General features: G+C 30.0%; 57 protein-coding genes. 35 read left to right on the plus strand and 22 right to left on the minus strand.

Going from position 1 to position 47,929, the window contains the following annotated elements; genetic code table 11:
* Positions 1-505: 505 nt before the first annotated feature.
* Positions 506-1,867: a signal recognition particle protein gene (ffh, locus tag G0Q09_RS08775; RefSeq protein ID WP_219034600.1), complete on the minus strand. Its 1,362-nt coding sequence runs from the start codon at positions 1,865-1,867 to the stop codon at positions 506-508.
* A 116-nt stretch (positions 1,868-1,983) separates the two neighbouring features.
* Between ffh and G0Q09_RS08780 the strand changes: the two genes are divergently transcribed.
* Positions 1,984-2,346: a hypothetical protein gene (locus tag G0Q09_RS08780; protein WP_219034601.1), complete on the plus strand. Its 363-nt coding sequence runs from the start codon at positions 1,984-1,986 to the stop codon at positions 2,344-2,346.
* Between the two features lie 57 nt (positions 2,347-2,403).
* Here G0Q09_RS08780 and hemB read toward each other — a convergent pair whose 3' ends face one another.
* Positions 2,404-3,399 carry a porphobilinogen synthase gene (hemB, locus tag G0Q09_RS08785; protein ID WP_038334133.1) on the minus strand — a complete coding sequence of 332 codons (996 nt, stop codon included), beginning with the start codon at positions 3,397-3,399 and terminating at the stop codon, positions 2,404-2,406.
* 196 nt (positions 3,400-3,595) lie between these two features.
* On the opposite strand from hemB, the gene G0Q09_RS08790 reads away from it, so the two are divergent.
* Together G0Q09_RS08790 and trmD are read left to right on the plus strand one after the other, a co-directional pair.
* Positions 3,596-4,054, plus strand: coding sequence for a hypothetical protein (locus tag G0Q09_RS08790; RefSeq protein ID WP_219034602.1), 459 nt, complete (start codon positions 3,596-3,598; stop codon positions 4,052-4,054).
* 43 nt (positions 4,055-4,097) lie between these two features.
* On the plus strand, positions 4,098-4,784 hold the full coding sequence (trmD, locus tag G0Q09_RS08795; protein ID WP_125349373.1) for a tRNA (guanosine(37)-N1)-methyltransferase TrmD: 687 nt from the start codon (positions 4,098-4,100) through the stop codon (positions 4,782-4,784).
* Positions 4,785-4,826: 42 nt separating this feature from the next.
* Here the strand turns inward: trmD and G0Q09_RS08800 are convergent, their stop codons facing one another.
* The 3 genes from G0Q09_RS08800 to G0Q09_RS08810 form a co-directional block, all read right to left on the minus strand.
* Positions 4,827-5,612, minus strand: a complete 786-nt coding sequence (locus G0Q09_RS08800; protein WP_038335810.1) for an alpha/beta fold hydrolase — start codon at positions 5,610-5,612, stop codon at positions 4,827-4,829.
* 75 nt (positions 5,613-5,687) lie between these two features.
* Entirely contained in the window at positions 5,688-6,389 is a 702-nt protein-coding gene (gene def / locus G0Q09_RS08805) for a peptide deformylase (RefSeq protein WP_219034603.1), read from the minus strand.
* The gene (locus G0Q09_RS08810) at positions 6,386-6,799 is read right to left on the minus strand and encodes a DoxX family protein (protein WP_180904370.1); all 414 of its coding nucleotides are present in this window, start codon (positions 6,797-6,799) and stop codon (positions 6,386-6,388) included. Before G0Q09_RS08810 ends, def begins: the two co-directional genes overlap by 4 nt.
* Before the next feature lie 124 nt (positions 6,800-6,923).
* Between G0Q09_RS08810 and G0Q09_RS08815 the strand changes: the two genes are divergently transcribed.
* The gene (locus tag G0Q09_RS08815) at positions 6,924-7,739 is read left to right on the plus strand and encodes a hypothetical protein (RefSeq protein WP_219034604.1); all 816 of its coding nucleotides are present in this window, start codon (positions 6,924-6,926) and stop codon (positions 7,737-7,739) included.
* A gap of 95 nt (positions 7,740-7,834) precedes the next feature.
* Entirely contained in the window at positions 7,835-8,263 is a 429-nt protein-coding gene (locus G0Q09_RS08820; protein WP_219034605.1) for a hypothetical protein, read from the plus strand.
* Positions 8,264-8,553: 290 nt separating this feature from the next.
* Here G0Q09_RS08820 and G0Q09_RS08825 read toward each other — a convergent pair whose 3' ends face one another.
* Positions 8,554-9,654, minus strand: coding sequence for a putative type IX sorting system protein PorV2 (locus tag G0Q09_RS08825; protein ID WP_257468143.1), 1,101 nt, complete (start codon positions 9,652-9,654; stop codon positions 8,554-8,556).
* A gap of 105 nt (positions 9,655-9,759) precedes the next feature.
* Between G0Q09_RS08825 and G0Q09_RS08830 the strand changes: the two genes are divergently transcribed.
* The 4 genes from G0Q09_RS08830 to G0Q09_RS08845 all read left to right on the plus strand — a co-directional run bounded on the left by G0Q09_RS08830 (position 9,760) and on the right by G0Q09_RS08845 (position 13,730).
* A complete protein-coding gene (locus G0Q09_RS08830) occupies positions 9,760-10,500 on the plus strand; it encodes a CDP-alcohol phosphatidyltransferase family protein (protein WP_257468144.1) in 741 nt (246 codons plus the stop codon).
* Positions 10,497-11,255, plus strand: a complete 759-nt coding sequence (locus G0Q09_RS08835; protein WP_038334216.1) for a 3'-5' exonuclease — start codon at positions 10,497-10,499, stop codon at positions 11,253-11,255. Before G0Q09_RS08830 ends, G0Q09_RS08835 begins: the two co-directional genes overlap by 4 nt.
* Before the next feature lie 3 nt (positions 11,256-11,258).
* Entirely contained in the window at positions 11,259-11,867 is a 609-nt protein-coding gene (locus G0Q09_RS08840; protein ID WP_219034607.1) for a fumarylacetoacetate hydrolase family protein, read from the plus strand.
* 93 nt (positions 11,868-11,960) lie between these two features.
* Positions 11,961-13,730 carry a MutS-related protein gene (locus G0Q09_RS08845; protein WP_219034608.1) on the plus strand — a complete coding sequence of 590 codons (1,770 nt, stop codon included), beginning with the start codon at positions 11,961-11,963 and terminating at the stop codon, positions 13,728-13,730.
* Positions 13,731-13,732: 2 nt separating this feature from the next.
* Here G0Q09_RS08845 and G0Q09_RS08850 read toward each other — a convergent pair whose 3' ends face one another.
* On the minus strand, positions 13,733-14,398 hold the full coding sequence (locus G0Q09_RS08850; RefSeq protein ID WP_219034609.1) for an HAD family hydrolase: 666 nt from the start codon (positions 14,396-14,398) through the stop codon (positions 13,733-13,735).
* Positions 14,399-14,603: 205 nt separating this feature from the next.
* Here G0Q09_RS08850 and G0Q09_RS14985 point away from each other — a divergent pair, with 205 nt between their 5' ends.
* The 9 genes from G0Q09_RS14985 (at position 14,604) to recN (ending at position 21,783) form a co-directional block, all read left to right on the plus strand.
* Positions 14,604-14,774, plus strand: coding sequence for a hypothetical protein (locus G0Q09_RS14985; RefSeq protein WP_257468145.1), 171 nt, complete (start codon positions 14,604-14,606; stop codon positions 14,772-14,774).
* Positions 14,774-15,070, plus strand: a complete 297-nt coding sequence (locus tag G0Q09_RS14990; RefSeq protein WP_257468147.1) for a hypothetical protein — start codon at positions 14,774-14,776, stop codon at positions 15,068-15,070. The genes G0Q09_RS14985 and G0Q09_RS14990 overlap by 1 nt, the downstream gene beginning before the upstream one ends.
* 226 nt (positions 15,071-15,296) lie before the next feature.
* The gene (gene dapA / locus G0Q09_RS08860; protein WP_219034610.1) at positions 15,297-16,175 is read left to right on the plus strand and encodes a 4-hydroxy-tetrahydrodipicolinate synthase; all 879 of its coding nucleotides are present in this window, start codon (positions 15,297-15,299) and stop codon (positions 16,173-16,175) included.
* A 12-nt stretch (positions 16,176-16,187) separates the two neighbouring features.
* Positions 16,188-16,694: a ferritin gene (locus G0Q09_RS08865; protein WP_219034611.1), complete on the plus strand. Its 507-nt coding sequence runs from the start codon at positions 16,188-16,190 to the stop codon at positions 16,692-16,694.
* Positions 16,695-16,775: 81 nt separating this feature from the next.
* Complete coding sequence (locus G0Q09_RS08870; RefSeq protein WP_219034612.1) at positions 16,776-17,657, plus strand: outer membrane protein assembly factor BamD; 882 nt, start codon at positions 16,776-16,778, stop codon at positions 17,655-17,657.
* 27 nt (positions 17,658-17,684) lie between these two features.
* Positions 17,685-18,008 (plus strand): DNA-directed RNA polymerase subunit omega, encoded by a 324-nt coding sequence (locus G0Q09_RS08875; protein ID WP_019973784.1) that lies wholly within the window; start codon positions 17,685-17,687, stop codon positions 18,006-18,008.
* Positions 18,008-19,207, plus strand: a complete 1,200-nt coding sequence (gene coaBC, locus G0Q09_RS08880; RefSeq protein WP_125349387.1) for a bifunctional phosphopantothenoylcysteine decarboxylase/phosphopantothenate--cysteine ligase CoaBC — start codon at positions 18,008-18,010, stop codon at positions 19,205-19,207. Before G0Q09_RS08875 ends, coaBC begins: the two co-directional genes overlap by 1 nt.
* A gap of 8 nt (positions 19,208-19,215) precedes the next feature.
* Entirely contained in the window at positions 19,216-20,124 is a 909-nt protein-coding gene (gene porD / locus G0Q09_RS08885) for a type IX secretion system protein PorD (RefSeq protein ID WP_219034613.1), read from the plus strand.
* Entirely contained in the window at positions 20,125-21,783 is a 1,659-nt protein-coding gene (recN, locus tag G0Q09_RS08890) for a DNA repair protein RecN (RefSeq protein ID WP_219034614.1), read from the plus strand.
* 71 nt (positions 21,784-21,854) lie between these two features.
* Here recN and G0Q09_RS08895 read toward each other — a convergent pair whose 3' ends face one another.
* The 6 genes from G0Q09_RS08895 to G0Q09_RS08915 all read right to left on the minus strand — a co-directional run bounded on the left by G0Q09_RS08895 (position 21,855) and on the right by G0Q09_RS08915 (position 24,908).
* Complete coding sequence (locus tag G0Q09_RS08895; RefSeq protein ID WP_125349389.1) at positions 21,855-22,727, minus strand: nucleoside phosphorylase; 873 nt, start codon at positions 22,725-22,727, stop codon at positions 21,855-21,857.
* A gap of 65 nt (positions 22,728-22,792) precedes the next feature.
* Positions 22,793-23,122 (minus strand): translation initiation factor, encoded by a 330-nt coding sequence (locus G0Q09_RS08900; protein WP_115002063.1) that lies wholly within the window; start codon positions 23,120-23,122, stop codon positions 22,793-22,795.
* 86 nt (positions 23,123-23,208) lie between these two features.
* A complete protein-coding gene (locus G0Q09_RS14995; protein WP_257468150.1) occupies positions 23,209-23,580 on the minus strand; it encodes an ATPase in 372 nt (123 codons plus the stop codon).
* Complete coding sequence (locus G0Q09_RS15000; protein WP_257468152.1) at positions 23,577-23,822, minus strand: hypothetical protein; 246 nt, start codon at positions 23,820-23,822, stop codon at positions 23,577-23,579. Before G0Q09_RS15000 ends, G0Q09_RS14995 begins: the two co-directional genes overlap by 4 nt.
* The gene (locus tag G0Q09_RS08910; RefSeq protein ID WP_219034615.1) at positions 23,810-24,049 is read right to left on the minus strand and encodes a hypothetical protein; all 240 of its coding nucleotides are present in this window, start codon (positions 24,047-24,049) and stop codon (positions 23,810-23,812) included. The genes G0Q09_RS15000 and G0Q09_RS08910 overlap by 13 nt, the downstream gene beginning before the upstream one ends.
* Positions 24,050-24,206: 157 nt before the next feature.
* Positions 24,207-24,908: a DUF1826 domain-containing protein gene (locus G0Q09_RS08915; protein WP_219034616.1), complete on the minus strand. Its 702-nt coding sequence runs from the start codon at positions 24,906-24,908 to the stop codon at positions 24,207-24,209.
* A 111-nt stretch (positions 24,909-25,019) separates the two neighbouring features.
* Here G0Q09_RS08915 and G0Q09_RS08920 point away from each other — a divergent pair, with 111 nt between their 5' ends.
* The 6 genes from G0Q09_RS08920 to G0Q09_RS08945 all read left to right on the plus strand — a co-directional run bounded on the left by G0Q09_RS08920 (position 25,020) and on the right by G0Q09_RS08945 (position 28,525).
* Positions 25,020-25,235, plus strand: a complete 216-nt coding sequence (locus G0Q09_RS08920) for a hypothetical protein (protein ID WP_038334324.1) — start codon at positions 25,020-25,022, stop codon at positions 25,233-25,235.
* A gap of 60 nt (positions 25,236-25,295) precedes the next feature.
* The gene (locus G0Q09_RS08925) at positions 25,296-25,940 is read left to right on the plus strand and encodes a peptidylprolyl isomerase (protein ID WP_219034617.1); all 645 of its coding nucleotides are present in this window, start codon (positions 25,296-25,298) and stop codon (positions 25,938-25,940) included.
* Positions 25,941-26,041: 101 nt separating this feature from the next.
* Positions 26,042-26,395, plus strand: coding sequence for a YkvA family protein (locus G0Q09_RS08930; RefSeq protein ID WP_219034618.1), 354 nt, complete (start codon positions 26,042-26,044; stop codon positions 26,393-26,395).
* Between the two features lie 163 nt (positions 26,396-26,558).
* Positions 26,559-27,020, plus strand: coding sequence for a MaoC family dehydratase (locus G0Q09_RS08935; protein ID WP_219034619.1), 462 nt, complete (start codon positions 26,559-26,561; stop codon positions 27,018-27,020).
* A 95-nt stretch (positions 27,021-27,115) separates the two neighbouring features.
* Entirely contained in the window at positions 27,116-28,030 is a 915-nt protein-coding gene (gene miaA, locus G0Q09_RS08940) for a tRNA (adenosine(37)-N6)-dimethylallyltransferase MiaA (RefSeq protein ID WP_125349391.1), read from the plus strand.
* A gap of 3 nt (positions 28,031-28,033) precedes the next feature.
* A complete protein-coding gene (locus G0Q09_RS08945; RefSeq protein ID WP_219034620.1) occupies positions 28,034-28,525 on the plus strand; it encodes a 3'-5' exonuclease in 492 nt (163 codons plus the stop codon).
* Positions 28,526-29,007: 482 nt separating this feature from the next.
* Here G0Q09_RS08945 and G0Q09_RS08950 read toward each other — a convergent pair whose 3' ends face one another.
* The 6 genes from G0Q09_RS08950 to G0Q09_RS08975 all read right to left on the minus strand — a co-directional run bounded on the left by G0Q09_RS08950 (position 29,008) and on the right by G0Q09_RS08975 (position 32,746).
* Positions 29,008-29,334, minus strand: coding sequence for a DUF493 family protein (locus G0Q09_RS08950; protein ID WP_219034621.1), 327 nt, complete (start codon positions 29,332-29,334; stop codon positions 29,008-29,010).
* A gap of 95 nt (positions 29,335-29,429) precedes the next feature.
* Positions 29,430-29,951: a GNAT family N-acetyltransferase gene (locus G0Q09_RS08955; RefSeq protein WP_219034622.1), complete on the minus strand. Its 522-nt coding sequence runs from the start codon at positions 29,949-29,951 to the stop codon at positions 29,430-29,432.
* Positions 29,951-30,277: a DMT family transporter gene (locus G0Q09_RS08960; protein WP_219034623.1), complete on the minus strand. Its 327-nt coding sequence runs from the start codon at positions 30,275-30,277 to the stop codon at positions 29,951-29,953. Before G0Q09_RS08960 ends, G0Q09_RS08955 begins: the two co-directional genes overlap by 1 nt.
* A 74-nt stretch (positions 30,278-30,351) precedes the next feature.
* The gene (locus G0Q09_RS08965; protein WP_219034624.1) at positions 30,352-30,912 is read right to left on the minus strand and encodes a Crp/Fnr family transcriptional regulator; all 561 of its coding nucleotides are present in this window, start codon (positions 30,910-30,912) and stop codon (positions 30,352-30,354) included.
* Positions 30,913-30,995: 83 nt separating this feature from the next.
* Entirely contained in the window at positions 30,996-31,700 is a 705-nt protein-coding gene (locus tag G0Q09_RS08970) for a phosphoadenylyl-sulfate reductase (protein ID WP_115000595.1), read from the minus strand.
* A 791-nt stretch (positions 31,701-32,491) separates the two neighbouring features.
* Positions 32,492-32,746, minus strand: coding sequence for a hypothetical protein (locus G0Q09_RS08975; RefSeq protein ID WP_038334370.1), 255 nt, complete (start codon positions 32,744-32,746; stop codon positions 32,492-32,494).
* 122 nt (positions 32,747-32,868) lie between these two features.
* Between G0Q09_RS08975 and ligA the strand changes: the two genes are divergently transcribed.
* Positions 32,869-34,863 carry an NAD-dependent DNA ligase LigA gene (gene ligA / locus G0Q09_RS08980; protein ID WP_219034625.1) on the plus strand — a complete coding sequence of 665 codons (1,995 nt, stop codon included), beginning with the start codon at positions 32,869-32,871 and terminating at the stop codon, positions 34,861-34,863.
* The gene (locus tag G0Q09_RS08985) at positions 34,863-35,420 is read left to right on the plus strand and encodes a hypothetical protein (RefSeq protein ID WP_219034626.1); all 558 of its coding nucleotides are present in this window, start codon (positions 34,863-34,865) and stop codon (positions 35,418-35,420) included. The genes ligA and G0Q09_RS08985 overlap by 1 nt, the downstream gene beginning before the upstream one ends.
* A 31-nt stretch (positions 35,421-35,451) precedes the next feature.
* Here the strand turns inward: G0Q09_RS08985 and G0Q09_RS08990 are convergent, their stop codons facing one another.
* Both G0Q09_RS08990 and G0Q09_RS08995 read right to left on the minus strand, forming a co-directional pair.
* Positions 35,452-35,991, minus strand: a complete 540-nt coding sequence (locus G0Q09_RS08990) for a hypothetical protein (RefSeq protein WP_219034627.1) — start codon at positions 35,989-35,991, stop codon at positions 35,452-35,454.
* A gap of 138 nt (positions 35,992-36,129) precedes the next feature.
* The gene (locus tag G0Q09_RS08995) at positions 36,130-36,666 is read right to left on the minus strand and encodes a hypothetical protein (protein ID WP_219034628.1); all 537 of its coding nucleotides are present in this window, start codon (positions 36,664-36,666) and stop codon (positions 36,130-36,132) included.
* Positions 36,667-36,778: 112 nt separating this feature from the next.
* On the opposite strand from G0Q09_RS08995, the gene G0Q09_RS15205 reads away from it, so the two are divergent.
* The 4 genes from G0Q09_RS15205 (at position 36,779) to hemL (ending at position 42,087) form a co-directional block, all read left to right on the plus strand.
* Complete coding sequence (locus tag G0Q09_RS15205) at positions 36,779-37,000, plus strand: hypothetical protein (protein ID WP_371875736.1); 222 nt, start codon at positions 36,779-36,781, stop codon at positions 36,998-37,000.
* An 18-nt stretch (positions 37,001-37,018) separates the two neighbouring features.
* Complete coding sequence (locus G0Q09_RS15210) at positions 37,019-37,114, plus strand: hypothetical protein (RefSeq protein WP_371875737.1); 96 nt, start codon at positions 37,019-37,021, stop codon at positions 37,112-37,114.
* A 180-nt stretch (positions 37,115-37,294) separates the two neighbouring features.
* Positions 37,295-40,741 carry an ATP-dependent helicase gene (locus G0Q09_RS15215; protein ID WP_219034629.1) on the plus strand — a complete coding sequence of 1,149 codons (3,447 nt, stop codon included), beginning with the start codon at positions 37,295-37,297 and terminating at the stop codon, positions 40,739-40,741.
* Between the two features lie 62 nt (positions 40,742-40,803).
* Positions 40,804-42,087 carry a glutamate-1-semialdehyde 2,1-aminomutase gene (hemL, locus tag G0Q09_RS09005; protein WP_219034630.1) on the plus strand — a complete coding sequence of 428 codons (1,284 nt, stop codon included), beginning with the start codon at positions 40,804-40,806 and terminating at the stop codon, positions 42,085-42,087.
* A 39-nt stretch (positions 42,088-42,126) separates the two neighbouring features.
* Here hemL and G0Q09_RS09010 read toward each other — a convergent pair whose 3' ends face one another.
* Entirely contained in the window at positions 42,127-42,441 is a 315-nt protein-coding gene (locus G0Q09_RS09010) for a DUF4286 family protein (RefSeq protein WP_171622098.1), read from the minus strand.
* A 110-nt stretch (positions 42,442-42,551) separates the two neighbouring features.
* Here G0Q09_RS09010 and G0Q09_RS09015 point away from each other — a divergent pair, with 110 nt between their 5' ends.
* The 5 genes from G0Q09_RS09015 to G0Q09_RS09035 all read left to right on the plus strand — a co-directional run bounded on the left by G0Q09_RS09015 (position 42,552) and on the right by G0Q09_RS09035 (position 47,828).
* Positions 42,552-43,934, plus strand: a complete 1,383-nt coding sequence (locus G0Q09_RS09015) for a dipeptidase (protein WP_219034631.1) — start codon at positions 42,552-42,554, stop codon at positions 43,932-43,934.
* A gap of 96 nt (positions 43,935-44,030) precedes the next feature.
* The gene (locus G0Q09_RS09020) at positions 44,031-45,182 is read left to right on the plus strand and encodes an FAD-dependent monooxygenase (protein ID WP_219034632.1); all 1,152 of its coding nucleotides are present in this window, start codon (positions 44,031-44,033) and stop codon (positions 45,180-45,182) included.
* 131 nt (positions 45,183-45,313) lie between these two features.
* Entirely contained in the window at positions 45,314-46,315 is a 1,002-nt protein-coding gene (locus G0Q09_RS09025; protein ID WP_219034633.1) for a hypothetical protein, read from the plus strand.
* A gap of 118 nt (positions 46,316-46,433) precedes the next feature.
* Positions 46,434-47,483: a hypothetical protein gene (locus tag G0Q09_RS09030; RefSeq protein ID WP_219034634.1), complete on the plus strand. Its 1,050-nt coding sequence runs from the start codon at positions 46,434-46,436 to the stop codon at positions 47,481-47,483.
* A gap of 12 nt (positions 47,484-47,495) precedes the next feature.
* Positions 47,496-47,828, plus strand: a complete 333-nt coding sequence (locus tag G0Q09_RS09035) for a hypothetical protein (RefSeq protein ID WP_219034635.1) — start codon at positions 47,496-47,498, stop codon at positions 47,826-47,828.
* The last annotated feature ends 101 nt before the right edge of the window (positions 47,829-47,929 follow it).

Genomic DNA, 47,929 nt, shown 5'->3' on the forward strand with positions numbered 1-47,929 from the left:
AAAAAATCATCCGGAAATAGGTCTTTTGTTTCCATAAATATGTAAATATTAAATGTATAAAAAAAATTCTGCTCGATTTTAACCCAAGCAGAATTTTATACTTACACAGTTTTTGGTACAGTGTCAAAAATAATTTTTGATAATTTATTTTGTAAACTTTTATACAATTTTATGTCTTTCTTCTCTAATTTAAATTGATATGAACCTCCATACTCTGTTTCCGCATAATCATCAAATTGATTAATTTCTATATTTACTTTTTAAATAAAGTTTATAGAATATGTGTATTCATAGTCATTTAATTTCCACTCTAGCTCATCATCTTTTGTATAATTATAATATACTATTATACCATCTTTCTCTCTAGCTCCATTAAGACAGTTTATAAAAATTCCGAAAAAAATAACTATTAAGAAAAATCTATTTAACATAATATATTTAGTTTAAAATAAAAAAACCTCTAACAATTAGAGGTTTTAATATACTATAAATTATTGTATTATTATTACATTTTTGGCATTCCTGGGAATCCACCTGCAGGCATATTTTTAGACATTGTTTCCATCATCTTTTTACCATTTGCAGAATTCATAAATTTCATCATTTTTCCCATTTCAGAGAATTGTTTCAATAATTGATTCACTTCTTGTAAAGATGTTCCAGAACCAGCTGCAATTCTTTTCTTACGAGAATTATCGATAATATTTGGATTTTTACGCTCTTTTTTCGTCATTGAGTGAATAATCGCTTCAACCCCTTTAAAAGCATTGTCGTCAATATCTACATCTTTCAACGCTTTTCCAGCTCCAGGAATCATTCCAACCAAATCTTTCATATTACCCATACGTTTGATTTGCTGAATTTGTTTTAAGAAATCATCAAAATCGAAGCTATTTTTTGCAATTTTCTTTTGCAAACGTTTTGCTTCTTCTTCGTCAAATTGCTCTTGAGCACGCTCTACTAACGAAACAACGTCACCCATTCCCAAAATACGATCCGCCATACGTTCTGGATAGAAAACATCTAAAGCTTCCATTTTCTCACCAGTAGAAATAAATTTGATTGGCTTATCAACAACAGTTCTAATCGTTAAAGCAGCTCCACCACGTGTATCACCGTCTAATTTTGTTAAAACAACTCCATTATAATTCAATACTTCATTGAAAGCTTTTGCAGTATTCACCGCATCTTGACCTGTCATAGAGTCTACAACAAATAAAGTTTCGGTAGGATTAACTGTTTGGTGAACGCGACGAATTTCATCCATCATTTGCTCATCAATCGCCAAACGACCAGCTGTATCGACAATAATTACATTATTTCCATTTTGTTTTGCTTGTGCAATCGCTGATTGAGCAATTTCTACAGGATTTTTGTTTTCTAAATCAGCATAAACATCTACACCAATTTGCTCTCCTAAAACTTGTAACTGATTGATGGCAGCTGGACGATAAACATCACCAGCAACTAATAATACTTTTTTGTTTTTCTTAGTTTTTAGGAAATTAGCTAATTTACCAGAAAAAGTTGTTTTACCAGAACCTTGCAAACCAGCAATCAAAATAATTGTCGGATTATCGTCTACTTTCAGTTCAGTAACCTCACCTCCCATTAATTTTGCTAATTCATCATGAACAATTTTTACCATTAATTGTCCAGGATTAAGCGACGTAATTACGTTTTCACCTAAAGCCTTTTCTTTTACCGTATTTGTAAAATCTTTTGCAACTTTATAACTAACATCGGCATCAACAAGGGCTCTACGCACCTCTTTTACGGTTTCTGCAACGTTAATTTCTGTAATTTGTCCTTTTCCTTTTAAGGTATGTAATGCTTTATCTAATTTATCCTGAAGATTTTGAAACATTTTGAGTCAATTTTAGGACACAAATATAAAAAAATTATACCGAATAATATAAAATCACACAACAAGGGTTTTAATTAAGTTATAATGATTAACTTGCGTGCTCAAATTTTGGTTGAATGAAAAAAGGTTTAGTACTATTTTTATTCTTTGTTACTGGGGTGGTTTTCAGTCAAACAAAGAATAACCAAACTTATTATTTTTTTTCCATCGCTTATGGACAAGATAATGAAGTTTATGTGACAGATGTTTATGAAGCAAACATCGATAACAAAGATATCTACGGCAAATTGGCAGATAGATATACAAAGTTTCAGAATTATTTATTGAAAAATGGAACGATTGGTTCTTTAAAAGAAATTCAAACGGGTTACGAAAAGAATTATCAGAAAAAAGAACAAGCTGAAGCTGAACAAAAATATTTTCTATCTACATTAGAAAAACAACAATTTACAGCGAAAATGGTTAATTATTCGCTTTAAAGCATAAAAAATCCACTTCAAATGAAGTGGATTTTTTTATTTTTATTTTGAACTGATTTATTGATCGTTCAATAATCTTGCTGCTTCTTTTGCAAAATAAGTTGAAATTAGGTCTGCTCCTGCTCTTTTGAAACAAGTTAAAGACTCTAAAATTACTTTATCATTATCTAACCAACCTTTTTCTACAGCAGCTTTTATCATCGCATATTCACCTGAAACCTGATAAACAGAAACCGGAACTTGTAAATTATCTTTCACTAATTTAACAATATCCAGATATGCCATACCTGGTTTTACCATCAAAATATCTGCACCTTCTTCTACATCCGCAATTGCTTCGCGCAATGCTTCTTGTGAATTATGGTAATCCATTTGATAGGTTTTTTTGTCTTTCGGAATTTCTTGAGAATCAACTGGTGCAGAATCTAAAGCTGTACGGAAAGGTCCATAAAAAGATGATGCATATTTCGCAGCATACGTCATAATTCCTACATTATGAAAACCGTTCTCCTCCAACGCAGCGCGCATCGCTCCTATTCGACCGTCCATCATATCAGAAGGCGCAACAAAATCTGCACCAGCTTCTGCATGAGATAATGTCATTTTTACCAAAGCATCAACTGTTTCATCATTAATAACTTCTCCATTTTTGATGATTCCGTCATGACCATAAATTGAATATGGATCTAAGGCAACATCAGGCATTACAATCATTTCTGGAACAGCATCTTTAATTGCTTTGATTGTATTTTGCATCAATCCGTTTGGATTCCAAGCCTCTTTACCTGTATTATCTTTTAAGTTATCACTAACTTTACAATATATGTTAACTGATTTTATACCTAAATCCCAAATTTCTTTTACTTCTTTTACAGTATTGTCAAGAGATTGGCGGTAAATACCTGGCATTGCAGCAATTTCTTCCTTCACGCCTTCTCCTTCAGCCATAAAAATTGGTAAAATAAAATCGTTTGGTGACAAATGATTTTCGCGAATCATACTACGAATTGATTCGTTTTTGCGTAGTCGTCTATGTCTGTTATATAAAAACATTTGATTAAAATTTTAGACAAATTTACTCGATTTCATTTGAATAAGGCTAATGAATAATATCAATTATATTTATTGATTTTAAAAGAAAATCAATCATTTGAATAATCAATTAAAATATTTATCATTCATTATATTATTTGGATTAATATCTTGTAATAAAAGCAATTATAAAACGATTCAATTTAGAAGTTTTTCTATGGAAATTCCGAAAGATTGGAAAAAAGTGAAATTAGGCGGAATTGATAGTGAAGTTGGAGGAATTATTACTCCAAATAATGATACATTAATTTATGATTATGGTTTACTTGCAGGCGGAGATTTTGATATTAATGCTAAAATTGCAGATAGTATTTTTACAACTATTTTAAATAATAATCCTGATTTAGAATTGGAAAAAATCTCTGAATTATATATCAATAAACTTCATAAAACAAATATTGATTCTATCGTACATTCAAAATACCAGATTTCTTATATTGTTATTGATCATCAAAAAGCAAAACTTATACAATCAAATCATCATAAATTAATTGAAGTTTATATGGATACTATTAAAAACTCAACTTCAAAATTTAATTTTATTGGTTACAATTTAGATGAAAAGTCACAAGAAGAATTTATAAATTCTATTAAAACAATCAAATTCAAAAAATAGATTTAAACTTGCTCAAACGTAGCTAAACAAATATCTTTGCAGCATGCGAATAGATATTATCACTGTTTTACCCGAATTATTAGTTAGTCCATTTTCTGCCTCGATTATGAAACGTGCGCAAGACAAAGGTTTAGCTGAAATTCATGTTCACGATTTGAGAGATTTTGGAAAAGGACGTTATCGTCATGTAGATGATTATCCGTACGGAGGAACTTCTGGAATGGTGATTATGTGCGAGCCTTTGGACAAAATGATTTCGAAATTGAAAGATGAACGAACTTATGATGAAATTATTTATTTGACGCCAGATGGTGAAACGTTGAATCAAACAATTGCGAATGATTTGTCGTTGAAAGGAAATCTTATGATGATTTGTGGACATTACAAGGGAATCGATCAACGTATTCGAGATATGTATGTGACGAGAGAAATTTCGATTGGCGATTATGTGCTTTCTGGTGGAGAATTTGGCGCAATTATTTTGGCTGATTCTATTATTCGTTTATTACCTGGCGTAATTGGTGATGAGACTTCTGCCCTTTCAGATTCGTTTCAAGATGATTTGTTAGCGCCACCAATTTATACGCGTCCTGCCGAATATAAAGGTCTAAAAGTTCCTGATGTTTTACTTTCGGGTAACTTTCCTAAAATTGAAGAATGGTTGCATGAAAAAGCAGTTGAACGTACAAAAGAACGTCGCCCAGATTTGTTAGAAAAAAGATCAAAATAAACTAAAAAAAGCTCCCTAATTAGAAGCTTTTTTTAGTTTATTTTATTTAATTCGATGAATATATTCAATTACTTTATCGTTAAAAATTTGTGGTTGATCGACATTCACGACATGTCCACAATCTTCGATAACAATCAATTCTGAATGTTTGGTATGTGCTTTTATTAATTCCTGAATCGAAGGCAAAAACATATGATCTTCAGCACCCATCACATATAAAGTCGGAATATTCAATTCAACTTTTCGAAACCATTTTAGCAATGGATTGACATCCGCAGTAAGTTTGAACCATTTCAAAAATTCTTTTTGATACAATTTCTTCGCCTCATTGATAAATAATAGCCTTGACTCTTTGTGCGTATTCTTTGGCATGATAGCGAAAGCAAAAATTCGATACAAGATTAAATAAGGCAACATATGTTTGAATGTATTTCCAACGTTAATCAAAAATTGACATTGAAAATTAATTTTCATAATTGCGCCTCCCATCACCATTGATTTGAATCGCTCCGAATAATCTTCTGCCAATTGTCGAATCACAATCGTTCCCAAAGACATCCCAACAAAATGTGTTTTATCGATATTTAAATGATCTAAAACATCAATCACATCTTTTGAAACTGATTTGAAAGTATAACGTTTTTCGAAAAGCGCTTTCAAGTTTTTCTTAGAACGTCCATGTCCTCTCAAGTCCATTAACAAAACATTGAAATGTTTGCGAAATTCACGCAATTGCTTGAACCAAATCGTAGAACTTCCTCCTGCTCCATGAACAAAAGTCACCCATTCTGTGCTCGTTGGATGATTATATGTAGTGTATGCTAACAATTTTCTAAATAAGTTTTTGCAAAATTAAACTAAAAACTATGCCAAGCATAATAATTTCTAGGTTTTAAGAAATTTTTAATCTTCATCGTCGTCGTCATCTGTAAAAGAACTAGTCTTTTTCAAGTAAAAAACATCGTTCATCACTTCAGCTTTCACGTAATTTAGATTTTCTTGCTCTTTCATTCGATCTGTAAATAACGTTCCTGTTAAATGATCGTATTCGTGCTGAAAAATAACCGCTGTAAAACCTTCAACTGTTTCATCATGAAAATTTCCATCCAAATCATAATATGCCAATCGAAGAACCAAGCTTCTATACACTTTTCCGAAAATATCAGGAATAGACAAACAACCTTCGCGACCGTGACGAACAATGTCCGAATACCACGTGATTTTTGGATTGATAATAAACTCAAAAGGTTCGCCTTCTTTGTCAAAACGTTGCACCCAAACCGCGTTGCGATTAATTCCAATTTGTGGAGCTGCAATACCAACACCTTTACTTGCCTCGTCTTGAACCGTTGCATACATACGATCGGCCAATAATTTGATTAATGGATCTTTTGGATCAATATCAATAGAAGTTGATTTTAAGATTTTTGTATCTGCATCCGAAGTTGTTAATAAAACACGAAAAGGATCATAGGATTTCTTTTCTTTTATTAATGTTAATTCTGCCTTTGCTAATGGCGTATAAACAATGTTTTTCATATTTTTTGATTGAGCAAATAATGCAGAAGAACAAATCAATAAACTATAGGTTAATGTTTTTATCATTTTTTAAGTATCAATTTGTCTAAAGAATATTTTCCTGCGCCTGATAAAAATATAACTAAATAATTGATTAAGTAGAATAATCCCAATTCTTTTTTACCAAAATCATGATCTGCATGCACGATAAATACAGCAACTAACATTGTAATGATTAGTGGAATTACCGCCAAACGAGTAAATAATCCGACCAAAACTAAAAAAGCACAAAGTATTTCCGCAAAAACAGTTAAACCTAAAGAAATTTCTGGTCCAAGTCCAATTGGATCTCCAAATTCGAAATTTCCATTGATTAATTTTTGCAATTTTCCGAATCCGTGTGTAAACATAAATCCACCAGCAGCTAAACGTACTAATAACAATGATAAATCGATAAATGCTGGTTGATTTCCTAAAAGTTTAAATTTTGTGCTCATTTTTTTATTTTTTTTTCAAATATAAGTTCTAGTTTTTACGTTCACCTTTAAATAGATCAAGAAATTTACATTTTTGAATTAATTTTGGTTAATCTTTCTATTCAAGAAAAAAAAAATACAACATATGTTAAAAAACATTGCTTTAATTACCATATTATTTTCAGGTTTTGCATTTGCTCAAAAATCTGAATTACAACAAAATGATGTTTTAGGAAATCCAACTTTTATCGAAGAATCGATGCAAAAAGCACGTATTCGCATGAAGTTTATTGAAGGTTATGAAACGGAATATTACACAAAATCAACGTATAATAAAGATGGTAATCCGACAAAACGTGATTATTTTGATGAAGCTGGAAATAAAACTTTTGCTGAAATATTTAATTATAATGAATCGAATAAATTGATTTCGAGAGAAATGAAAAACAATGACGAAAGTTTAGTTTTCAATTTTGATTATGAATATACAACAGACGGTTACATTGTCACGAAAAGCGAAAATGATGTCAATGTTTCTAAAACTGAATACAAATTAGACCAAAATCAGAATGTAACTTACGAAAGAGAAACTAATTTATTGGAAGATTCTGATGTTTTTATCGAAAAAACGTTTCAATATCAAAATGGATTTTTAGTCAAAACATTGGTGAAATATAACCAAGGAAATTATACGTTGAATTATAAAAACGACGCGAAAGGCAATCCAATAGAGGAAACTTATATGGACAAAAACAATAAACAAGTCAATAAATATGTACGCAAATTTGATGAAAACAATAATATTATCGAAGAAACGGTGATTGATGAAGCTGGAAAAGTAAAAAATATATCAACGATTAAATATCAATATGATAATCACAAAAATTGGGTCAAACGAACACAATTTGTCAAAGATATTGATCAACCAATTTCAAATACAACAAGAACAATACGTTACTAAAATACAAGAGCCAAGCTAATTTGGCTCTTTTTTATTTGATTATTTAACTAAATGTTTTTAAATTTATTTAAACCAATTATTTAACTTCATCTATTATGATCAATAATGTGCAAGAATTTAATCGACTTTTTCAGTTATACCAAAAAGATAATCGTTTCAATTTGTACATAAATGATTATCCTAAAAACGAATTTTTGTTTCAATTTTATTCAGATGAAATTGAAGATTTAAACTTAGAATATGTTGATATTACTTCAAATTCTATCAAAAAAATTCATGATTATCGTGCAAAATTAAGCGATTTTTTTCAACCCGAAGAACTTCCAGCATTAGAGATTAAATCAATTTCAGGTTATTTTAGTCATTTTGATTTTTATTTTATGACCAATGAAAAAACCTTTGTATTTAATTATATTCATCGCGATTTCTTATCACAACTAATTGATATTCTTCTTGCTGAATTAGATTGTAATTTTATCAGCCGATTAAAGACTGAACTTTTAATCAATTTAGAATATGATTAATTTTTTTGTTAAACTTTTTTCAGCGATATTTATTCATTTTGAAAAGATTAATTAAGATTTATTTTTTGCGAAGACTGATCCAAAATATAATGTTTTACCTTTAATTATTATATTGATGTAAAAGAGAATTTATACCAAGAATTGTGGAAGTCTTATTTTAAAACAAGGAAAAATTCGATGTTATAAATCCAAATGAGGCCCAAACGCTTTTGGAAACACTTGACAGAGTATAAAATATCAATATTCAGATAAAAATATACCTATCAATATAATTTATGAGTAAAACTTATTTATCTCCATTTATCCATCTCAAAACGGACTGAGAAAATGTTAGAATATAATCCTAAACCACTGTCTCCAAAGTTTGTCAAAGCATAATCAATCGAGATTCCTTTGTATTTGAAACCTACCCCAACATTTGGCTGAATTTGAGTTTTATCTTTTCCATCAAATTGCGAAATTTTCTGTAAATTATTCAATCCACCACGTACAAAAACCATGTCATCATAACCTAATTCAAGACCAACTTGCGGCGAAATCGAAAATCCTTTTCCAGAAATTGCGGCATTCGTTTGTTGAAATTCGATATTCATATCAACCTCTCCCAATAACGAAACTCGTTCATTAAAATCAAAACGTTTTCCAACTCCAAATTGCAATTTAGGCATTGTTAATTCGATATTCTCTCCAGGTAAATCATTCAAAATTGTTGGCTCACCTTCATTATTTGGTTCGTCAATCGTGATTTCTTTTACCTTTTGTTTATTGATACTCCACGCATTGAAAGTTGTTGTAATATCTCGTGCCATCAAACCAAAATACATTTTATTATCGGTACGATATTGCAAACCAAGATCTAAACCGAAACCAAATCCTTGCGCAAATTTCCCAATATGGCGATAAACAATTTTAGCATTTGCACCAAACTGAATATCTTTATTGTTGAACACATTTCCCGCATAAGACATTGTTAAAGCATAGTCTGCTGTAGAAAATTTAGAGATTTTATCGTAATTAATATTTCCTTGATTATCAATTAATTCTGTTGTATTCAAAATATCATCAACACCAAAACGCGTAAACGAAAAAGCTATTGTAGAATTACTTTCTCTCAACGGAATTGCAACCGCTGCATAATCAAATTTTGCAATCGACTGAAAATATTCAGCATGCATCGCCGCAGCTTCCCAATCATAGGTAATTTCTGTTAATCCAGCAGGATTCCAATAAGCCGCATTTGCGTTTCCAATATTAGCCACAACTGAATTACCCATTGCAAACGAGCGCGCATCTGCACCAATATTCAGAAACTCGTTCGAATATTTGCGTGTGGTTTGAGAAAAAGCAAATTGACTTGCCAGAACAGATAATATAAGGAATGTCTTTTTCAAAATTGATGAATTACGAATATAAAAACTCAAAAATAGTGGTTTTATTGTGTTTAAAAAGGATTCAGATTAATTTTTGTTTGTACTTTTGTGATGAAAAATTCATTTATGAAATTATTTACAATTCCAAATTTTCTAACACTACTTAATCTTTCGTGTGGTGTATTATCAGCCATTTTCATGATTTCGAGCAATGCTCAAATCACAACTACCACAGTTACAATTGTGATGGTTTTGATGTTGATTTCATTAGTTGCTGATTTTTTGGACGGAATGGTTGCACGACTAATGAATATTGGTAGCCCAATTGGAAAAGAATTGGATTCTTTGGCAGATTGTATTTCGTTTGGTGTTGTACCAGGATTGATGTTATTTTCGATGTTTAATCATTTTTCAACTGATTTTATTTATGAAAATGAGAATTTAAAAATTGCTGCAATTTCATTATTTGCCTTTTTAGTTCCGGCTTTTTCGGCTTTACGATTAGCAAAATTTAATTTAGATGAAGATCAAGCCACGTATTTCAAAGGTTTGGCAACACCATCAAATACCTTATTTATTTTCTCATTATTTTCTATCTATTACAATAATGGACAAATTGTAAATCCATCTGTTGATCCGTATTTATTAATTGCCGTTTCTATTGTATTTAGTGTTTTATTAATTGTCGATTTACCATTATTTGCCTTAAAATTTAAAGGATTGAGTTGGGCAGAAAACTATTATAAATATATTTTCTTAATCATTACATTAGGTTTAGTGGCTTGGTTGCAAGTTGCTGCAATTCCGCTAATCATCTTATTGTACATCCTTATCTCAATCATTTTTAGAAAAGAAATTACAAAATGAAATTAACTAAAAATATCTGTTTCTTTGATTTAGAAACAACTGGAACTAATGTTTCAAAAGACCGTATTGTTGAAATCTCTATAGTGAAAGCTTTGACAGACGGTTCAAAAGAAGTAAAAACTTGGAAAGTTAATCCTGGAATTCCAATTCCACCAGAAACAACTTTAATCCACGGAATTTCTGACGAAGATGTTGCCGATGCGCCTTCTTTCAAAGAACTTGCCCCTGCGATTATGGAAATGATTAAAGATTCTGATTTGGCAGGATATAATTCAAATCGTTTTGATATTCCACTTTTAGCAGAAGAATTATTACGTAATGGTTTTGATTTTGATTTATCAAAACATCGTCCAATTGATGTGCAAGTGATTTATCATAAAATGGAACCTCGCAATTTAAGCGCTGCTTATAAGTATTATTGCGATAAAGATTTGATTGATGCACATTCTGCGGAAGCTGATACAATTGCGACTTACGAAGTTTTGATGGCGCAAATCGAGAAATATGACGAGCTTGAAAATGACAATAAATTTTTGAGCGAATTTTCTTCTCAACGCAAAACGGCTGATTTAGCTGGATTTATTCAGTACAATGATAAAGACCAAGAAATTATTTCGTTTGGCAAGTATAAAGGACAAGTTGTGACGGATATCTTTGCGAAAGATCCAGGTTATTATGCGTGGATTCAGAATGCCGATTTTCCTTTATATACAAAGAAAGTTTTTACTCGAATCAAATTACAAAACGGTTTTTAAGCGATGAAAATTATTTGTGTCGGACGAAATTACGTCGAACATGCAAAAGAATTAGATAATCCAATTCCAGAATCGCCTATGTTTTTTATGAAACCAGATTCGGCCATTTTAAGAAAGGGTTTTCCTTTTGTTATTCCAAGTTTTACGAAAGAAGTTCATTTTGAAACGGAAATTGTAATTAAAATTGATCGAGTTGGAAAAATGATTCAACCTCAATTTGCAGATCGTTATTTTTCAGAAATCGGTTTAGGAATTGATTTTACAGCGCGCGATGTACAACAAGAATTGAAAGAAAAGCGTTTTCCTTGGGAAATTGCGAAAGCTTTTGATGGTTCTGCATTTGCTTCGGATTTCTATCCAAAAGAAAATTTTGATTTAGAAAATCTTACATTCAAATTAGATCGAAATGGAGAAAATGTACAAACAGGAAATTCAAAAGATATGATTTTTCATATCAATACGTTAATTGCGGAATGTTCTAAATATTTTACCTTGAAAAAAGGCGATTTAATTTTTACTGGAACGCCCGCTGGAGTTTCTAAAATCAATTCAAAAGATACGTTAGAAGGTTATTTGAATGATGAAAAAGTATTCGAAATAAAAGTGTTGTAATTCATACAATTATATAAACAACAATTTAAAAGAGCGGAAATTTCGCTCTTTTATTATTTATACCACTACCTTTAATCAGAAATAAAATTAAGAATGGAAAACTATCTAAAAATTGAAGAAAAACTACAAAATGATTTTAATCTTTTAAAGTCAAAAAAGAATAAAATCAGCAATATCAGACTTGTTGCATTTATTATTTCAATTGTATTATTCTTGCTTTATGTTACGTCGAGCAACAATTTGTATTTGATTATTTCTTCTATTTTATTTATTGTTTTCATCGTTTTAGTAGTTAAAACTTCTAAAATTTCTTCGCAACTCAATTATTCAATTCAAGCATTAGAAATTATTAATCAAATAAAATCTGATAATTCTATCGATCAATTTGTTGAGGATAATTCTCAGTTCAATAATGTTTACAACAAAGATTTAGATATTCTAGAAGGAAATTCAATCTTCAATCGAATCAATAAAACGCAAACGCGAATTGGAAATTTGCAGTTGAAACATTTTTTATCGAATTTGATTTTAGACAAATCAGAAATTATTGATAGACAAAATGCATTTACAGAATTAACTGAAAAAAGAAATTGGATTGTGACATTTTTGACATTTACAAAGCGATTAAACATGAATCAATCTTCAATTTTTGTGTTCGAAAATCGTGTATTCAATACTAATTCAATAAAATTACTTCCACTCATCTTTTCTGTTCTGAATATTTTATGTTTTATCGCTTTAGCAATTATTAGTTTTCCGAAAGAAATTGTTTTTTATTGGATTCTAGGCGCAGTTATTATTTCGAATGCAATTTCCATGTTTTATAAACAACAACTTCGACGAATAGCAGCTTATACGACAATGAAAGCAGATGAATTGGATAATTTATATGAAGTTTTTCGACATATTGAAGAAGAAAAATTTGAATCAAAACTAAATGTTGAAATTCAAAATACATTTGTAAATCCTTTCAAATCATCGGATTTAATCAAGACAATTTCTTCAACAAAAGAAACTTTAGATGCAGCAAATTTCCCGATTGTCGGATTTGTGTTGAATACATTTTTCTTGTGGCTATTACATTATTCGATCAAATTTGAAAATGAAGTTCAAAAAACGGTTCATCAAATCAAACCTTGGTTAGATGAATTGGCTAAATTAGAGACTTTTGTATCGTTTGCTATTTTTAATGATAAATACAAAATGTTTACGTATCCAGAAATTGTTGAAGAACCTTATGAATTAAAAATTACGAATGGTTTTCATCCTTTATTAGATGAAAAAACAGTTATAAAAAATGATTTTGAAACCAATCGTCCAAACAATATTGCGATTATTACAGGTGCAAATATGGCTGGAAAAAGTACTTTTTTGAGAACAGTTGGAACAAATTTGGTTTTAGCGATGAACGGCGCAAAAGTGAGTGCAGAAAAAATGTCATTTTACCCAATGGATTTATTTACAAGTATCAGAACGGTTGATAATCTGTCTTCTGGCGATTCTTATTTCAAAAATGAAATTAATAAATTGAAAATTTTGATTGAACGTTTAGAAAATGATCAACCACAAATCATCATTTTAGATGAGATTTTAAAAGGAACAAATTCAGAAGATAAACTAATTGGTTCGCAAAAATTTTTAGAAAAATTGATTAAATCTCCTACAAAATTGATTGGTTTTATCGCGACTCACGATTTAGAATTAACGAAAATGGAAGGTGAAAATCCGGATCATATTATTAATTATTGTTTCGAATTAAAAAATGTGGACAACAATTATTATTCAGATTATAAATTAAGAAAAGGCACAACCAAAATGATGAATGCCATTTTCTTAATGAAACAATTTAAGATTATTGATTAATCTTAAATTGTTAATTCAAATTCTTTAATAAAATTTGCATCAATCGTATTAAAATCATCTACAATACAATCTGCTTTTGAAATATCTTGTTGTTTCGAATTTGCACTTTTGTAACCTAAACAATACAAATTCGCACGGAAAGCCGCTTCCACTCCATTTTTACTATCTTCGATAACTATACATTCAGCATGTTTAGATTTAGCCAAATCAGCTGCATGTAGAAAAATAGCAGGATCTGGTTTTGACTTCGGAAAGTTTTCGCCAGAAACTTTATGCGTAAAATATTGATTCAACTCAAAACGATTAAAAACTCGATCAATTGTCGATTTTGAAGCAGAGGACGCCAAAATCAGTTCGATTCCATTATTGTATAAATCTTTAATCAACTTCTCTACACCGTCAATCAAATATAAATCTGGTTTTGTGTCAAAAGCTTCATTAAAGATGGTACGTTTTCTCAAAACCAAATCGTTCATTTCTTCTTTCAAATCGAATTTATCTTTCAGAATTTGATAAACATTCTTTGTCGATTGTCCTGCAAATGTGGTAAATAATTCTTCCGTAACCGGAATATTCAGTTCTTTATAATGTTCGAAATAGGCATATTTATGTACTGGTTCCGTGTCTACAATCACCCCGTCCATATCGAAAATTACAGTTTTAATCATTATTGTTTTGTTTCTACAAAATTAACTTTTTTAAGAGAATGATGTAAAAGTTTAAACTTTAGAATGATTTTAAATTAATCGATTATATTACTGATATAAAGGTTTGTATCCGAAATAAAATAACAATATTTATGTTAAAACTTAACATTAAGATAACATTTGCACGCTTTTTGTAAAATAGATGGTATAACAAAATTTAATAAAAATGAAAAAAGTATTATTAGTTGCTGTAATGGCATTAGGAATTTCTCAAGTAAATGCTCAAAACTATAAAAATGCTTTAGGTGTTGTTGTAGATTTAGGAGATGGAGAAACATTAGTAGGTCCACAATTCAAACACTCTTTTGATGGTAAAACGCTGGTAATGTACAGGTGATGTTTGGAGATCATGTTACTGTTTTAGGTGCAGATTATACGTATAATCAACCGTTTTCTGGTGCAAACGGATTAGGATGGTATGTAGGGGTTGGACCTCAATTAACTTTTGTAGATAAAGGATATTATGAAGATAAAACAATATTTGGTATTCGTCCACAAGCAGGTTTAGAATATAAAATTCCATCTGCTCCTTTGGCATTCCATTTTGATTGGAAACCTTGGTGGAATTTAACAAACGATTCTAACTTCGAAGCTGGTCGTTTTTCTTTAGGATTTAAATACACATTTAACTAATCTAAAGTTAGAAATAATATGAGCCACTCGTTTTGAGTGGCTTTTTTTTATAAGTAAAATCATAAAACATTGGCTTAAATTAATTTTATTCCTATAAATTAATCGCTATTTTTGAAAGATTTTGGATTTTATCTAAGACCAATTATAGATTAGCACTATTATTTGATTATTCAAGATATAATTCCGAATTTTAACTTAGTATTAGATTTAATAACATTTATAGAAGATGAAACAATTAATTGGGACAGGAGTTGCTTTGGTTACGCCTTTTCAACAAGATGGTACCGTAGATTATACTGCATTAGAAAATTTAGTAAACTATAGTATCGATGGCGGTGTTGAGTATTTAGTTATTTTAGGAACTACTGCAGAAGCAGCAACACTTACAAAAGATGAAAAGAAACAGGTAATCGAAACAATAAAGAAGGCGAATGCTAATCGTGTTCCGATGGTTTTGGGTATTGGAGGTAACAATACGGCAGAAGTTATTAATGAATATCAAGAAACAGATTTGAGTGATTATATCGCAGTTCTTACGGTTTCTCCTTATTATAATAAGCCAAATCAAGAAGGGATTTATCAACATTATAAAGCGATTGCAGAAAGTACAGATGCCAACATTATTTTGTATAATGTTCCTGGTAGAACGGGTTCTAACATCTCAGCAGATACAACAATTCGTTTAGCAAATGAATTCAAAAATATTGTTGCGATTAAAGAAGCTTCACCAGATTTCTTACAATCAACAGATATTATCCGTAAAAATACACGCGAAGATTTCAATATTATTTCTGGTGATGATGAATTCGCTGTTCCAATGACTTTAGCTGGAGGTTCTGGTGTTATTTCTGTTATTGGACAAGGCGTTCCAACTATTTTTACAGATATGATTCGCAAAGCAATCAACAAAGAAGTTGTTGCTGCTTACGAAGGTCATTACAAAGTTGTAGAAATTACACGTGCTATCTTCGAGGAAGGAAATCCTTGCGGAATAAAAGCTGTTTTAGATAAAAAAGGAGTTTGTAAACCATTTACAAGATTACCTTTAGTTCCAGCATCAGCTAATTTGACAACAAAAATTAACCAATTATTATCAAACATCTAAAAAAATAAAGCTATGATAAAAGATACAATATTAGACGCATTAAACAAACAAATCAAATTAGAAGGAGATTCTTCTCAATTATATTTAGCTATGGCTTCTTGGGCTGAAGTGAAAGGTTTAGAAGGAACTGCAAATTTCTTGTACTCGCATGCAGACGAAGAACGTATGCATATGTTAAAATTAATTAAATTTATTAACGAAAGAGGCGGAAAAGCGTTTGTTCCACAAATTGAAGAACCAAAACAAGATTTCACAACATTGAAAGAAGTTTTTACTGCAATTTTAAACCACGAATGCTTTGTTTCTGAATCAATTAACGAAATTGTAGGCTTAACATTAGAAGAAAGAGATTATTCAACTCACAATTTCTTGCAATGGTATGTTTCTGAGCAAATTGAAGAAGAAAAATTAGCAAGAAATATCTTAGATAAGCTAGAAATGATTGGATCTGACAAAGGAGGTTTATATCTATTTGATCGTGATATAGTTACATTAAATACAGACACAACAGCGGAATAAATCAAAACTTTGAGATTTTATTAAGAGGATAAGAAAAAAATATTTTATACTTTAGTCCTCAAATTTTATTAAATTTGCAGAATGTTTAAAAAACTAAGCTTAGTAGTTTTAATTGGCGCTTCTTTAGTGTCTTGTAACAAGACCTATAACAAAGCGATGAAAAGTACGGATAAAGACGAAATCTTTACATTGGCTACACAATTGTATCAAGATGGTAAATATGATTTGGCAAACGAATTGTATGAAAAAATTTCTACATCATTTGTAGGAACAGAAAAATCTGCGGACATTGCCTATAATATGGCACAAGGTAACTTTAACGAAAAAAGTTTCCGTTTAGCAGGACATCAATTCAAAAGCTTTGCAGGAGCTTATCCTATGGATAGCCGTGCAGAAGAAGCTTTATTCAAATCGGCATTTTCTTATTACAAAGATTCGCCAAAATATGACTTGGATCAAACAAGTACGTACACAGCAATCAGTGAGTTACAAGGATTTATCAATTCGTATCCAGAATCAGCACACGTTGCAGAAGCGAATAATTATATTACAGAACTTAGACAAAAATTAGAATTAAAGTCTTTCGAAATTTCTAAAGTTTATTACAAAACAATGAAATATAAGGCTGCTGGAGTTTCTTTTGACAATATGGTTGATGAATATCCAGATTCTAAATTTCGTGAAGAAGCAATGATGTATTCATTACGTTCTAAAACAGAATTGGCGTTAAATTTCTCTCGTATCGAGAACAAAGATTTACGTTTACAAGATGCCAGAACGCAATATCTTTTGTTAACAAGATATTATCCGCAAACAAAATTTAAAGCAGAAGCTGATAAATTGATGGAGAAAATCGACAAAGATATGGTGGATACTAAAAAACAATTAGCTGATATAGAAGTAGCTAAAAAGAAATTTGAAGCTGATCAAGCTGAATTAAGCAAAGAGCAAAATAATAAATAATAGTAAAATATATAAAATTCTTTCATTATGAATTTCAAGGATATCGGTGCAGCACCAACAACACAAACTTATGATCGTAATAAAATCGATGAGAAAACAGGAAACTTATACGAATCGATTGTAATTATGGGTAAAAGAGCAGAACAAATTAACCAAGAAATGAAAACCGAATTAATTCAGAAATTGGATGAGTTTGCTGCACATACAGATTCTTTAGAAGAAGTTTTTGAAAACAGAGAGCAAATCGAAGTTTCAAAATTCTACGAAAGATTACCAAAACCGACTTCTATTGCGGTTAAGGAATGGTTAGACAATGACGTATATTACAGAAATCCAAATGAGGATAAATAATGTCTGTTTTACATAGTAAAAAAATTCTTTTGGCAGTTTCTGCCGGAATAGCGGCCTACAAAGCCGCTTTTCTTGTTAGAGGGCTTATCAAAAAAGGAGCAGATGTCAAAGTTATTATGACACCAGAAGCTCAAAACTTCGTTACTCCACTTACACTTTCCACACTTTCCAAACATCCTGTTGAATGGGAGTTTTTTGGTGATAAAGGTGATTGGAATAATCATGTTGAATATGCACTTTGGGCTGATTATATGATTATTGCACCTTGTACAGCAAATACACTTTCTCATATGGCAGATGGAACGTGTGATAATTTGGTTTTAGCTACTTATCTTTCGGCTAAATGTCCTGTATATTTTGCACCTGCAATGGATTTGGATATGTACAAACATCCTTCAACTTTAGAAAATATTGCTAAATTAGAATCTTTCGGAAATATTTGTATTCCTGCTGAAGCTGGAGAATTAGCAAGTGGATTAATTGGAGAAGGTAGAATGGCTGAACCTGAAAACATTATTGCGTTTTTGGAAAGTACAATCGAAGCTACTCTCCCACTTCACGGAAAAAAAGTAGTAGTTTCTGCTGGTCCTACATACGAAAACTTAGATCCTGTTCGTTTTATAGGTAATTATTCTTCGGGAAAAATGGGATTCGAGATTGCAAAAGCTGCTGCTAATTTGGGTGCAAAAGTTACCTTGGTTAGTGGTCCAAGTCACGAATCTGTTACAGGTTTTCCTATCGATCGAATAAATGTTGTTTCTGCTCGTGATATGTACGAAGCGATGCACGCTAATTTTGCTGATGCTGATGCTGTGGTAATGTCAGCGGCTGTTGCAGATTATCGTCCAAAAAAAATGGCTGAGCATAAAATTAAGAAAGAAAACGATGATAATTTAATTATCGAATTGGTGAAAAATCCTGATATTCTAAAATCGTTAGGCGAAATCAAAACACATCAATTATTGGTTGGTTTTGCATTAGAAACGAATAACGAAGAAGAATATGCAAAGAAAAAATTAGCCAAAAAGAATCTTGATTTTATTGTTCTTAATTCGATGCAAGATAAAGAAGCTGGTTTTCAGAAGAATACAAACAAAATTACAATTATTGACAAAGATTTATCGATGCAACAATTTGATGCAAAATCAAAAACAGATGTCGCAAAAGATATTTTGAATGTCATTTTAAATAAGTTATAAAATTTAATATGAAGAAATTAGCCTCAATTTTCTTTTCGTCGTGTTTAGCTATTTCGGCTTTCTCGCAAAATATTATTGCAGATGTAAAAGTCGATTATTCTCAAGTTCAAGGATCTAATACACAGGTTTATCAAACTTTAGAAAGATCATTAAAAACGTTTATTAATTCAACAAAATGGACAAATGATCGTTTAAAAACATACGAAAGAATTGAAGCTAGTTTCGTCATTAATATAATTGAACGTGAGGGGAACAGAATGAAAGGTACGATTTTAGTACAATCTCGTCGTCCTGTTTTCAACTCAACATACTACACGCCTGTTCTTAATTTATCTGACGATAATTTTACGTTTCAATACCAAGAATCTGAAGAATTAATTTTCAATGATCGTAAATTCAGTGGAAAAAATTTGACAGATGTAATGACGTATTACATTTATTTAGTTTTGGGATATGATGCAGATACGTTTGCGAAAGAAGGAGGAACAGAGTATTTCAAAATGGCGAAAAAAATTGCAGATTTCGGTCAAGCAAATAATAATTTCTCTGGTTGGAGCGAATTAGATGGAATAAAATCGCGTTCTGCGTTAATTAACAATATTCTAAAATCGGATAATTCAACACTTCGAAATATCATCTATCAATATCATAGAAACGGCTTAGACATTATGTCTGAGAACGAAGTTCGTGGTAAAAATGCTATTGGAAATACTCTATTGCAGTTAGAATTTTACCAAAGAGGAAATTATTCTCAATTTTATCCTTTAGAACTTTTCTTAACAGCAAAAAATAGCGAAATTAGTCAAGTATTTTCAGGCGGACAGGTTTCTACGGTGAATATCGAGAAACTGAAAGGAATTTTAAATTCAATCGCGCCAAAATACAACGACAATTATTGGAATAAATTGAAAAAGTAAATGTTAAAAACTCTTCGCGTTAATAATTTCGCCATTATCGATCAATTGGAGATTGATTTTCATCAAGGTATGACCACAATTACCGGTGAAACTGGTGCTGGAAAATCGATTTTGTTAGGTGCTTTAAAATTAGTTTTAGGCGAACGTGCCGATTTAAAAGCCTTGAAAAATGTTGATGAAAAATGTATTATCGAAGCTGTTTTTGAGATTAAAAATCTTGAATTAAATGATTTTTTCGAAGAGAATGATTTAGATTATGAAGACGAATCTATTTTGAGAAGAGAATTATTACCTTCTGGAAAATCGCGTGCTTTTATCAATGACACACCTGTTAAAGTCTCTATTTTACAGGAATTATCAGAATTATTGATTGATATTCATTCTCAATTTAATACCCCTAAAATCTTTGAAGCTGATTTTCAACTTTCGATGTTGGATATTTACGGAGAAAACAAAGACTTATTGAAAGAATATAGGAAAGATTTTAACCACTATATTTCAACAAAGAAAAAGATAAAAGATGCTCAAAATTCGTTAGAAAATCAATCGCAAGATTTAGAATATAAATTGCATTTGTGGGAAGAATTGAACAATGCTTCGCTAAAAAATGAGGAATTAGAACAATTGGAAATCGAGATAAAATCTTTATCAAATGTAGAAGAAATTATTTCGATTTTGAATGAAACTTATCAATTTTTGGAGCATCCTGAAATGGGAATAATTTCTCAATTGAATGAAGCAAGCAATAAATTGAATAAAATTTCGGATTATAATTCGCAATACAATTCTATTTACGAGCGATTGATTTCTTCTAAAATAGAATTGCAAGATATTTCTGGTGAAATGAGTAGTTTGATAGATTCGACTGAAATTAATCCTGAAAGATTACAAGAAATTACAGATCGTTACGATTTGATTCATAAATTATTGCGTAAACATAATGTGACTTCTGTTGAAGAATTAATTGCAAAACGTGATGAATTAGAAAGTCAAACATCTGGTTTTGATAATTTGAGTGATTTAATTATTCACTTAAATAAAGAATTGAATTCAATTTCTGAAAAACTTGAAAAACAGTCAATTAAGATTAGAAAAAATAGAATTTCTTCTATCGAAATTATCCGAAAAAATATCTTGAATACGTTGTCACAATTGGGAATGGAAAATTCTCAATTAACCATTCAATTAAACGAAACAACAGATTTTACAGCAACTGGAAAAGATGAAGTTTTGTTTCTATTCTCAGCAAACAAAGGAATGGAACCGCGTATTTTTGAGAAATCTGTTTCTGGTGGAGAACGTTCCCGATTGATGTTAGCGATTAAAAAATTATTGGCAACTCATCAACATTTACCAACGTTGATTTTAGATGAAATAGATACAGGAATTTCTGGAAAAGTTGCAAATGAAACAGGAAAAGTAATGCAAACAATGGCAGAAAATATGCAGCTTTTAGTGATTACGCATTTGCCACAAGTCGCTTCAAAAGGAAATTATCAGCTAAAAGTTTACAAAGAAGTCGTAAACGAAACAACGCAAACAAACGTTATTGAATTATCTCAACAACAACGTTTAGAAGAAATTGCACAAATGATTTCTGGTTCAGAATTGACAGATGCAGCAATCAATCAAGCAAAAGAATTAATGAATTTGAATTAAAATTCTTAAATTATATAAAATCAAAAAAGCTCGAGAAAATTCTCGAGCTTTTGTTTTATATGATTCCGAAATTATTTTGTTAATCTTTCTAACGAATATTCAATCATTGCATCAACTGCTTTGTAAGAATCAGCACTAAATTCACCTAAAATTCTATTTGCAACAATTGCATTTATCGACAATGCTTCATGTCCCATCATTGCTGATAATCCATAAATTGCAGAAGTTTCCATCTCAAAATTAGAGATTCTTAAACCTTCGTAATTAAAAGTTGTTAAACGCTCATTAATATCAGCTGGATTTGGTTGCAATCTCAAATAACGTCCCTGAGGTCCGTAAAAACCACAAGCTGTAGCTGTTACTCCTTGAATTGTTTTTTCAGAAGCTAATTTATCTAATAACAAATCAGATCCTTTTACTAAATATGGACGCGCTTTATTCGGCGACCAATCAACATGTTTAATAAAAGCATCTTCTACCTCTTTATTCATCACCGCTTCACTCCCAACATAATAATGCAAAAGTCCATCTAAACCTAAACCGTGAGAACCAATAACGAAACTATCAACAGGAATATCCGCTTGCAAAGCTCCAGAAGTTCCCATACGAACAAATGATAATTTTCTGAAATCTTTTTTGATCTCACCAGTTTCCAAATCGATGTTAGCCAAAGCGTCTAACTCAGATAAAACAATATCAATATTATCCGTTCCCATACCAGTCGAAATAACTGTTAAACGTTTACCATTCAACGTTCCTGTATGCGTCACAATTTCTCTTTTGCTTGCTGTGTGCTCGATTGTATCAAAATGTCTTGAAACTTTTTCGACACGATTTGGATCACCAACTGTTATAATAGTATCTGCTAAATGCTCTGGTCTTATATTACAATGGTAAACACTTCCGTCTGCATTTAAAACTAATTCTGATGCTGCTTTACTCATGATTTTATAATTAAAAATAAGAGAACAATATACAATTTTTATCAGTAATCTTTGTAAAGAAATTATTAACCACCTACTCTTTTCACTTTAAACCCTTTATCTTTCAGGAAAGCCATAATCTTATCGCGATAATCTCCTTGAATGATGATTTGTTCGTCTTTAAAACTCCCTCCAACACCCAAAAATTGCTTAATTTCTTTTGCTAAAAGTTTGAAATCTTCTGTTTCTCCTTCGTAACCTTCTATAATTGTATTTATTTTCCCTTTTCGTTTCTCAAACTTACAAATCAATGGTTCTTTCTGAATCCATAACTCATGTTGTTCTTCATTTGATACTTCTTCTGGCTCAGGTATATGATCAGGAAAAAGATTTTTTAATTGATCTTGTAAATCCATAGTATTTGATGTAATCCTTGTAATTAATGGCGTTGTACAATTGGAATTCATCCAATTGTACCATTATACTTACAAAGATAAAATTTTTATTGCAGTTGTTTTATAAACCAATTTGGAAGTTTATCCGAAACTATTTCAAGTTCATTTCTCTTAACTTGTGCAAACAATCTCATTTCTTGAGTTGAATTATCAAAAATATAGCCTTTATCTACAATTTTTAAAGCTGGAAATAAATTCATTAAAGTAGAATGATATCTTTTAATTACCTTTTCATCAGGTACAGCGTGTCCACCTTTTTCTACTCTATTTTCAATTCGAGAAATATTAATCAAAGGATCTTCAATGCAGACAAAATACATATATGTTTTGAAACCACCTTTTTTAGCATCCACAATTTCATCAATTTTAGAAGGATGACTCATTACCGTTTCAAATGAATAAGATTTACCTTTAATCAATAAGTGTTTTCGGATAATGAAATTGAAGCAGGCTCAGCTTTGAAATCTTCAAAATCTTTTTCGGTAAGTTTTAGTTCATATCGATTCAAATCAATAAAACCTTTTAAAGAAATTTCTTTCTCAATCAAATCTGAATTAATAAAATATCCAGCATTAAATTTTGATGAGATTGAATCGAATAAAGTAGACTTTCCAGATCCATTTGGACCAGCAAAAACGCGTAAACGTTTTATTTTAGACATAATTTAGCTCCTTTTTTCAATTCAGTTGGAACTTTTATTCGATCTATTGTTTTAATCACCTTAATTTCTCCATTAGGTTTTCTCTCGATGATTCGATTTCCTTGAACATATTGAACTGATAAATCTAATGCTTCTGAAACTCTAATTGCAGCTTGCGATGCAGATTTAGCTAAACGATTTAACGCTCCTGCTTCTTCTAATTTTAGTATATCTGATTCTTTGTTCATAATAATAGAAATTAAATTAACAATAATTATTCATCAATAAATGTACGCAAATTTAGTGAAACCATTGTAATAATAAAAGCTTGACTTCATTCAAAAGCCTAATCTTTTGAATCTAAATTATATAATTTTTATTAATAGTTATTTGATTAATTTATTCCTAACAGATTAACAATAATCGATATTCATCTTTATTTTCTTTCGGCGCGCGATGTACACAAGGCAAAACTTTTTGTTCTGGATGATCAACTGCCAATCGCCAAAGATTTCCTAATCCTAAATTAATTGGTTCAACACCTGGACGAATTTGATAATGCAAATCAAAGAAATATTCTTTCAAAAAATCTTCAAAACCATCAATGTATCCATCATATAATTCGAATAGTTTTTCTCTAATTTCTGGAATCAAAATTTTTTGTTCCACATCTTCATTTGCTACAATATCACTGGAAGCGCCATAGTAAGTGCACAAAAAAGTATCCGTAGGAATTGGCGAACGATCAACGTGAAATGAATAAACATCTGTCGAAATAAAATCAAATTCAGTATCGCGTTCGTAACATTTCAGTAAGTTTAAAGTTGGCGAAGCGCCAAAATCAGTTAATTGTTGTAAATCATTGATCAAAATATTTCTCGCTTTAATTCCTTCATTAGATAAATCTAAATCATTCAAATCATCAATAGAAATAACAGTAATATCATCTTTTAAAATCAATTGATTCACAATTTCCTCAAAATCACCTTCTAAATTTCGCCGCCAATTTATCGCATTATTTTTCCCAGAAAAAGCTGTATGTACAAGTTCATCAAACGAAGAAACGACAAGAACTTGTTGTTGATTAGAATTATTTTGAGTAATCATATAGCTGCAAAATTACTATTTATCAAAAAATAATTCAGCCTAAAAATTAAATTATTCCGAATGTAAATTCTCCGTTGCAAAAGTTGTATTTTTACCAAAGATTAAAAGACAATGGAAAAAGAAATTATCACCAAAACATTTACATATAAAGGCCACACCAAAACTTTTAGTGCAGAAGTGCAACCTTTACCACCTTTCAACCCAGAAACGATGGATCGCGTGAAATATGAAGAAACCAAAGAAGCACATTATATGCTTGCCGAAGCGGAAGTTTATAACCAGAAAACAGAATGGTTTTTTAAAATTGAACAAGAATTGCAAAAATAATGAAACGACACTTACGCTAAGTGTCGTTTTTTGTTTAAGTTTAATCCACAAAATTAGAACATGAAACAAATTACTCTAACATTATTTACACTTATTACGCTTTCGGCTTGTACTTCTAGCAAAACGGTTTTTCATAAAAAATGGACAACGAAACAGGCACCAGAAAATTTTGTTGCTCGATTTGAAACAACAAAAGGAAATATTGATATCGAAGTTGAAAGAAAATTATCGCCAAAAGCTGTTGATCGTTTTTATCAATTGGTGAAGTACAATTTTTTCGAAGATGGAACTTTTTATCGTGTTGTTCCGAACTTTGTCGCCCAATTTGGAAATACAGACACAATTGTTTCTAATCAATGGAAAAAGTTTATTGTAGAAGATGAACCTGTTATTGCTGGAAATAGTAAAGGAGCTTTGAGTTTTGCGCGCGCAGGAAAAAACACAAGAGATTTGGATTTGTTTATTAATCTGAAAGATAATCATCGTTTGGATACAATCAATTCCAATGATGTAGTAGGTTTTCCAAGTTTTGGAAAAGTGGTGAACGGAATGAATGTTGTAGAAAGTTTGTATGATGGTTACGCTGGACAAACAATGGAAGATGAAGAAATTTTTAACAGCACAAAATTAATGCGCGAAAGATATCCAAAGCTTGACAGAATATTGAATGCAAAAATCATTAAACTGAAAAAGAAAAACAAGTAAAACAATGTAACATAAAGTTTTAACATGACACAAAAATCAATTTAAATGTTTTGGCATGTACTTTGTAATACATAATACGTTTTTAAAACATATTTTGTGAAATGAAAAAATCAAAATTCTTTAAAGTCGCTGGAGAAGCAGCAATGGCAGCTCAAAAAGACAAATCTTTTTTTGAAAAAGTAAAGGCTTTTTTCAATATGTTAGGTGATTACAAAAAAGGAAGTTATAAACCTGACAATATGAATTTATTTCTTGGATTTGTAGCAACTTTATACATTATTTCTCCTATTGATATTATTCCAGAAGCGCTATTTGGACCTTTTGGTTTGATGGATGATTTTGGGATTTTACTTTTTGGAATGAAATATTTCAACAAAGAAGTACTGAAATATCTTGCATGGAAAGATACACAGAGAGCCTATGCAAATGTTGAAGATGCAAAAATCATTGAATAACAATAAATTAAATAGCTATCAAAAATCCGATTGAATTTTCAGTCGGATTTTTTGTTTATAGATTATTCAAAAAGTGCGCTCTATCCCATAAATAAAATTTATTATCTGCCAATTATTCATTAGATTTGAGCAATACAATACTAAAAACTAAAACACCTGAATAATGGTTATTATTAATAATTTCGATGAATACAAAGCTTTCGAAGGTAAAGAAATAGGTAAATCTGACTGGCATATTATAAATCAAGAACAAATTAATCGCTTTGCTGATGCTACTTTAGATCATCAATGGATTCATACAGATCCTGAAAAAGCAGCTAACGAAGGACCTTTCAAAAAAACAATAGCGCATGGTTATTTAACGCTATCTTTAATTCCACATTTGTGGGATCAAATTGCGGAAGTTCGTAACATCAAAATGTTAATCAATTATGGAATCGAAAGTTTGAGATTTGGACAAGCTGTTTTGGTTGATAGTGAAGTAAGATTAACTGCAAAATTGAAATCTATTACTAATTTGAGAGGAATTGCAAAAGTTGTCATCGAAGCAAATTTAGAAATTAAAGATAATCCGAAACCTGCTTATACAGCGAATGTGGTTTTTCTTTATCACTTTAATGATTAATCAGCAATCAATATAATTTACAAAGCTTCTATTTTTTATAGAAGCTTTTTCTTTTCATAAAATATCGAAGTATCTTGCGCTCGATTTTATATAACATGCAAAAAATTCAAAATAATAAGACCTTAATTTCTATTGTTGGACCAACTGCAATTGGTAAAACAAATTTGGCAATAGAAGTTGCAAAACATTTTCAATCCGAAATTATTTCTTGTGATAGTCGTCAATTTTTCAAAGAAATGAAGATAGGAACTGCTGTTCCTTCTGAGGAAGAATTGACTGAAGTGAAGCATCATTTTATTCAAAATATTTCTATTCACGAAAAATATTCGGTTGGTGATTTTGAGCGTGATGGCTTAGCTTTTTTGAATAATTATTTCAAAACAAATGACATTTGCGTCATGGTTGGTGGATCTGGTTTATATGAAAAAGCGATCACAGTTGGCTTTGACGAATTTCCTGATGTTAATCCTAAAATTAGAGAAGATTTGAATAATGAGCTTGCTGAATTTGGAATTGAAAAATTGCAAAAAGAATTGCAAGAAGTCGATCCAAAGTATTTTGAAGAAGTTGATATTTTCAATAAACAGCGTGTAACACGTGCTTTAGAAATTTTTAGATCTTCGGGTTTACCTTTCTCTAACTTCAGAAATCAAGATTTGAACAAACGTCCATTTAACATAATTAAAATCGGTTTAGAACTTCCTCGCGAAGAAATGTACGACCGAATCAATCGTCGAGTTGATATTATGATGAACGAAGGTTTATTAAATGAAGCAAAAAATTTATTTCCTTTAAAAGATTTGAATGCTTTGCAAACTGTTGGTTATCGAGAATTGTTCGACTTTTTTGAAGAGAAAATTACATTGGATTTTGCAATAGAAGAAATCAAAAAGAATACAAGACGTTTTGCAAAACGACAAATGACATGGTTCAAAAAAGATGAAACAGTCAATTGGTTTTCCCCTTTCGAACAAGAAAATATCATTAATTTTATATCGAACAAAATCTAAATTATGGAAAATTTTGTTGCCATCGATTTCGAAACTGCAAACAATTATCGCAATTCTGCTTGCGCGGTTGGGATTGTAACTGTGACGGATAATGTGATTACAGACGAATATTACACGTTAATTCAACCGCCACAAAATCAATACAATTATCATAATATTTTGGTTCACGGAATTCGTCCTGAAGACACAATTGATGCGCCAAGTTTTGAAGATCTCTATTTTGAAATTAAACATCGTTTACAAAATCAGCTTGTTGTTGCACATAACGAATCATTCGATCGTTCTGTTTTGAAGAATACAATGGAGTTTTATAGTCTTAATTATTCTCAACTTAACCTTGCCGAAAAGTGGGAATGTTCATACAGAATTTTCAAACAAAAAGGAATTGTTCCTACAAAATTATCAGATTGCGCACGTCGATTTAATCTTCAACTCAACCATCACGAAGCTTTATCTGATGCAAAAGTTTGTGCTCAATTATACTTATTAAAATAGTTTTACTAAAAATTCATCTGATTAAAAGTTTAAAAATAATTTTACATAAATCATAATTAATTTACATTTAATACTATATCCGTTTACAAATATTTGTAAGTATTTACAAGTATTTAAAATTGATTAATAATAACTTTAATAACTCACTATTTCTAAGAAAATTTAATAAAGCAAAAATTCTATTCTAAATAAGTTGATTTTATGAAATGAATTGAGAATGCAAAATTTTGAAAATTAACTTTCAAAATTTTATAAAATGAAGTATAAACTAAAATTTAGTTCCGATAAATCTTTGCAAGTTGAAAAAAATAATAATTTAAAAAATTGATTTCAATTGTTTTTATCGAAGAAGTAAAATAATCACATTATGTATTTAACATAATAAAGAGGGTTACTCTGGGAACATTAATTTCATAATTGAAAAATTGATACCTCCCTACTCTTTTTAAAAAGATAAAAAAAGGTTGCATTTGCAACCTTTTTTATAACATTATAACGCCTTCTATCTTCGAAACTTCTTTGTAATAATTGATTACTGTATCCGCATCAATCACATAAAGTTTAATCGAAATAGATGTATATTTTCTATTTTTTGAAGCTTTGTAATCAAATTCAGCATTCGTTCCTGCAAAAATATCTTTGATTTTTTCCATCGTTTCTTCACTTGAAGGATAAATGAATTTGAACAAATAATCAGCTGGAAATTTTTGTACATCATCTAATCTTTCTTTGAATTTTGCATAAAAATCTTGCTCATTGTGAGAGCTATCTGGTATTTCTTCGAATGTATAATCTCTATTTGTGTCCATATCTATTATTTTTTTGTTACAATGTCAAAAACAATACCACTTCACATTATTGATAAAATATAGAATTAATAAGACATTTTGACATATTATAAATCTTATAATTTTAATCTCATTAAATAATCTATTTGTTCATCATCACCAAGTCTGAAAATATGTTGATCGAATTTTTCGAAACCATTCTTTAAATAGAAATTAATCGCAGAAATATTCTTTTCCCAAACTCCTAACCAAATTGTATGCAAGTTGAGGTTTTTAGTTATTTCTAAAGCTTTATTAAAAAGAATTTGTCCAATTTTCTTTCCTTGAAACAATTCTAACACATAAATTCTTTCAATTTCCAAAGAATTCATATCATAAACTTCTGTTTGAGCATCACCAATATTTAATTTCAGATAACCGACAATTTTTTGGTTAATCATTGCAAAAAAGAACAACGAATTTTGATTCTTCAATTCTTTTAATAATTGATCTTCTGAAAAACTTTCGTTCAAATATTTTTGCATATCCTCTTCTGTGTTAGAAGAAGAAAATGTATCTGCAAATGTCTTTTTAGAGATTTCTTGAAGTTCTGTAATGTGTTTTTCTTCAACTCTTTTTATTGTAATTTCTTCGTTCATTAATGCGAAACAAATTTTAATCCTACAATTGAACTAATTAATGTAAAAATAAAGAATATTCTCCAAAAATTAGCTGGTTCTTTGAATACAAAAATTCCGATTAAAACTGTTCCAACAGCGCCAATTCCAGTCCAAACAGCATAAGCAGTTCCCAAAGGTAAAGTTTGTGTTGCTTTGATTAATAACGTCATACTTGCAACCAAACATATTGCAAAAGCGCCATACCAAATGTACATTTCTGAGCCTGTTGTTTCTTTGGCTTTCCCTAAAGATGATGTAAATCCAATCTCGAATAATCCTCCTAAAATCAATAAAATCCAATTCATTTTGTTAATATTTTGATGCAAAGATGAATTAGAAAAAAATAGATTTTTTTTACATTTGTAAAAAAATTATTCGCTTAAATTTCTGTGCGAATCCTACTTAATGTCACTTGAGAAATTCCTAAATAAGACGCGATATAACCTAATTGCACACGATTAATCAAACTTGGATTTTCTTCTAACAATTTTTTATAACGATCAATCGCCGTTCCTAGTTGCCTAGAAATAAAACGCTCTTCAGTTTTTATCAATTCAATTTCAGCAAGTTTTCTTCCCCAATTTGCAATTTCTAAATTTGTCGCATAAAACAATTGTATGTCTGAAGATTTAATTTCATATAACTCACAATCTTCCATTAATTCGATTGTTTCGTAACTAATTTTATTTTCGACATAACTTCGCATCGATAAAATCAAATCGCCTTCTTTCCCAAACCAAAACGTAATTTCTTTTCCATCGTCTATCGTATACGCGCGAACAATTCCTTTTTTGATGAAATATAACTTTTTCTCAACTTTATCAGCATCAATAAGCGTGGTGTTTTTTGGTAATCGAATCAATTGAATTTTATCTGCTATCAATTGAATAGACTGTGATGAAAGTGGCGAAATTTGATTTAAGATTTGTTCTATTTCCATTATTGAAACTTATCTAGTAAAAGTAAACAAAAAACTCAACCTAAAATAGGCTGAGTCATTCAAATTAAATTAACACCTGAAGTCTACTTTGCATGTAGACCGCATTCTTTTTTACTATTGTCTTCCCACCACCATCTTCCGGCACGAAAATCTTCACCTTCGTTTATAGCACGTGTGCAAGGAGCACAACCAATACTTATAAAACCCTTGTCGTGTAACGGGTTGTAAGGAACTCTATTTTCTTTCAAATATTCGAAACAATCCCCTGTTGTAAAATCAATCAATGGATTGAATTTGAATAATTGTTTTTCTTCGTCAAACTCTATTTCGTGCATATCATGTCGATTATTCGATTGCTCCGCACGCAAACCTGTAATCCAAACTGATGCTTCTTTTAATGCACGATTCAAAGGAATTACTTTTCTGATATAGCAACATTGTTTTCTTAAATCAACCGAATCGTAAAAAGGATTAATTCCATTTTCTTCAACAAAATTTTCTAACTCCTCTGTTGGTGGATAAAATGGTTTAATCTTCGCTTGATATTTAAATTCTGTTTTGTTCCACGTATTGTACGTTTCCTGAAAAACACGACCTGTATCTAAAGTAAAAATCTTAATATTGTCTAATTTTTGACTTAAAATAACATGAGAAATAACTTGATCTTCGAAACCAAAACTTGTCGAAAAAACTATTTTTTCTTTAACGTTGTTATTCAAAAAAAATAATTTTTCTTCTAAACTTACTTGTCCTGTAACTTTTTCTAATATCTCTTTTAGTTGATTCATTTTCTTATATAATATCTATAGTTTTTATAGAGTATTTATTTTAACAAATGTATTAATTCCAATTTTCTAAAACAACACTAATCTCGACTAATTTTATAGATATAATATAATATAGAATCAATAAATTATACAAGCAAATTTTGTTTATACTTAAATCATCTTCGAGAGTGAATTTTCATATTCGTAAAATAGAAGAAAATCAGTCCAAATTGGCATTAAATAAAGGTTTTCATAGAGTATGGATTGCTAATTAATTCGAAAATCAATATAATTATTAAGATAAAAACATTTAAAATGTCTTAAGAATAAATTCTATCTAATCATCTTCGAGAACGAATTATGAATATCACAAAACTAAAAAGTCAAACTTTACAATGTTTGACTTTTTAATTTATATTTTTTGTAATGATAAATTAGGACAAAAATGGATGAAAATAACCAAATCCAATAACCAAAATGTGGTAAATCATATTCATGTATTTGTAAAATATCTAATCTTGTTAAATGATTAATTTCGTATAATGACATTTGAATAACAGCGATAATACCTAATATTTATCCTATTTTTATCTTATAAAAAATCCAAGAAAATAATAATGTAAAGTTCCCTAACCAACAGATAAAATCAATTGGCAACTCTGATATCGTTATATATCCTAATATTAGATATGTAATTCAAATATTCTGTTCTAGAATCTCCAGAATAATATTCAATAAAATCAATACTTAATAAGTGAACAGGCAAAATTAAACTCACCAAATAAGTTAAAATACTTACAAATAAAAACAGATTATTTTTCCAATTTAGCTTCAAACTCTTCTATTTGCTTTTCCAATTTTTTATTCTCTTTTTCCAATTTGTTTTGAGGACTAAACATTGCATAAACCAGCAAGCCTACTCCTACTCCAACAACAGCTCCAATTTTTTCGTTCTTATTAATTGCTTTCGAAATTGCAATTCCTGCTGCTGCTCCAGTTGTTACGATAGAAACTGTATTTTCAAAACCTTTTGATTTTGTGTCCAAAACTTCTAATAAATTATTCATAGTTGATTATTTTTTTCAATAAACGTTGCAATAAATATTCCTAAATATAAATCATTCCAAATTATTTTAAAAATTGTTCGTATTAATTCAAGTGTTTATCTTTGTTCGGTAACATTTTTAGAATGGAAATACAAGACAAAATTTTAGCGCTTCGAGAAGAGCTTACTCAGCATAATTATAATTATTACGTTTTAGATAATCCGACAATTTCTGATTTCGAATTTGATTTGAAATTGAAAGAATTAAAACGATTAGAAGACGAAAATCCTATCTTTTTTGATGTTAATTCCCCTACACAACGCGTTGGTGGAATGGTTACAAAAAATTTTCCGACGATTACACACGAATTTAGAATGTATTCGTTAGACAATTCATATTCAATTGAAGATTTACAAGATTGGGAAAAACGAATTGAGAAAACGTTAGGTGAAAAAGTAGAATTTGTTTGCGAATTGAAATATGATGGCGCTTCGATTTCTATTTTGTATGAAAATGGAGAATTGACGCAGGCTGTAACGCGTGGAGATGGAACACAAGGTGATGAAATCACGAATAATATACGTACTATACAATCTGTTCCATTGAAATTGAAAGGAAATTATCCTGAACGTTTTTATATGCGTGGCGAAATTACAATTCCGCTCAATAAATTCGCTTCAATTAATGAAGAACGCGCTAATAATGGTTTAGAATTGTATGCAAATCCTCGAAATACCGCTTCTGGATCATTAAAATTACAAGATAATACAGAAGTTGCGAAACGCGGTTTACAATGTTTCCCATATTATTTTATCGGAAATAATTTACCTTATTCTACACAATGGGAAATGCTACAAGCCGCTGATGAATTAGGTTTTAAGATTCCGCATACATCAAAATTATGTACTTCTTTGGAAGAAGTTTTAGCTTTTGTAGATCATTGGGATATCGAACGTAAAAATTTACCTTACGAAACGGACGGAATTGTGATCAAAGTAAATTCTTTTTCGCAACAAGATGAATTAGGTTATACTGCGAAATCTCCACGTTGGGCAATGGCTTATAAATTTAAAGCTGAAGCTGCCGAAACCGAATTATTGAGCATCGATTATCAAGTTGGTCGTACTGGAGCGATTACGCCTGTTGCGAATCTTGCACCTGTTTCTTTGGCTGGAACAATCGTAAAACGTGCTTCTGTCCACAACGAAGATATTATTAAAAAGTTGGATATCCGCATTGGTGATATGGTTTATGTGGAAAAAGGAGGTGAAATTATTCCGAAAATTGTCGGTGTTAATACAGATGTTCGTCAACCTGGAACGGAAGAAATCGAATTTATTAAAAATTGTCCTTCTTGCGGAACAGAATTAATTCGTAACGATGGCGAAGCACAGCATTATTGTCCAAATGAGAATGGTTGTGAGCCACAAATTATTGGAAAATTAGAGCATTTTGTTTCTCGAAAAGCAATGGATATTGAGAGTATTGGTGGTGAAACAGCAGTTTTGTTACACAAAGCAAATTTGCTAAATAACATTGCTGATTTTTATACTTTACAAAAAGAAGATATTTTGCCTTTAGAAAGAATGGCTGAAAAATCTGCTCAAAATATTATTAATTCTGTCGAAAAATCTAAAGAGCAACCTTTCGAAAAGGTGTTGTATGCAATTGGAATTCGTCATGTTGGTGAAACGGTTGCAAAAAAATTAGTCAAACATTTTCAAACTATTGATCGTTTGATGAATGCAACAATGGAAGAATTGGTTTCTGTAACAGATGTTGGAGAAAAAATTGCAATTTCGATTAAGGAATATTTTAAAGAAGAACAACATCAAATTTTGATTCAACGTTTACGTGATTATGGATTGAATTTCGAGGTTGGTGAAGAAGCAAAACCTTTGTCAGATTCTTTGGAAGGCAAAACGTTTCTGTTTACAGGAACTTTGACAAAATTCAATCGAACTGATGCGCAAAAAATGGTGGAAGATCATGGCGGGAAAAATATTTCTGCAGTTTCTAAAAACTTAAATTTCTTGGTTGCTGGCGACAAAGCTGGAAGTAAACTGAAAAAAGCAGAAGAAATAGGAACAGTTGTCGTGTTGACGGAAGACGAATTTTTAAATATGATTAACGGCTAATGGAATCAGGATTAATTGCTGTCATTATATTCGGAATTGTATTATTGATTTTGATTCCATTTATCTATTATGGATTGCGAATGGCTGGCTACAACAAAGCTGCAATGATTGTATCACTTACGATATTTTTTATTGTGATGATTCCGATGATGAAATATGGTTACAGAAGTCAAATGTATTCCAACGATGATTTGAAAACCGATTTACATCAAGCTGGAATTGGTTTTAAAGGAAATTTAAAGATTGTATCGACAGATATTTCTGGAATTAAAAACATGAAACTAGAAACAGTTTTGATTATGGATTCTGCCGATGTCAATACAATTATTAATCGAATAGAAACTGATTCTCGCTTCAAAATTTCTCCAGAAACACTGAGTTTGAAAGAAGAATTAGGCTCGAATGCAAAACATAAAACCAATAGAAATTATCGTTTCAAAGATAATTTTATTTTAGAAACTTACGGAATGTCTGATGATTACACGATTCGATATTCGGAACTGAAATTTAGAAAAGGAAATGACACAGTTTTCTTCAAAAAAGAAGAAGTGTATTAAAAAGATAAAATCCGTCAATTGACGGATTTTTTTATTCAAGATTATTTATTTCTGAGATATTAAAACTATGACTTTTTGAATTTTCAATTTTCCTTTTAATAATAGTGGAATCTACTTTCAATGTGTCAAAATTGAATGTTCGAGGTTCTAAATAATATAATTCTAAAATGGAATCTTTTCTATTTATTGTTCCGAATTTATATTGTTTATTAGTAATAGTATCAAAATATATTGTGTCATTTTTCAGATAGTATTTACCAACTTCTCGTGATGGGAAAAAGCAAAACGAATCCTCAATATAAACATCATTCGATTTAAAATAATAAGTTGTTTTACAATCTATTGTTCCTCTACTATAAGCGACTAATTTATCTTTTCCATATATTGTTTTATCAGTTATTATTCCCGATGGATATAGAAAAACCAAAGTCAAAACAATAATACTAATAAAGACAGGTATTCCTTTTTTGAAATTTCTTTCATCATCATCAAAATATTTATACAACTTTAGTATTGTAGAAATAATTAATCCTATGAATAAAATAAGTTCTATTAAATAGAAAATAATCAAGAAAATTCCAGTTTCATGAATCCAAAAATGTTGTGTATTAATTAATAGAAACAATAATACTAAAGAACAAAAATGAAATGGATATAGTTTGAACATAAAACAAGTTAATCAAATTGTAATATAGCTATTATAAATCATTTATTTATAATTATTTTCCATCTTAATTATCTCATCAAATTCGTCCAAAGTATCTTTACTTTCAGTTTTGTAATTTTTAGATTTTCCTATAAAATGAATCAATTTTCTATCTTCAAAATAATAACGAGATTCTTCTATTATCGATTTTTTATCATCAAATTCTTTCCAATACAAAGGAAAATTATAAGTTGTATCTTGTTCAAAAACGAAAGATAATTTATCATTCAACAAATAATATTCAGCCAAATACTGTCCAGATTCTCCAAACTTTCGTACTATAATTTTTTCTAATTTATCATTTAAAAAGTAATAATTTATAAAACCTCCTTCGGTAGAATCATCAGTTTCAATTTCTTTTATTTTTGTCCAAATTTTAATCGAATTAATTCGATTAAAATTTGATTTAATTGGATCTAATTTATTTTTAAAATCTTTTGAAATAATAACTTCAGAACTTTTAGAATCTTTTTGTTTTTGAGCAAATACATTAAATAAACTAAAAATAATAAACGAAATTAATAAAAGAGTTTTCTTCATTGTACTAAAATTATTTCCATAAAATTCAATAAAATAAACTAATTTTCAATCAATAATAATAGTGAATTTTATGCAATTTTGAGTCGCTCGTCATACCAATCAAATCAACTAAATAAAAAAATTCTATACTAAAGTTTTAAATTTTGAAATTCTTGGAGAGTTTCAAAATCATAATGGATATGATGGTATTTTTATTGGAAAACCAGATTTAAACTGGCATCTAAAATTTACAACAACTCACGAAAATATAAATCATCACTTTGATGAAGACAATTGTTTGGTATTTTATCCAACAACACAACAAGAATATGAAAAAATTATTGAGCGTTTATAATTTCATCATATCAAACCAATAAAATCTAAAAATCCATATTGGAATGATAACGGAATTTCTTTCTTAGATCCTGATGGATTTGCTGTCATTGTTTCACCTTTGAGAATTAAATAATTTGAAAAAATTCAAATTCTTAATAATCCGATGAATAAAAAATTAAATCCTTGGTATAAATTACAACAAGGTAAAATTAAAACTCCAAAATGGTTGTTTACAAGTGATGATTGGAAAACGTGGGATTAAACGTCTTTTTAATACAATATTTAGTCTTAATTTTACACCAAATTAATCGCCGTGAATCGAGAAGAAATAGGAAATCAACTGCTAAATGAAGTTTTACAAATTCAACTTGCCAATAAACCAATCAATTTTAAATATTTAGATTTAAAACGTTTGGTTGAAAATATTGCATTTGAGTTGACAAAAAACGAAGCTTTACAGTTTTCTAACTTTTTCTCGAAGCTATCTTTTATCTGTAATCAATACCAAGTTTCCACTAAAATTCATTCCTTTCGTAAAACGGCTCAACGAATTCTGAGCGAGAAATACGAACCGACAGAACACGAATATTTTACACATTATAAATATGTTGCAGATTTTATTTCTTCGATTTATGAAGTAATGATTCCAGCAGAAATTATCTACTATTTTCCTGAAAAAGAATTTTATACAAACAAAATTCTTACTCGAAATCGGGTTAAAAAATTGCGTGTTCAAGTGATTGAAATCAAACGAGATTGTTTGATTTGCGATCATGAAGATAATGAAACAGAAGAAAATATTACAGTTCAAATTGATGAGGATGGCGTAAATGAAAACTTTACTTCTGTTGAGGATTTTTGGGTTGGTGCACAATTAAATTTAGTCAATTCGACGATTGATGAAGAAGGAATTTATCATCCACGTTTTATCATTCTCGAACCAGATTATTTGGTTGATATTTCGGCAATTGCTGAATGTTTTCAGGATTATGGAACTTCTGAATTGCATTATATTCAGAAAAAATTTGAAGAATCGCCAAATAGTAAACACATTCGTTTAGGAAATTTTGCCAATTCAGTAGTCGATCATTTTTCAACAGAAAACATTGAAAACACAGATTTTAATGAGATTTTCAAGAATGATTTCAAAAATTATCCATTAGAATATACGGCTTGCAACGATTTGACGAATCCACAAGACTTGAAAGATTATTATCTGGAAGCAAAAGGTCATTTTGACCGTATTCAAAAAGTGTTGACCGAGGATTTTCCTCAATATGATATTTCGTTGGATCGTGCATTAATAGAGCCTTCATTTTTGTGCGAACAATATGGTATTCAGGGTCGTTTAGATTTATTAGACATTAATCCCGAAGGAAAAAATAAAATTATCGAGCTGAAATCTGGTGGTGCACCTTTTCCTGATGATGGAAAAAGTGTCAAGCCAAATCATGCGACGCAGCTCTTTTTATATTACCAAATTATTGGTGTTTTATATGATTTAGAGTTTAAAGATGTCACAAAAAACACCGAAGGTTATATCTTCTATTCGAAAGTATATCAAGGAAATTTACGTTTTGATGTGCCAACTTTAGCGCGAGTTCAACGTATTTTTGATTTACGAAATCGAATAATTATCAATGAAAATCGGTTAGCAAATCATGCATTAACCGATATTGAATCAACTATTTATTCGATTAAACCTGCCAATTTTATCAAACGAAAAATTAATCCTCGTTTCAAAGAAATTTTAGAAGAACAGTTGGATAAATTTATCTATCCGATCAAAAATAGTTCACCGTTAGAAAAAGCTTATTTTTATTCGTTTACCAATTTCATTGCGAAAGAGCAATATATGGCGAAACTTGGTTTGGGACAATCAACTTCTAACAACGGTTTGGCGAGTTTGTGGCTGAATACTTTCGAAGAAAAAAATAATAATTTCGAGATTATTTATGATTTAGAAATTGTAGAAAATCATATTTCTGATCCAAAACGTGAAATCAAGTTAAAAAGAACTAATCCTGCGAATGATTTTATTTCGATTCGCGAAGGTGATATTTGCATTCTTTATCCAAGAAATAATTTCAAAGATTCGGTTTTAACAAATCAGGTTTTTAAATGTACCATCAAAAGTATTTCGAGAGAATTTATTGTGTTGCGTTTTCGTTATCAGCAGCCCAACACACGCTTTTTTGATTCGTTTGATTCATCAGGAAAATGGGCTTTGGAACGCGATTTTATGGATTCTTCTTTTGTTTCGATGTACCGAAATCTGTATGGATTAATTCATTCTTCTAAAGCAAAAAAAGATTTGATTTTAACGCAATCTATTCCAAGAAATCAAATGGATTATGCGTATTTTAACTCAAATCTTTCGGATGAACAAAATCGAATCTTGAAAAAAGCGCTTTCTTCTAAAGATTATTTCTTGTTGAATGGACCTCCAGGAACAGGAAAAACATCGATTATCATCAAAGAATTGGTGAAAGAAATCTACGAGAAACAAGATTGTAATATTTTGCTTTTGGCGTATACAAATCGTGCGGTTGATGAATTATGTGAATCGATAAATTCGGCTATTTCTGATCAAATTGAACAAAAGTTCATCAGAATTGGGAATGAATTATCTACTTCTCCTGAATTTCATCCTAATTTATTGAATAAAATTATCGAGCAAAAAGATGTTGATTTAGAGCAAAAAGGAGAAAAATTTTCGAGAAAAACAATTCAAGATATTATTCGTAAACAACGCATTTTTGTTTCGACGGTTGCTTCAATTTCGAGTAAAAATGATATTCTGAAATTAAAGAAATTTGATACAATTATTATTGATGAAGCTTCACAAATTTTAGAACCACAAATTGTTGGAATTCTACCAAAAGCAGAACGTTTTATCATGATTGGTGATCACAAACAGTTGCCTGCAATTGTTTTGCAAAATCCTGAATTAGCAAAAACGAACAACGAATTATTAGAAAATATTGGTTTAATCAATCGTAAAAACTCAATTTTCGAACGTTTGTATGAATTTTGTGAGCGTAATAATAACGAAAATTCATTTGACCAATTGACTTATCAAGGAAGAATGCATGCTGAAATTGCAGATTTTCCGAACAATTATTTTTATGATGGAAAATTAAATGTTGCCTATGATATTCCAAATTTGAATGAAGAGATTAAGCAAAGTTTACATCGCCAACGTGCAGATTTACATTTTGAAAATCATAATCAATCAAATGATTTACAAAACTTTATTACGAATCATCGTTTTGCGTTTATCAATGTGGACGAAAATCCTTATTTGCCTTCAACGAATGAGCAAGAAGCCGATTTGATTGTGAAATTTGTACAAGAAATTATTCATTTATACGAAATCAATAAAAAAGAATTTGATGCAAAGAAAACAATTGGAATTATTGCGCCTTTCCGTAATCAAATTGCCTTGATTAAACAAAAATTAGAATTAGCAAATATTCCTAATTACGAGCAAATAACGGTTGATACAGTTGAGCGTTATCAAGGAAGTCAGCGCGATATTATTTTGTATAGTTTTGCGGTAACATATTATTCACAATTGAATGCGTTGGTGAATATGAATGACCAAGGAAATGTTGACCGAAAACTAAATGTGGCGTTAACACGTGCAAAAGAGCAATTATTTTTGATTGGAAATCAAACGATTTTGAAAGAAAATCAATTGATTAAAACATTAATTGAGTATTTAGAAAATAAATCTTCACATAAACTTATAATCTAATCAAAATCACTTCATAATTCATTTAAGATTCAGTAAATTTGTGCAACTATTTTTGTAAAATTATGTTGTATCAAAGAAGTAGCGCATTATTCAAAGACGCGCAAGAATATATTCCAGGAGGTGTAAATTCTCCTGTTCGTGCATTTAAATCTGTTGGAGGAACGCCAATTTTTATCAAAAAAGCCGAAGGTGCTTATATTTATGATGAAGATGGACGTGCTTACGTAGATTACATCAATTCTTGGGGACCAATGATTATTGGACACACAGATCCGCGTGTTTTGAATGCGACTGTTGAGCAGATGAAAAATGGTTTTTCTTTTGGTACACCAACTGAATTGGAAACTGAAATTGCAAAATTAATTACTTCTGTAGTTCCAAACATCGATATGGTTCGTATGGTGAACTCAGGTACAGAAGCTTGTATGTCGTCAATTCGTTTGGCAAGAGGTTATACAAATCGTGATAAAATTGTAAAGTTTGAAGGTTGTTACCATGGACATTCAGATTCATTTTTGATTAAAGCTGGTTCTGGTGCTGCAACTTTCGGAAATCCAAATTCTCCGGGTGTAACACAAGGAACTGCAAAAGATACGTTGTTGGCAGAATACAATAATTTGGAAGATGTAAAAGCTTTATTCGAACAAAATAAAGACGAAATTGCAGCTATTATTGTTGAGCCAATTGCAGGAAACATGGGATGTATTGTTCCAGAAAAAGGTTTCTTAGAAGGATTAAGACAAATTTGTGATGAAAATGGAGCTTTATTAATTTTTGATGAAGTAATGACAGGTTTCCGTCAAGCGATGGGTGGTTCTCAAGAACGTTTAAACATTAATGCGGATATCGTAACATTCGGTAAAGTAATTGGTGGTGGTTTTCCAGTAGGAGCTTTTGCTGCTCGTCGCGAAATTATGAATTACCTTGCTCCTCTTGGTCCTGTTTATCAAGCGGGAACTTTATCTGGAAATCCAATTGCGATGCGTGCCGGTATCACAACTTTGAATATTATTAATAATGATAGAGAATTATTTAATCGTATTGATAATGCAACAGAAACTTTAGATAACGAGATTTCTAAAATATTTGCTGAGAAAGGAATTCCAAATCATATCAATCGTTTAGGGTCGATGATGTCTGTTTTCTTTACAGAGCAAACGGAAATTAAAAACTTTACAGATGTGACCAAATGTAACCACGAAAGATTCAACAAATTTTTCCATCATTTATTAACGAACGAAGTTTATATTGCTCCTTCTGGATACGAAACTTGGTTTATTTCTGATGCAATTAAAGATGCTGAAATTAATAAAACATTAGACGCTGTAAGAAGCTTCGAAGGATAAGAATAAAAAAAATGCAGTGGTTTTCTACTGCATTTTTTTTTATTGATAATCACCAATATGCTCCATTTCACTGACAAAGCTAATTACTTTTGTTGCAAACTTTTGCAAGCTTTTTTGTTGAATTTCAGCTAAAAAATTATTTTTAAATTGATCTAAAGTCAATTCATCATTCACAAACAATTGCAACGAATAAGAAGTCGCTCCTGGCTCAATATGCGAAGTTATTTTTCCTAAACGAGCTCCAATAAAACAATTCGATTTCAAATAGTCATTGATGTGTTCTTTCTGCACCCACTCAAACCATTCATCATGCACTTCTTGTTCTACAATAAACGTTGTATTATATAATATCATTTTCTAAATTTTTGCAAAGATACAAAGGTTTTAGAATTATATTTTTTATCAAAAAGAAGTTTACTCTAAATTTTATTGTTAAATTTACCTATTATTCATAACAAAAAAAAATGAACAATACTCAACAATTTATACAAGAAAATAAACAACGTTTTCTTGATGAATTAATAGAATTACTTAAAATTCCTTCAGTTAGTGCTGATCCAGCCTACACACAAGATGTAAATGATGCAGCTGAAATGGTTGCAAAATATTTGAAACAAGCAGGTGCTGACAATGTAGAAGTTTGCGAAACAGAAGGTTTCCCAGTTATTTATGGTGAAAAAATTATTGATCCATCAAAACCAACTGTTTTAGTTTACGGACATTATGATGTTCAACCAGCTGATCCTTTAGAATTATGGGAATCTGGACCATACGAGCCAGTAATCAAAAAGACAGAAATTCATCCAGATGGTGCAATTTTCGCACGTGGTTCTGCTGATGATAAAGGTCAAATGTTTATGCACGTTAAAGCTTTTGAGGCTTTAAACAAATCAAACGAATTACCTTGTAACGTTAAATTTATGATCGAAGGTGAAGAAGAAGTTGGTTCTCCTTCATTAGTAAATTTCGTTAAAAACAATAAAGAGAAATTAAAAAATGATGTGATTTTGATTTCTGATACTTCTATGATTTCAAACGAACAACCTTCTATTTCAGTTGGTTTACGTGGTTTATCTTATGTAGAAGTTGAGGTAAAAGGAGCTAATCGCGATATGCACTCTGGTGTTTATGGTGGGGCTGTTCCTAATCCGATTAATGTTTTAGCAACAATGATTGGAAAATTAATCAATGAAAAAGGTCACATTACAATTCCAGGTTTTTACGAGCCAATTCTTGAATTAACTGAAGATGAAAGAGCTGATTTAGCAAAAATTCCATTTGATGTTGAAGAATACAAGAAATCTATTGGTATTGCTGATATCCAAGGAGAAGAAGGTTTTTCTACAATCGAAAGAGCGTCTATTCGTCCTACGTTAGATGTAAACGGAATTTGGGGAGGATATATTGGCGAAGGTGCTAAAACAGTTATTCCTTCTCATGCGTATGCTAAAATTTCAATGCGATTGGTTCCTGGACAAGATCCAGAAGTTGTAACAAAACAATTTGCAGATTATTTCCCAACTTTAGCGCCTTCTTCTGTAGAAGTTAAAGTAAAACCACATCATGGAGGTAAACCTTATATTTTACCAACAAATCATCCTGGTTTTATCGCTGCTAAAAAAGCGTTAGCTGAAACTTTTGAGAAAGAAGCGTTAGCCGAAAGAGCTGGTGGATCTATTCCAATTGTTGCTTTATTCGAAGAAGAATTAGGAACAAAATCTGTTTTAATGGGATTCGGATTAAACTCTGACGTTATCCACTCTCCAAACGAACATTATGGTTTATTCAATTTCTACAAAGGAATCGAAACTATTCCATATTTCTACAAATATTTTAACGAACAATAATTTTCGACAAAATAACTTCTGAAAAGCGAATCAAATTGATTCGCTTTTCTTTTTGGTTTATAGTAGAATGATTAATTTTGAACTTTATTTTTATCAATGAGTAAAAAATTCTTAATTGCGGGTGCAGGAATTGCGGGTTTAACTTTAGCAAAAGCTTTGCAAGACTTAAATTATGATTACGAAATCTTCGAGGCTTCGTCAGAAGTTCGTGGAATTGGGGCTGGTTTTGGTTTGGCTTCTAATGCAATGAAAGCATTTGAAATTCTAGGTTTAGCAGAAGAAGTTGCTCCTTTGGGGCATATGTTAGAAGATTTTGAAATTCAAGATTGGAAAGAAAAAACGATTCTGAAAGCCGATACAGAACGATTAAGAAAAAATTACAACAACGAAAATTTTGCCATTCATCGTGCAGATTTACATCATTATCTAGTCTCGAAAATTGATTCGAATAAAATTAAAACGTCAAAAAAAATAAAATTATTTGAACAAAGTTTTGAGAAAGTTGTCCTTCATTTTGAAGATGGAACTTCTACAGAAGGTGATTATTTAATTGGTGCTGATGGGATAAATTCTACAATTCGTCAACAATTGTTAAAACAGTCGACACCTCGTTATGCGGGATATATTTGTTGGCGTGCCATTGTGGAAGATAAATCGTATAACTCAAAGAAAAGTATCGAAACATGGGGACCAAATGGTCGATTTGGTTTGACTCCTCTTATCAATCATCAAATATATTGGTACGCTTGTGTCAATACAAAACTAAATTCTGAAGTTTACAACTACGCTTTAAGTGATATTAAAAATCAGTTCAAAGATTATTCGGGACAAATCAGAAATACTTTACAAAAAACGAATCCAGAAAGTATAATTGCTACGCCAATTATGGATATAAAACCGATTAATAATTATGCATTTAATCGTGTTTTATTAATTGGAGATGCAGCACATGCAACCACACCAAACATGGGGCAAGGCGCATGCATGGCGGTTGAAGATGTTTGCGTTTTGTATGATGAATTAATCAAAAAAGATACTGATATTTTGTTAGCTTTTGAACATTATAATTTACGTCGTTTGAAACGAACACATTATATTATCGATACTTCTCGTTTGGCTGGAAAAGTTGCTCAAGTAGACAATAAATTTTTGATGAATATACGAAATTTTGCTTTCCGAAATTTACCACAATCTTTGATGCAAAGTCCTTTAGAAGACTTATTGGAAGAAGATTTTATGAGGGTTTAGGGTTATTTTATTATAATAATTTCCATCTCATTTTCAAAAAATATCATGTACAATTCTATGTTTATATAATTAATACAACTATATTTAATCGTTAATAATTTTATTAATAAATTTCTAAAAAATAATAAACCATGAATGAAGAAGCTAGTAAAATATTCTATTTATTAGATGAATTTAACGAATATTTAAATCCAATTAAAAGTAAAAATTCAGATTATACCAATTATGTGAAAAATGCTAATGAGATACTTAATAATAAATTATTTTCAAAAGCTAAAATTATAATTGAAAATCAAGATTATGAATTATTAGATGAATTATCATTAAACGGATATATTGAAATTAAAAATTCTCAAGTAAAGTCAAAAGATAAATATGCTTCAGGCTTAAAAAAATACATTAACTTTTTAGAAGAATATTTAAGTAATTATCTAATAGATAATGAAGATATTGTAAGCGATTATTCAGATAATGAAATTACAGAAATAATTGAGCCAAATATTGATTTTGATTTCAACACTAAATATACATACGATAAAAATACATTATTTGAGATTTTCAAGCTAAGATTAATCACACAAAACAGATTTAATAAAAGCGGTTTATTTTTTCCTATTTCTTTTTTAAAACAATATTTTAATAATACAAATGATAAATCTTATTTTGATCAGATTATTGCAGTACAACTCAAAAATATTACTTATTTAAGCGATGATCAGTACAAAAAGCTTGATAGTATGAAAGAATTAAAAATAGCTGACAACGGTAATGTAATGATTGATAATGACATTTTGCAGTCAGCTTGTCCAACAAGTAAGAAAAAAGTTATTATGAATGTTGATTCTGTTACTAGAATAACTTTGGATCATGATAGACCAATGGATAATATTCTTAAAGAATATAAAAAAGATGATTTAGAGCTTTTAAAAATTTCTAAGGAAATAAAAAAAGGACTACACAAGCCATTTACCTACAATAAATTACGTAAAAGAGGGACAATATTATCCAATAAAAAAGAATTCTTAGAAACTATTGATAAACTCAAATTAAAACAAGAATTTGAAGACATTTGTAACCAAATGCAGTTTGTTTTAATGCAAGCTGACCATAATAATATTAAAAGAGCAAAATAAATAGAAAACCCCAGTTAATCTGGGGTTTTCTATTTATTATAAACTATTTTTTAACCACTATCATTATCCGATAGTACCTAGGTTATAAGTTTGCTTCATAATAATAAATAAACATATTATGAGGTTAAAATTTCATTATGAAGTCGAAACAGTTTTCGATCAAAACAAAGAAGAAATAACGATCAATTCGTTTGAGAACGAAGATCCTTTAGTTGCTCGAAAAGATGCATTTTCTTTTTTAAGAAATTATATCAATATTCTAAAACAAGAAGGACAAGTTGTAGTTAATACGAAAGAATCAAGCGTAAGAAATCATGCTCAATTTCGATATGATTCTCGTACACCAAACTTCGAGCATAATCTACAAGCTTATTTTGTTAGCCATTTGATTTTTAAAGATCAAAGATTAAACAATGGACTTAAAATTTATCTTGTTGTTGATAAATCTAATCATGAAAATATCAAAAATGATGAACGATTGTTAATTTATCAATTGGGTAATTATTCGAAACAATCTTTAGATGATATGTTGAACGGTTTGGCAAAAGAAGTTTACATACATTCGATAGTTGATACTTGCATTCATCGAAATACAAAAGAAATTGATATTTCTGCCTTTTGGTATTTCATCAATAAAGAATCATTAGAATCTCGAATTATTTCTATTCTAAAAACTCCTATCCATCTTGATTCTTCTTATTGGGGTAAATTATTTTCTGTTTTTAATTCTAAAAAAATATATCCTTTCAAACTAATTAAAGAACATTATTCTGGATATTATGAAGATGATTTTATCAAGTTAGAGAATTTTGATTTTAAGGAAGTTTTTAAAGATGCTTCTTCACTGTTCTATACTTTGGGTGGCTTGCTTGCTTTAAAAATTGATTCGTTAAATGATGAGAAAGAAACGACAAAACTTCTAACTGAATTTAATACGTTTTTTACAAATATGTATTTTCATAAATCTTTAAAAAACATTGAGTATAAATTGATTAATTGTAAAAATAAAAAAGGTGAATTATTCTTGTGTTTGTTGGTAGATCATTACAAACCAAAAGATCATTTTTTGTCTAAAATTCCGACCAAATTATATTATCGCGAAAATGGTCACAGAGAATGTATAACTGACGTAAACGAAATATTAATTTATTTAAATCAAAACTTCTAAAAAAATAAGAGTATGTTAATAGATAAAATTGAACAAGAAGTAAAAAAGGTAAAAAGAAGAGTTCCAAAATGGTTTCGAGAAGGAGAAACTCAAATCAATAGTTTAATCCTTTTGAAATATTTAGAATTACACAAGGAAGGAAAACCTATTTCGAGAAATCGATTGAAATATGAATGTGAAGAATTTGTAAATTTTGATGGAAATTTTAATCAAATGGTAAATTTCGGTGAAAAAAATCACGCAAAAGTATTCCATATCATCAATGGGAAAGTTGTTTTATGGAAACCTGTTTCAGAATTTATTTTGTTTGAATATGAAAAGGACACTGTACCAAAAACTGTGTAAGTATAAAATTCTGCTTGGGTTAAAATCGAGCAGAATTTTTTTTATACATTTAATATTTACATATTTATGGAAACAAAAGACCTATTTCCGGATGATTTTTT

The sequence above is a fragment of the Empedobacter falsenii genome, from assembly GCF_019308355.1.
Classification (GTDB): Bacteria; Bacteroidota; Bacteroidia; order Flavobacteriales; family Weeksellaceae; genus Empedobacter; species Empedobacter falsenii_B.

Bases quoted from the DNA above. Each gene is read 5' to 3' on its own strand.
- G0Q09_RS08985 (WP_219034626.1), top strand. From the start codon at position 34,863: ATGGAATCAGGATTAATTGCTGTCATTATATTCGGAATTGTATTATTG.
- ffh (WP_219034600.1), bottom strand. From the start codon at position 1,867: ATGTTTCAAAATCTTCAGGATAAATTAGATAAAGCATTACATACCTTA.
- G0Q09_RS08920 (WP_038334324.1), top strand. From the start codon at position 25,020: ATGGAAAAAGAAATTATCACCAAAACATTTACATATAAAGGCCACACC.
- G0Q09_RS08870 (WP_219034612.1), top strand. From the start codon at position 16,776: ATGTTTAAAAAACTAAGCTTAGTAGTTTTAATTGGCGCTTCTTTAGTG.
- G0Q09_RS08895 (WP_125349389.1), bottom strand. From the start codon at position 22,727: ATGAGTAAAGCAGCATCAGAATTAGTTTTAAATGCAGACGGAAGTGTT.
- G0Q09_RS08835 (WP_038334216.1), top strand. From the start codon at position 10,497: ATGAAATTAACTAAAAATATCTGTTTCTTTGATTTAGAAACAACTGGA.
- G0Q09_RS08840 (WP_219034607.1), top strand. From the start codon at position 11,259: ATGAAAATTATTTGTGTCGGACGAAATTACGTCGAACATGCAAAAGAA.
- G0Q09_RS09030 (WP_219034634.1), top strand. From the start codon at position 46,434: ATGAGGTTAAAATTTCATTATGAAGTCGAAACAGTTTTCGATCAAAAC.
- G0Q09_RS08850 (WP_219034609.1), bottom strand. From the start codon at position 14,398: ATGATTAAAACTGTAATTTTCGATATGGACGGGGTGATTGTAGACACG.
- hemL (WP_219034630.1), top strand. From the start codon at position 40,804: ATGTTGTATCAAAGAAGTAGCGCATTATTCAAAGACGCGCAAGAATAT.
- ligA (WP_219034625.1), top strand. From the start codon at position 32,869: ATGGAAATACAAGACAAAATTTTAGCGCTTCGAGAAGAGCTTACTCAG.
- dapA (WP_219034610.1), top strand. From the start codon at position 15,297: ATGAAACAATTAATTGGGACAGGAGTTGCTTTGGTTACGCCTTTTCAA.
- G0Q09_RS08930 (WP_219034618.1), top strand. From the start codon at position 26,042: ATGAAAAAATCAAAATTCTTTAAAGTCGCTGGAGAAGCAGCAATGGCA.
- G0Q09_RS15000 (WP_257468152.1), bottom strand. From the start codon at position 23,822: ATGTCTAAAATAAAACGTTTACGCGTTTTTGCTGGTCCAAATGGATCT.
- G0Q09_RS08945 (WP_219034620.1), top strand. From the start codon at position 28,034: ATGGAAAATTTTGTTGCCATCGATTTCGAAACTGCAAACAATTATCGC.
- G0Q09_RS08965 (WP_219034624.1), bottom strand. From the start codon at position 30,912: ATGGAAATAGAACAAATCTTAAATCAAATTTCGCCACTTTCATCACAG.
- G0Q09_RS14990 (WP_257468147.1), top strand. From the start codon at position 14,774: ATGTTTGGAGATCATGTTACTGTTTTAGGTGCAGATTATACGTATAAT.
- G0Q09_RS14985 (WP_257468145.1), top strand. From the start codon at position 14,604: ATGAAAAAAGTATTATTAGTTGCTGTAATGGCATTAGGAATTTCTCAA.
- G0Q09_RS08790 (WP_219034602.1), top strand. From the start codon at position 3,596: ATGGAAATTCCGAAAGATTGGAAAAAAGTGAAATTAGGCGGAATTGAT.
- G0Q09_RS08830 (WP_257468144.1), top strand. From the start codon at position 9,760: ATGAAATTATTTACAATTCCAAATTTTCTAACACTACTTAATCTTTCG.
- G0Q09_RS08900 (WP_115002063.1), bottom strand. From the start codon at position 23,122: ATGGATTTACAAGATCAATTAAAAAATCTTTTTCCTGATCATATACCT.
- miaA (WP_125349391.1), top strand. From the start codon at position 27,116: ATGCAAAAAATTCAAAATAATAAGACCTTAATTTCTATTGTTGGACCA.
- G0Q09_RS08820 (WP_219034605.1), top strand. From the start codon at position 7,835: ATGATCAATAATGTGCAAGAATTTAATCGACTTTTTCAGTTATACCAA.
- G0Q09_RS09025 (WP_219034633.1), top strand. From the start codon at position 45,314: ATGAATGAAGAAGCTAGTAAAATATTCTATTTATTAGATGAATTTAAC.
- recN (WP_219034614.1), top strand. From the start codon at position 20,125: ATGTTAAAAACTCTTCGCGTTAATAATTTCGCCATTATCGATCAATTG.
- G0Q09_RS08915 (WP_219034616.1), bottom strand. From the start codon at position 24,908: ATGATTACTCAAAATAATTCTAATCAACAACAAGTTCTTGTCGTTTCT.
- G0Q09_RS08780 (WP_219034601.1), top strand. From the start codon at position 1,984: ATGAAAAAAGGTTTAGTACTATTTTTATTCTTTGTTACTGGGGTGGTT.
- G0Q09_RS08955 (WP_219034622.1), bottom strand. From the start codon at position 29,951: ATGAACGAAGAAATTACAATAAAAAGAGTTGAAGAAAAACACATTACA.
- G0Q09_RS09035 (WP_219034635.1), top strand. From the start codon at position 47,496: ATGTTAATAGATAAAATTGAACAAGAAGTAAAAAAGGTAAAAAGAAGA.
- G0Q09_RS09010 (WP_171622098.1), bottom strand. From the start codon at position 42,441: ATGATATTATATAATACAACGTTTATTGTAGAACAAGAAGTGCATGAT.
- G0Q09_RS08815 (WP_219034604.1), top strand. From the start codon at position 6,924: ATGTTAAAAAACATTGCTTTAATTACCATATTATTTTCAGGTTTTGCA.
- G0Q09_RS08995 (WP_219034628.1), bottom strand. From the start codon at position 36,666: ATGAAGAAAACTCTTTTATTAATTTCGTTTATTATTTTTAGTTTATTT.
- porD (WP_219034613.1), top strand. From the start codon at position 19,216: ATGAAGAAATTAGCCTCAATTTTCTTTTCGTCGTGTTTAGCTATTTCG.
- G0Q09_RS08950 (WP_219034621.1), bottom strand. From the start codon at position 29,334: ATGGACACAAATAGAGATTATACATTCGAAGAAATACCAGATAGCTCT.
- G0Q09_RS08960 (WP_219034623.1), bottom strand. From the start codon at position 30,277: ATGAATTGGATTTTATTGATTTTAGGAGGATTATTCGAGATTGGATTT.
- coaBC (WP_125349387.1), top strand. From the start codon at position 18,008: ATGTCTGTTTTACATAGTAAAAAAATTCTTTTGGCAGTTTCTGCCGGA.
- G0Q09_RS09020 (WP_219034632.1), top strand. From the start codon at position 44,031: ATGAGTAAAAAATTCTTAATTGCGGGTGCAGGAATTGCGGGTTTAACT.
- G0Q09_RS08935 (WP_219034619.1), top strand. From the start codon at position 26,559: ATGGTTATTATTAATAATTTCGATGAATACAAAGCTTTCGAAGGTAAA.
- G0Q09_RS08975 (WP_038334370.1), bottom strand. From the start codon at position 32,746: ATGAATAATTTATTAGAAGTTTTGGACACAAAATCAAAAGGTTTTGAA.
- G0Q09_RS08865 (WP_219034611.1), top strand. From the start codon at position 16,188: ATGATAAAAGATACAATATTAGACGCATTAAACAAACAAATCAAATTA.
- G0Q09_RS09015 (WP_219034631.1), top strand. From the start codon at position 42,552: ATGAACAATACTCAACAATTTATACAAGAAAATAAACAACGTTTTCTT.
- G0Q09_RS08845 (WP_219034608.1), top strand. From the start codon at position 11,961: ATGGAAAACTATCTAAAAATTGAAGAAAAACTACAAAATGATTTTAAT.
- def (WP_219034603.1), bottom strand. From the start codon at position 6,389: ATGATAAAAACATTAACCTATAGTTTATTGATTTGTTCTTCTGCATTA.
- trmD (WP_125349373.1), top strand. From the start codon at position 4,098: ATGCGAATAGATATTATCACTGTTTTACCCGAATTATTAGTTAGTCCA.
- hemB (WP_038334133.1), bottom strand. From the start codon at position 3,399: ATGTTTTTATATAACAGACATAGACGACTACGCAAAAACGAATCAATT.
- G0Q09_RS08925 (WP_219034617.1), top strand. From the start codon at position 25,296: ATGAAACAAATTACTCTAACATTATTTACACTTATTACGCTTTCGGCT.
- G0Q09_RS08810 (WP_180904370.1), bottom strand. From the start codon at position 6,799: ATGAGCACAAAATTTAAACTTTTAGGAAATCAACCAGCATTTATCGAT.
- G0Q09_RS08970 (WP_115000595.1), bottom strand. From the start codon at position 31,700: ATGAATCAACTAAAAGAGATATTAGAAAAAGTTACAGGACAAGTAAGT.
- G0Q09_RS08875 (WP_019973784.1), top strand. From the start codon at position 17,685: ATGAATTTCAAGGATATCGGTGCAGCACCAACAACACAAACTTATGAT.
- G0Q09_RS08910 (WP_219034615.1), bottom strand. From the start codon at position 24,049: ATGAACAAAGAATCAGATATACTAAAATTAGAAGAAGCAGGAGCGTTA.